The following is a 55558-nucleotide window of genomic DNA, read 5'->3' as shown; positions in this document are numbered from 1 at the left end:
CCGCCTCGCGGGCGCGGCCGTGCTGTGCCTCGTCCCCATGCGGTTGACCTGGCGGGTGGACGTCCTGCCGGGCACCACTCTGTACGGCGACTGCAACTACAGCAGCGGGCCGTACTGCGTCGGGGACCAGTACCTGCCCGGCTCCACGACGACCACCCTGGTCGCGCGGTCGCCCGCCGCGGTGTTCCTCCTGGTCGCGATCGTGGCGCTGGGCTACTGCGCCGCGACCTCGCGCACGGCCCGGACGCTGACCGTCGCGCGCGCGGGTTGCGCGGCCGCGGCCGTCGCGCTCGTGCTCGCGGCTCGGCAGGGCGCCGCCACGACCGCCGCCTGCGTCGCCGTCGCGCTGCTCGCCGCCGGACCGCCGGTGCTCGCGGCCACGACGGCGCGACGGCTCAGACCCCCTCGAGCCGGTGCTGCGACACCCGCAGGTACACCACCCAGGTGACGACCGCGCACACGACGTAGTAGCCGATGAACGCGAGGTAGGCGCCGTCGCCGGTTCCCGAGCTCAGGAACGACTGCCGGAACGCGATGTTGACGAGCACTCCGCCGAACGCCCCGACGGCGCCGGCGATGCCGATCACGGCGTTGGCCAGGCGACGCGACTCGTGCTCCGCGGCCGCCGCGTCCCCTCCGTCCGCGACGTCTTTTTGCGCTTTCGTGCGAAAAATGGCGGGGATCATCTTGTACGTCGAACCGTTCCCGACCCCACTGAAGACGAACAGCGTGACGAAGCCGACGAAGAACAGTCCGAGCGAATCCTGCTGCGAAGCCACGAAGACCACCGCGGCGGCGATCGCCATCAGCACGAAGTTCCAGAACGTGGTCCGGGCACCGCCCACCCGGTCGGCGAGCCAGCCACCGACCGGCCGGATCAGCGATCCCACGAGCGGGCCGAGGAACGTCAGGTACGCGACCTTGACGGCGTCGATCTTGCCGTCGGTCAGGAAGTGCGAGCCGAACTGGTTCTGCAGCACCTGGCCGAAGGCGAACCCGAATCCGATGAACGAGCCGAACGTGCCGATGTAGAGCACGGACACGATCCAGGTGTGGGCTTGCTTCGTCGCGTCACGCATCGCGCGCTTCTCGTTGCGCACGTGGGCGATGTTGTCCATGAACAGCGCGGCTCCCAGCGCGGCCAGCACGATGAGCGGGATGTAGATGGCGAGCATCACGCGCGGGTGCTCCTTGCCGGCCGTCGCGAGCACGAGCAGGCCGACGATCTGGATCGCGGCGACGCCGATGTTGCCGCCGCCGGCGTTGAGGCCCAGCGCTGTTCCCTTCAGCCGCTGCGGGTAGAAGGAGTTGATGTTGGCCATGGACGACGCGAAGTTGCCGCCGCCGACGCCGGCCAGCGCGGCGACGAGCAGCAGCGTGCCGTAGGACACCCCCGGGGTCACGACGAACGCCGCGACCACGGTGGGGACGAGCAGCAGTGACGCGCTGACGACCGTCCAGTTGCGTCCCCCGAACTTCGCGACCGCGAAGGTGTAGGGCAACCGCACGACGGCGCCGAGTGCGGTCGGCAGCGTCGTCAGCAGGAACTTCTCGGCCGCCGCGTGCTTGGGGTCGGTGCTGAAGCCGTACTCGGGCGTCAGGAACAGCACCAGCACCGACCACAGGCTCCAGATCGAGAAGCCGACGTGCTCGCCGAGGATGGAGAAGATCAGGTTGCGCCTCGCGACCCGCTTGCCGGTCGTCTCCCAGAAGCGCGGGTCTTCGGGGTGCCAGTCGGTGATCCACCGCGGGTTCGCGGCTTTCTCGACCGGGGCGGTCGGGCGCGGCGCCGTCGTCGTCATCGTCGGTCCTCCTGGGTCGGCCGCGGCGAGGGCTGCACCGCTGGGCTGCTGGCGCACAGCCTCGTGGCCGCCGGTTGTCGGTGTGAGACGACGCCGTTACCGCCACGGAACGTCGGTCTCTCACCGGGTCGTCGTCCGCTGTGAGCCCGAGCGACATCAGTCCTGCTCGAGCATCGGCATGTCGGGGCCCGCGGAACGCCCCAGCAGGGCGGCGCGACGCACGGAGTCCCGGCCGAACCTCTCGTGCAGGGTGTCGAGGACCGGATCCAGCGCGCTGGTGTCCTTCGCCGCGAACGGCAGCTCGAGCTGCCGTTCGTCGGCATCGTCGAGGTTGGTCAGCGACACGCCGATCAGCGTGCAGCCGCGTTCGTGGACGAGTGGCTCCACCGCGGCCAGCAGCGTGCGCGCCGTGGCCAGCAGCGGCGCGGTCTCCCAGGTCGCGCGCAGCGTGGTGTGCGAGCGCGTGATGCGGGTGAAGTCCTCGAAGCGCAGCCGTAACACCATCGTGCGGCACACCCGCCGGGCCTTGCGCAGCCGGCGGCAGGTCTTGTCGACGAGCCCCACCAGGGTCTTGTCGATCTCGTCGAGGGACAGCCGGCGGCGCGAGCCGAGCGCGTGCTGCGCACCGATGCTGCGACGGCGGCGGCCGACGACGACCGGGCGCGGGTCACGGTTGTGGGCGAGCGCGTGCAGGTGCCGCCCGGAACCCGCACCCAGCATGGCCACGAGCACGTCGAGCGGCAGCGCGGCGACCTCGCCGACGGTGAACAGCCCGCGGTCGTGCAGCTTGGCGGTGGTCACGGCGCCGACCCCCCACAGCTTCTGCACCGGCAGCGGATGCAGGAACGCCAGCTCGCCGTCGGCGGGGACGAGGCGCAGCCCGTCGGGCTTGGCGACGCCGCTCGCCACCTTCGCCAGGAACTTGGTGCGGGCGATGCCGACGGTGATGGCCAGGCCGACCTCGTCGCGCACCCGCTCCCGCAGCCCCACCGCGATCTCCACCGGAGTGCCCGACACCTGCCCGAGGCCGCCCACGTCGAGGAACGCCTCGTCGACCGAGATGCCCTCCACGAGCGGCGTGACGTCGCGGAAGATGGCGAACACCTGCCGGCTCGCCTCGACGTAGCACTCGAAGCGCGGCCGCACGACGATCGCGTGCGGGCACAGCAGCCGGGCCTGCCGCCCGCCCATGGCCGACCGCACACCGAACGCCTTGGCCTCGTAGCTCGCGGCCAGCACCACCCCGCCCCCGACCACCACCGGCCGGCCCCGCAGCGACGGCTCGTCGCGCTGCTCGACCGACGCGTAGAAGGAGTCGAGATCGGCGTGCAGGATCACGACGCGCCCCCGGCGATGGCCGGGGGCGCGGGAGCGGTAACACGCGACATGTGTCGAGGCTAGCTCACGTGTTCGATTTGCGATTGACGCACACCCCGCTGGGTCGCGTGCTCGCAGGGCGCCGCTAGGTCGGGCGCAGAGCGCGAGCCATGACAGCACCGAGCCACAGCAGGCCATCGGCGACGCAGAGGCGCTGCCAGTAACCAGCGGACGCGGACCACCGCTGCGATCCACTGAATCCGGCTGTCGCTGCCGCGAGACTCGCGAGCATGGTCACGCTCACGACGCCGCTACCCACCGCCCAGGCTCCGTTGCCTTGTCGCGCGCTCGCCATCGAGTGCGATGCGGCTGCGACCGGGAGCCCGAGGAACGTGGGGATCGACACGGCGTCGTGGGCTATTCCGGACTTGGGGCGCTGATCGACCGGCATCCGAGTGCCGGGCGGATATCCGTTGACCGGGTCGGTCGCGAACAGGGACGCAAGGAAGATCCCCGCCGACGCCGCCGTGATCGCTACCAGACTGACTGCGTTCGGCCTTCGCGCGGAATGGCGAAGCCCTGCCGCACCGGCCAGACAGAGAGTGCCGGTCACGGCGAAATTCGCAGTCTGCACGCTCTTGCGGGTTCCGAGCACCAACGAGCTCACGGGGTGCCGTCGCGCGCTGTACCCGTCGCGGGTCGCCCCGTCGACCGTCGAGATGATCAAGAAGATCGGCCCGGCTCCGGCACCACCTCTGAGGGCCCACCGCCGCCAGCCCGTCACGAGTGGCCACCCGCCAGGCGCGAGCCGGCGTACTTACGATGGACAGCCTGCTTCGACACGCCCAGACATGCAGCGATCTCCGCCCACGCGAGCCCCGACACGCGCGCCCGGCGGACCACCACTGCTTCACGTCGTTCCATCACGCGACGCAGGTCGGCCGCGCAGCGCAGTGCGGCCTGCGGGTCATCGTCATCCATGAAAGTGGTCATGAGCGCCGCCAAGTCCTGACTCATCTGCCGTCCACCGTTCGTCAACATCTGTTGACAAACTAGAGCCCGCCAGCGGTCGACGTCAACCGATGTTGACGCATGGCGAGTGGACCGCAAACTGACGCTGCCAGTACTTCACGCAAAACATTTCCGATGCTCGCACCCGATGTCCGATGACCCCGCACGCCGTCAAGCCCGGCCGGGTCGCTCGGCAGGCGCTGGTCAGCGGATCTTGATGTAGTCCGGAAGATCTGGCGGGAGGTCTTGGCGTATCTCGGCGAAGAGCGCTGCGGGCACGACGAGGTCACAGCCGCGCGAGAGGGCGGCCATGATCGCGTCCGCGACGTCCTGGACGTGGGAGAAGCCCGGTTCACCGGCACGGCGTGCGGCGATGACGCCTTCGTAGGGCTGGTCGAGCGCGACCAGCTCGATGGGGACGGGTCCGTCGTCGTTCATGTGACTCCACATCGGCCGCGGGTGGAACGCCACTATGCCGTGGGGCACGCGGGGGCCGCCCACTTCGTCCCGAGACTCGTCGGGCTCCGCGACACCTGACGACCCGTGACGGCCCAGGGCCGACGCGCTGTGACCGGTCCGTCGGGTCCGCAGGCGGCGGCCGTCTCCCGCGGGGTCAGCGGCTGGTGACCACCCGGGTCACCAGCTCGGCGAACTCGGCGGTGGCGGGGTGGGTGGGCCGTACGGGCCAGGCAAGGTGCACGGCGAGCCGCTCGGCATCGTCGATCGGCACGAAGGTCACACCGGGGTGCGCGTGCTGGGACGCCGTCGACTCCCCCGTCACGCCGATGCCGAGTCCGCCGGCGATCTCGGTGAGCCAGTCGTCGGTGTTGTCGACGGTCAGCGCGACACGCGGCCGCTCGCTAGGCGGCCAGAGGTCGAGCCGGGTGATGCCGTAGTGGGTGATCACGACGGTCTCGTCGCGCAGCTCGCCGAGCAGGATCGATTCCTGCGCGGCCAACCGGTGGCCGACGGGCAGGACCGCCATCCGGGGCTCCCGAAAGAGCAACTGGGTGACGCGGTCGGATCGTTCGAACTCGCCACGGACCACCGCGACGTCGGCGATGCCGCGGTCCAGCCCGCCGTCCGCGTGATCGACGCGATGGACCTCGAGCGGAACCTGCGGGTAGTCGCTGCGCCACCGACGCATCACCTCGCCGGTGTGTCGGCCGAGCGCCGACCACGCATAACCGAGCCGCAGCGGGCGCGGTTGGCGGCCGGCGGCCGCCGCCACGTCGTCGACGGCGGCGAGCGCGGCCACCGCAGCCCGGTAGGTGCGCACGCCGACATCGGTCAGCGCCACGGAACGAGTCGTGCGCGTCACCAACTGCCCTTCCAGCAAGGCCTCGAGCGCGACGACGGTCCGTGAGAGCGCCGGCTGCGAGATGCCGAGACGGGCGGCGGCAGCGGTGAACGTCCCCTCCTCGGTCACTGCCACCAATGCCCGCAGGTGACGGAGCTCGAGGGGGTTCGGATCCATGACCGAGGAGCATAGATGCCCTGCGACGGGTATTTCCCCACGACGGCATGGCGCTCCTACCGTGACGGCATGGCCGGCCCAGGATCGCGAGACACGGCGACGGGGTCCGCCCTCGCCGTCGTCAGCGTGTTGTCGGTGCAGTTCGGCGCCGCCGTCGCCGCCTCGCTGTTCGACCGCATCGGCGCGCTCGGCGCCGTCGCCCTGCGGCTCACGGCCGCGTCCCTGGTGCTGGTCACGCTCACCCGGCCGTGGCGACGCGTACGCACCCGCGCCGACCTCGAGGCGGCGTTCGTCTTCGGTGCCGTCTTCGCCGGCATGCACACCACGCTCTACCTCGCGATCGAACGGCTGCCGCTGGCAACCGTCGTCACGCTCGAGTTCCTCGGTCCGCTCGGCGTCGCCATCGTGACCGCCCGGTCGTGGACGACGCGGGTCTGGGCGCTCCCGGCGGCGGTCGGGGTCGCCCTGCTCGCCGGCGTCCTGCCCGGCGGCGATCCGCGCGGCGGCGATCTGCTCGGCGTCGGGTTCGCGTTGTCGACCGCATGCTGCTGGGCCGGCTACATCGTGCTGAGTGGGCGACTCGGCCGCAGCGGCACCGGCCCGGCGGGCCTGGCGGTGGGGTGCGCAGCCGGTGCGGTGGTGATGCTTCCCGTCGGCGCCGCCACCGCGGGCGCCGACCTGCTGCAACCCCAGGCCCTCGCCGTCGGTCTCGCCGTGGGCGTCCTGTCCAGCGCCATTCCCTACAGCCTGGACCTCCTCGCGCTACGGCGGCTGCCCACGGCGGTCTTCGGCGTGCTCACCAGCCTCAACCCCGCCGTCGCCGCGCTGGCCGGCTTCGTCCTGCTCGTCCAGACGCCGTCACGGACTCAGCTCGGCGGCATCGCCTTGGTCACGCTGGCCAGCGGCGGGGTCACGATCGGTCGAACCGTCCGCACCGCCACGGCGCGCCGCGCAGTCCGACGAAGGCCGCTGCCGCACGCCGGCCCCGAGTCGCGACGATCGCCGAACGCGACCCGGCTGGGCCGAGCGTCTCTATAGTCCCGGGATGCAGCTCGAGCAGGTCGCCCTGATCGTCGAGGACTACGACCGGGCCATCGACTTCTTCGTCGACGTCCTCGGCTTCGACCTCGTCGAGGACTCGCCGGCGCTGACGAACGACGGACGGGCGAAGCGCTGGGTCGTCGTCCGGCCTCCCGGCTCGCGGACTGCGCTGCTGCTCGCCCGGGCCGACGGCGACCGGCAGGCCCGCGCCGTCGGCGAGCAGTTCGCCGGCCGTGTCGGGTTCTTCCTGCGCGTCGAGGACTTCGCGGACAGCTACGCACGCCTGCGTCGAGCGGGCGTCGAGTTCGTCAGCGAGCCGCGGCACGAACCGTACGGCGACGTCGTGGTGTTCCGCGACATCGCCGGGAACCGGTGGGACCTGCTGGGCCCGGAGCCCGAGCGATGAGCGACGGCGGCCGGCGCGGACCTCGGCGGCGCGAGTAGGGCGCGGCCGCAACGTCCTGCTCGATGTCGACGGGTCACCGCAGTGACGCACGGGCCCGCTTGTGGGACGTCATCGCGTACGGGCAAGGTTGCGGAATGGGAAGCGAGCTACCGCCCCTGACCGTCGCCGACGCCGCGGCGTGGCGAGCGTGGCTGCACGAGCACCACGGTGAGCACGGCGGCGTGTGGCTGACGCTCGGCAAGAAGGGCGCGACCGGGCCCACCAGCCTCACCTACGGTCAGGCGCTGGAAGAGGCGCTGTGCCACGGCTGGATAGACGGGCAGGTCCGCGGCGGCGACGAGCGCAGCTACCGGCAGCGGTTCACGCCGCGCACCGCGCGCAGTGGGTGGTCGAAGCGCAACACCACCATCGCCGAGGAGCTGATCGCGCAGGGGCGCATGCACCCGGCCGGCCTGGCCGCGATCGAGCGGGCCAAGGACGACGGCCGCTGGGCGGCCGCCTACGCCGGCGCGGCCACCATCACCGTGCCGCCCGACCTCGAGGCGGCGCTCGCCGCGAATCCTGCCGCACGGCAGCTGTTCGAGACCCTCACCGGTCAGAACCGTTACGCCGTCCTGTACCGCATCGAGACCGCCAAGCGGGCCGACACGCGTCGCCGGCGCATCGAGCAGTTCGTCGCCATGCTCGAACGCGGCGACACCGTCTACCCGCAGCGCAGCCGACCACCCGGCTGATCGTCACGCGGCCGGCCGGTACCGGGCCTACTCGCCGGCGAGGTCGATGACGACCTTGCCGTGCACGTGCCGGGCGGCCTGCAGCTCGACCGCCTCCCGGATCCGCTCGACCGGGAAGGTGGCGGCGATGGGCACGCGGAGCCGGCCCGCGGCGACCAGCCGAGCGATCCGGTCGAGCGCACCGGGGGCGGCGTCGGCGCCGTTGGCCGGCGTGATCCCGTCGATCCTCCCGGCGATGGTCGTGATGCGCTCGTCCCGGACGCCCAACTGCCGAGCCGCCAGCGCGGTGTCGGCGCCGAAGAGGTCGATCGCCGCGGTGACGCCCTGGGGCGCCACGGCGCGAACGCGATCCGGCATGCCCTCGCCGTAGGCGACCGGTTCGGCTCCCAACGCCCGCAACACGTCCGCCGAGGACGCCGATCCGGTGCCGATCACCCGCGCCCCGGCGAGGCGCGCGAGCTGGACGACGAAGACGCCGACACCGCCGCCGGCACCACCGACGAGCACCGTGTCATCCGGCCCCGCCCCGACGACGGCCAGGGCGGCGGACGCCGTGCACCCCGCGATGGTCAGCACGGCGGCGGTCCGGTCGTCCAGGCCGTCGGGGGTGCGGTGCACGTCCCCGGCCGTCGCGATGGCTCCTGCCTGCTCCACCAGGACGTAGTCGGCGACGGCGCGGGACATGGCGCCGCCGAACACGCGATCGCCGACCGCGAAGTCGGTCACGCCCGGACCGACCTGATCCACGACGCCGGCGTAGTCGGTGCCGAAGCCGCAGGGCAGGCTCAACCCGAAGCGCGTCGCGGTCTCCGCGTCCGAGGTCATGAACCAGTCCATCGGATTCAGCCCGGCCGCGGTGACCCTCACGCGCAGCTGCTCGGCGACGGCCTGCGGGGCGGGGACGTCGTTCAGGCGCAGGGCGTCCGGACCCCCGAACGACTCGAACTGCACCGTCCTTCCGGTGGCCGGTGTCGGGGTTCCTGACGAGTCGGGCATGGGGGATCGTCCCTTCGACGGCTGCGGACCGGAGCACTAAGCGGACTATGCTCCGGTTGTTCTTCGACCGTACCACCTAAGTGGAGCGTGATCCGTTTGCCCGAGTCGTCGGCGCCCGCGTTGCGCGCGGACGCAGCCCGCAACCGTGACCAGGTGCTCGCCGTGGCGACACGGGTGTTCGGCACCGCCGACCGGGAGCCCTCGATGCGCGCGATCGCACGCGAGGCCGGCGTCGGTATCGGCACGCTCTACCGGCACTTCCCCACGCGCGAGTCGCTCGTCGACGCGGTGTACCGCGACCAGGTCGTCCGCCTGACCAGCGGCGCCGACGAGCTGCTGGCCGAGCTGTCCCCCAGCGCGGCGCTGCGTCGCTGGATGGACCTGTTCGGGGACTGGATCGCGACCAAGAACGGGATGCTCGACACCCTGTTGACCATGATCGAGTCCGGCGAGATCGCCCACGACCGGACGCGGACCGAACTCCACTCGGCGGTCGAGCGGATCCTGCGGGCGGGCCGCACGACGGGCGAGTTCGGTGTGGACGTCACCGCCGAGGACGTCGCGGCGAGCCTCATCGGCGTCTTCACCGTTGCGCCACTGCCCGATCACCGTGCCCGCGCGCACCGCCTGCTGGACATCGTGAGCAACGGCCTGCGACCGCCACCACCAGGATAGGGCGCGGGACGGGGCTTGCGGCAAGACCCGGGGGCTGCGCCAGAGTGGCGCGTCCGATCAGCCGTACGGAGGGATACAGGGTGACCGCACCGCTCGACGAGGGGCCGTTCTTCCACGGCACGATCGCGCAGCTGGGCACGGGTGACCTGCTCACCGCGGGCCGCGCGTCGAACTACCGTCCCGAGATCGTGATGAACCACGTCTACTTCACCGCCCTGCTCAGCGGTGCCGGCCTCGCCGCCGAGATCGCGGCCGAGCTCGCGCCGCGCGACGCGGTCCCGCGGGTCTATGTCGTCACGCCGACGGGTCCGTACGAGAACGACCCGAACGTGACCGACAAGAAGTTCCCCGGCAACCCCACCCGGTCCTACCGCAGCAGCGCGCCATTGCGGATCGTCGACGAGACCGCCGACTGGCCGCGGTTGACGCCCGAACAGCTGCAGACGTGGCGGGAACGACTCACGGCTCTGCTGTCGAGCGAGCACGCCGAGATCATCAACTGAAGCGTGCCACGGTCGGCGGCGCGCACGTCGGCGACAGCGCGGCCGGACGGTGCCCCGAGCTCACTCGTTCGGGTCGTGGTGCTGGGCGATGTTCAGCACCACGCCACCGGGCGCCCGGACGAAGAAGCGACGGATCCCCCACGCCTCGGTCGTCAGCGGGTGGACGATCTCGTAGCCGTGGCGTCGGGCGGCGGCATAGGCCTCGTCCACGTCGTCGACCTTCACGGTGAGCAGCGGGTTCTGCGGGCCGGTCGCGTCTCGCGTCAGCAGCTGGACGTGCTCGCCCGACGAGGGCACGACGAATCTCGTGACCCAGTCCAGTCCGAGGTCCTCGCGGTCGAGGCCGAGGAAGTCGGCGTAGAAGGCGGTGGCCTCGTCCAGGTCGGGCACCGCGAGATCGGCCGTCACCCGAATGACCCGCATCAGCGACTCCGTCCGTCGTCGTAGGGTTCGCGCCCTTCGTAGTCCGCGGGCAGCCCGGCGTCAACGGGACCTACTCTTCGCGGATGCGACGACGAGGGCTGCGACCCGTGACCCGGGACGAGACCGGCGCGTTGCAAGCGCTGCTCGACGCCGCCGCGGACTACACCCGGGACGCACTGGGTCGACCGCCCCGCCCGGGTGACGCCGTCGCCGTGCTCGACGGTCGACCCGACGGGGTGTCGCCGATCGACAAGTTCGCGTTCGGGTCGTGGCACGACAGCGAGCTCGTGGCGTTCGCCGACGTCGTTCGCGGCTACCCGGCCGCCGACGTGGCGTACCTCGGCCTGCTGGTCGTTCACCCGAACCACCGCCGACGCGGCGTCGCCCGCACGTTCCACGACGACCTGGTGATGTGTCTGCGCAGCTGGGACGAGATCGCACGGGTACGCCTCAGCATCGTCGCCACCAATGCCGTCACCGCCGAGCCGTTCTGGTCCGCGCTCGGCTACGCGCCGACCGGTGAGTCGCGTCCGATCCGCCGAGACGACGGCGTGGCCACCACCGTCGCGTTCTGGGAACGCGCCGTCGACCGGCGCGCTCGCTGACGGCTCGGTCGAGAGCCGCGCGTCACGACGTCGCGCGGGCCAGCGGCGTGCCCTCGATGGCGGCGCGGAACTCGACGAGCGACTGGAACACCTGGACCGCGCCCGCCTCGTGGAGCTCGCCGACGGAGTAGCCGCCGCTGCGTACGGCGATGGTAGGGATCTTGAGCTTGCTCGCGGCGACGACGTCCCAGGTCGAGTCGCCGATCATGATGCCGGCCGCACCCTCGACCTTGGCGAGCGCCGTGGAGACGAGATCAGGCTCGGGCTTGCTCGTCTCGGCGTCCTCGGACGTGGTCCACGCGTCGGCGAGCGACTTGCCGTCGACGAGGTCGAGGAACACGTCGACGTGCTTGGCCTTGCCCGAACTCGCGAGCACCAGCTTGAAACCGCGGTCCTTGACCTCCTGCAGCAGCTCGTGCGCGCCCTCGAACGGCTCGATGTCGCCGAGCAATCGGTCGAACTCCTCGACCCAGGCGTCGCGCAGGTCGTCCCCGTGCTCCTGCTCCACGTCCTGGCCGGCGACGTCGGGGACGAGGTTGTCGCCGCCCATGCCGATCGCGCGGTGGATGCGCCAGAGGGGTCGGGAGACGTCGTAGCGACGGAACGCCCGCTGCCACGCCAGGGCGTGCTGGTAGTTGGTGTCGACCAGCGTGCCGTCGACGTCGAAGATCGCGGTGTCAGCCATTCCCCGATCCTGCCCCGCCCACGACGTGCGCCATCACCGCAGTCGCCGTGGCGGCCTACCCGGCGACGACCGCGGTGCCGCAGCTGAAGGGAGTGCCGGAGGCCCCGTTCTGCCGGCATGCCCAGATCCTGACCGGGGAGCTCTCGCGGGTGATGTCATGGTAGGCGGAGCGGCTGGTGCCCTCGCCCGTTCCGACGTACACATGCTCGTAGGTCGCCCAGCCCCCGTTGGCCTGCTGGACCTGGATCCATCCGACGACGCCGACGGAATCCTTGTCGTCGTCGTAGACGGTGTAGACATCGATCCGGTCGTCGAAGGTCGTGTGCCCGGCGATGTGACCGGTGTCCGAGGTGTAGGCCTTGCCGCTCGCCGCCAAGGCGGACGGGGCCGTGATCACCAGCACCGTCCCGACGGCTGCCACGGCCGCCACGCCGCCGGTCGCGCGGCGACGCGCAACGCCGCGGTACACGTCGCCCGCGGCCCGGGCATGATCGCGACGCGCCATCACGTCTTCGAACTGTCGGTCGCCGCGCCGTCGGTGTACTGGCTCAGCTTGTTGCAGGCGCTGTGGCTGCCGTCGCACCGCCCGGCGAACCTGATGTAGATGGTCTTGCCCTCCGGGAAGGACTTGTTGCACTCGCGCAGGGACTGCTCGCCGCCGGTGTTTACGCACAGCCCGGTGCGGCCGATCGAGGGAATCGACCAGAACGCCGCGACGCGCATGTTGTCCTTCTCCGTGTCCTTGACGTAGATCTCGTCGCCGCCACGCTCGTAGACGGCTTCGCCGTAGAAGTTCCCGGAGTACGCGTCCTCGTGCGCCCAGTAGTCACCCTGTACCGCGATCTGGTACTCGTACGTGTCGGCCAGCGCCGGGTTCGCCGCCACGATCATCGCGGTGAAGCCCGCTGCCGCGATTCCTATCAATCGAGATATTTTCACGATGACCTGCTTCCGCTGTCGAGGAATGGATGGCGTCGCACAGAGTCGGGCAGCGATTCGCGATGGAACCGGCGCTAGTCGAAGTCGCTCGCGTACCCGTCGACGATCTTGTGGCCGTTCCCGTCGTACATGATCGCGTGATAGGTGTGGTTGCCCGCCGGCTGTGAGCGGTACACGTAGGAGTAGTAGTCGCCGTCGACCGAGACGGTCGACGAGCCGGTCTGGATGGACAGCTTCATGTACTTCGAGACGTCGGCGTACTTGCCCCTGGCGTAGAGGTAGGCGTTGCCGGCCCCGCCCGGGGCGCAGATGGTGGCGGCGACCGACCCGCCGTAGCTGAAGTTGTGCTGGTAGTACGTGGAGCCGCTGATACGGCTGGCGCAGAAGTCGGCCGCCGAGGCGGCCGGCGCCTGCACGCCGATACCGACCGCCAGGCTGCCGGCGAGCAGGACTCCCATGGCACGTGTCCTCATTCGACTGATCCCTTCTCCGATTCCAACAGTGCGTAGGCGTAACCGGCCGAGAAACGCGAGCGGACGTCGAGAGCGACCATGGCGGCGGCAATGGTGGCGCGGACGGTGCGCACACTGAGGTCGAGCCTGGCGGCGATGCGCTCGTCGGCCAGGTCGTGGCGCAGCAGATCGAGCACGAGCCGTTGCCGCTCGGTCAGCTCCGGCTCGGCCGGCTTTCCACGACACGGCCGGGCACGGCTGCGCACGGCGTCCCAGTAGACGCGGGCGGCGTCCACCGCCGGCCGGCCGCGCAGCCGGAGGATGGACTCCTCACCGTTGCGCGTCGGCCCGTGCAGGTAGACCTCGCGTTGATCGACCAGGCGCATCTGGATCGGCGCCTGCGAGTAGAGGTACGGCGCCCCCTCGGCCGCCAGCATCGTGCGCGCTGCCGCGTCGGTGCCGCGATGGTCGAAGACGCTGACCATCTCCAGACCACGCCCGACGCACAGCCGGTTGTTGGGAAGGCTGAGCGCCAGATGATCCGCCGAGGTGAACGGCCGAGTCGACAACAGGTGCCGCCACCCCCGGGCGGTGCCCATCATCCAGGCGTTGAGCCGAGCCGACCCGGTCACCAGGTGCACGTCGTCGGACTCGGTACCGCGCTCGAGCTCGGCCAGGGCACCGCGCCGCACCGCCAGCAGCTCGACGGTCGCGTCGAGCACATGCTGCTGCGCGACGCTGCTGACGCACGATGGATCGGCCACGAAGCCCCCTCGACCCGACCGGACGCCACTCGCGACGCCGCTGCCCCGAGACTGCCCGCCGCTCCCGTCGCAGGCAACGGGTCAGAATGGTTCCTGCAACATGCTGCACCTGCCGCCGAGAGGGGAAGAGGGCCATCAGTGAGATCGCTCGTCGTCACGGTGCGGCTCGACGACGAGACGCAGCAGCGCTTCGAGCGCGAACGCGCCCGCTGGTTCCCGGCGGGACGAACACAGGTGGGCGCACACGTCACGCTGTTCCACGCCGTACCCGGCGAGCTCCGCGACGACGTCGAGACGGACCTGCACGACGTCACCGGTCCCCCGTTCGACGTCGCGGTGACCGGCGTGCGTTCGCTGGGGCGGGGCGCGGCGTACGTTCTGCACTCCGACGAGCTGACCCGGCGGCACGCGACCCTGCAGCGCGCGTGGTGGCCCCACCTGACCCGCCAGGACCGGCAGCCGTTCCGCGCCCACGTCACCGTGCAGAACAAGGTCGACCCGGCGACCGCCCGTCGCACCGTCGCCGAGCTGCAGGCCGCGTTCGCGCCCTTCCCCGTCGCGGCGCTCGGCTGGTCGCTGTGGCGCTACGACGGCGGTCCGTGGACGCACCTGATCGACGTCCCCTTCCGCTGATCCCCGCTCCGCCCCCGGCGACCGGGACGAACGGGTCAGAGCGGCAGGTCCTCCAGCATCTCGGTGACGAGCGCGGCGATGGGCGACCGCTCCGAACGGGTCAGGGTGACGTGCGCGAAGAGCGGGTGACCGCGCAGCGCCTCGATCACCGCGGCGACACCGTCGTGACGCCCGACGCGCAGGTTGTCGCGCTGGGCGACGTCGTGGGTGAGGACGACTCGCGACCCCGCCCCGATGCGCGAGAGCACCGTCAGCAGCACGTTGCGCTCCAGCGACTGCGCCTCGTCGACGATGACGAACGAGTCGTGCAGCGACCGCCCCCGGATGTGCGTGAGCGGCAGCACCTCGAGCATGCCGCGGTCCATGACCTCGTCCATCACGTCCCCGGAGACGAGCGCGCCGAGCGTGTCGAACACCGCCTGCGCCCAGGGCGCCATCTTCTCGTTCTCCGAGCCCGGCAGGTAACCGAGGTCCTGCCCCCCGACGGCGTAGAGCGGCCGGAACACCACGACCCGCTTGTGCGCGCGCCGCTCCAGCACCGACTCGAGGCCGGCGCACAGTGCGAGCGCGGACTTGCCGGTGCCCGCGCGGCCGCCGAGGGACACGATGCCGACCTCCGGGTCGAGCAGCAGGTCCAGCGCGATGCGCTGCTCGGCCGAGCGGCCACGCAGCCCGAACGCCTCGCGGTCGCCGCGGACGAGCCGGACGTGCTTGTCCGGCGTGATCCGCGCGAGCGCGGAGCCCTTTGCCGAGTGCAGCACCAGGCCGGAGTGGCACGGCTCGTCGGCGACCTCGGCGAAGTCGACGGAGCCGGCGAGCTCGATCGGCTCGCCGTCGTAGAGCTCGTCGACGGCCGCCGCGGAGACGTCGAGCTCCCGGATGCCGGTGTAGCCGGTCGCGTCGGCGACCGGGTGCAGCCGGTACTCGTCGCTGTCCAGGCCCACCGACGCCGCCTTGACGCGCAGCGGCATGTCCTTGGTGACGAGGGTGACGTTGCGGCCCTCGGCGGCGAGGTTCAACGAGACGGCCAGGATGCGCGAGTCGTTGCTGTCGACGCGGAAGCCCGCGGGCAACGTCGAGAGGTCGGAGTGGTTCAGCTCGACGTGCAGCGTCCCGCCGGCATCGCCGATCGGCACCGGCGCGTCGAGCCGGCCGTGCGTGATGCGCAGCTCGTCGAGCACCCGCAGCGTCTGCCGGGCGAACCAGCCGAGTTCCGGGTGGTGCCGCTTGCCCTCGAGCTCGCTGATGACGACCAGCGGCAGGACCACGTCGTGCTCGGCGAAACGCCCCAATGCGCCGGGGTCGGAGAGCAGGACCGAGGTGTCGAGGACGAAGGTGCGCAGGCCGGAGTCGGGCTGGACAGCAGTCACGAGACGCTCCTGACGAGAGGTCGGCACCCGGGCGCACACGCGCCCGCAGCGCTGCTGGGGTGACGGTTCGTCCCTGCCCGCCGACCGAGGGACCGCGAGCGGGGCGAACCGGCCCCCTCGTGGATCCGTTCGGATCTCGGCACTGGTGGGACCTCCGCCGGCGACCGGGGTGGTCCCGGTCACTGCAGCGCAACGTACGTCGACCACCGGCGGCGGACGCGAAGGCGCGCCCAGGCCCCGGTTACGGCTCGGTTAACACCGGATCGTGGACCCACCTGCTCGCTCCACCGGCATGTCGGTCCACGATCGGGTCAGTCGGTCTCGGCGGGGCGGGTCGGGTCGGCGCCCCACTGCGACCACGAGCCCGGGTAGAGCGCGATGTCGGCGCGCCCGGCGAGGGTGAGCGCCAGCAGGTCGTGGCAGGCCGTGACACCCGAGCCGCAATAGGCGACAGCGGGACCGGCCGGGTAACGCTCGGCGAGGTCGGCGGCGGGGCGGAACCGGCCGTCGGGGCCGAGGTTGTCCTGCCACGGCGCGCTGCGGGCGCCGGGGACGTGCCCGGCGCGCGGGTCGACCACCGGATCGCCGTGCGCGTAGCGCTGCGCGGTGCGGGCGTCGTAGACCGTCGCGCCGGAGTCGGGCAGCTCGTCGGCGACGACGAACCGCTCCGCGGGCCACGGCCGCGGAGCGCGCTCGACCACGGGGTGATGGGCCACGTCGGTGACGAGCTCCCCGGCCGTCGCGAGCCAGGCGTCCAGACCACCGTCGAGCACCGCGACCGGCTCACCCAGCACGTGCAGCAGCCACCACAGCCGCGCCGCCGTCGACCCGCCCACGTCGTCGTACGCGACGACCGGTGTGCCCGCGGCGATGCCGACGCGCGCCAGGGCGGCGGCGAAGTGCTCGGGCGTCGGCAGCGGGTGACGGCCCGCCTCCCGCGTGGCGGGGGCCGAGAGATCGGTGTCGACGTCGAGGTGGACGGCGCCGGGCAGGTGCCCGGCGTCGTAGGCGTCGCGACCGGTGCGCCCGTCCGACGGCCGCAGGTACCAGCGCACGTCCACCGTCCGCACGTCCTCGAGGTGCGTGGCCAGCCATGCCGCGTCGACCAGCGGCCCGAACGCCGTCACTTGCCGAACCGACGCTGCCGGGTGCCGTAGTCGCGCAGCGCGCGGTAGAAGTCGATGCGCCGGAAGTCGGGCCACAGCGCGTCGCAGAAGTAGAACTCGGAATGGACCGACTGCCAGAGCAGGAACCCGCCGAGACGCTGCTCGCCGGACGTCCGGATCACCAGGTCGGGGTCGGGCTGGCCCTTCGTGTACAGGTGCTCGGCGATGTGGTCAACGTCGATGATCTCGGCCAGCTCCTCGAGGGTGCCGCCCTTGGCCGCGTGCTCCTGCAGCAGCGAGCGGACGGCGTCGGCGATCTCGCGCCGCCCGCCGTAGCCGACGGCGATGTTGACGGTCAGGCCGTCACGGGTGGCCGTGGCCTCCTCGGCGCGCTTGAGCCGCTCGGCCATCGCGCCGGGCAGCAGGTCGAGCGCCCCGACCGCCTTGACCCGCCACGGCGTGCTCGGTGCGGCCAGCTCGTCGGCCACCCCGCCGATGATCTGCAGCAGCGGTTCGAGCTCCTCGGCGGGTCGGCGCAGGTTGTCGGTGGACAGCAGCCAGATCGTCACGTGGGCGACGCCGGCCTCACTGCACCACTGCAGCAGGTTGGTGATGTGCTGCGCGCCGGCGACGTGACCGTGGCTGACGTCGTCGAAGCCGGCGGCACGCGCCCAGCGCCGGTTGCCGTCGACCATGATCGCGACGTGCCGCGGGACGGGCAGCCCGTCCAGATGCGAGCGGAGGCGTCGTTCGTACACGGCGTAGACCGCGTCGCGCACTCCCACGGCGTCCAACCTATCGCCCCGACGCGCCCGGCCGAACCGTCTCGCTCGCACAGCGAAGTCCAACCTACGGCCAGGTAACCTCCGGACGATGACGACCGTCGAGCCTGGCGCCTCCGGACCCGTTGCGGCGATCGCCCATGCGGTCGCCGAGCTGAAACCGCGCCTGCGCGGCTGGCTGCACGCCTACGCCGCGCTCGTCTCGCTCGCGAGCGGCGCGGCGCTCGTCGCCACGGCGGCGTCGCTGCGCGGCGGCGTCGCTGCCCTCGTCACGGCCGTCTACTGCGCGACGGTCACCATGCTGTTCGGGACGTCCGCCCTCTATCACCGGCTGTCGTGGAGCCCGACCGCCCAGCGGGTGATGAAGCGCCTCGACCACTCGATGATCTTCGTGTTCATCGCCGGCACCTACACGCCGATCGCTGCGCTCACCCTGCCCGAGGGGGCGATGGTCGCGGTGCTGATCGCGGTCTGGGCCGGGGCCGCGCTCGGCGTCTCGCTGCAGCTCGTCTGGCCGTCGTCGCCGCGCTGGCTGTCCGCGCCGTGCTACATCGCGCTCGGCTGGGTCGCGGCCTTCGTCTTCCCCGATCTGTTGCACAACTCCGGCGTCGCCGCCTTCGTCCTCATCGCCGCCGGTGGCGTCGTCTACACCGTGGGCGGCGTCGTGTACGCGCTGAAGCGACCGAACCCCTGGCCCGGCGTCTTCGGCTTCCACGAGGTCTTCCACCTCTGCACGCTCGTCGCGGCCCTGTGCCACTACGTCGCGATCTGGTTCGCCGTCTTCGCCTGACGCACGCCCGCCCGCACTCACCCGCCACCCGTCCGTGTCGGGCGACGGCGCACGTCCCCACTTCTGTGTAATGTTGTAATCACCATTACGCAGGAGGTTGGACATGTACGGAGCGGATCACCCCTTCGCCGAGCGACGGTTCCGCCACGGCGGCATGCGCGGCGGCCCCGAGCACGGCGGGCGCGGCGAGCACGGCGGACGCGGGCGCGGCGAGCGCGGGCCCCGCGGCGGCGGCTGGCAGCAGGCGGACCTGCCGTCGGCCGAGGACGCGCCCGAGTGGCTCGCCGGCCGGTTGCCCGACGACTGGTTCACCGGTACCCCCCGGGTCACGGTCGACCGCGAGGAGATCGTCGTGGTCGGCGAGCTGCCGGTGCCCGAGGACGACGCCGGCGGCGCCAGCACGGCCGCGGCGCAGGGCCGCATCGGCCGCTTCCGCGAGGACACCCGCGACGCACGCGTCCGGATCGCCCAGGAGGCCGAACAGCGCTACGGCCGCAAGGTCGCGTGGGGGGCCGGCATCGGCGACACCCAGGTGATGTTCTCCCACCTCGCCGTGCCGGTCATGACCCGGCTGCGCCACGACGAGCGCCGCGTCCTCGACACGCTCGTCGACGCCGGTGTCGCCCGCTCCCGCTCCGACGCACTCGCCTGGTGCGTGAAACTGGTCGGCGAGCACGCCGACGACTGGCTCGCCGAGCTGCGCGAGGCCATGGCCGAGGTCGACAAGCTGCGTCGCCGCGGCCCCGCCGACTGACGCGACCCGGCCCGGGGGCGACCCGCACTGTCCAGTCGGCGAGGCCGTTGTCCGGCGATTGACGTACCACGACGCGTCCCGGCGCAAGCGTGGTGTGCGCCACAGGCGTTTGGGTCACGATCCCGCCATGGCCGAACCACGGCGAGAGCAGCCAGGACGATGAGCGAGCCCATAAACGGCTCGGTCCTGATCTCGACCCGCTTCCCACCCGGCGGCGAGCTCGCGGCCGCCGCCCGCCGGGTGGCCGCGAGCGAATCCGTCGTGGTCGTCGTCGAGACGGCGACGCGCCACATCCTCGTCGCCAGCAGACGCGCCGTGGCGTTCCTGTGCGGGAACGGGGGTGCGGTGGTCGACCATGACGTGTTCGAGTTCATGATCGACCGCGTGCCGCACGAGGCACGTGCCTTGTTCCTCGCCGGACGCATCACCGGCTACGACACGCGCTCCACCCGGATGCGCACCGGACGAGGGCCGGTCGACGTCGCGCTGTCGGTCCGGTGCTTCGCGGGCCAGCCGCCGCGCAGCTGGGTACAGCTCTCGATCCGCCAGCTGCGCCCGGCCGCCGGCCCGGGCTCGTCCCCCGCTCTCGCCGGCCGGCAGGGCCCGACGCAGCCGGTGTACGGGACCGCCGACGGCGCGTACGACGTCGCCCAGCTCAGCGCGTCCGCGGTGTCGCTGTTCGGCGTGCCGGTCGCCGACATCGTCGGCACGACGCTGCTGACCCTCGTCGCCGAACCCGACCGGCCGGTGCTGATGCGCGCGATATCCGACGCCGCGCTGACCGGCACCGTGGCGACCGCGACCGTCGGGGCCATCCACCACGGTGCCGGTGCGGCCGGCTCCGCCGAGGCCGTGCCCTGCCGCTTCACCGCCCTGCCGTTGCAGCCGGCGCCGGGCTGCGCGTTCGTCTTCGTCCCGGTCGACAGCGCGGTGTCCGACGCGCAGGCCGCGCTCGACCTGGGCGGCCTCGTGGGCGGATCCGGTGTCGACCGGCTCGCGGGCGCACCGCGCGGCACGAACACCCGGCCCCCGGTCGCGGGATACGCCGATCTCACCCCGCGCGAGCTGGACGTGGTCGACCGCCTGGTCGCCGGCGACCGGGTGCCCGCGATCGCCCGCGCGCTGTTCGTGAGCCAGAGCACGGTGCGCACCCACGTCGCCGCGGCCGCCCGCAAGCTCGGCGCGCGCGACCAGCAGGAGCTGATCGACCTGTTCCGCGGACGTTCCTGACCGGTGCGGCCCGGCGCGCCCTCACCGGCGCCCCCGTCCCTAGACGTTCCGTCGAACTCGCGCGGAACGACGTCGTTTCCCCTCCACCCCCCGGTTCGTCGGCCGATCGGCAGCACAACGAACCCAGGAGGGGCACGCAATGCACGTCGACATCACCGCCACGGCCGCACCCGCGCCGGACCGGGACCGGCCGGCCGGGAGCGCTCGGCCGTCCCGGTACCTGGACGTCGCGGCGCGATCGCTGTCCCGGCTGACCGACGTGGGCCCCATGGGGCTCTGGGCCGCGACGCGAGCGGCCGACGGGCAGTACACGGCGCTGCGGGTCACGACTCGCGACGGTGAGAGCCTCGACCGCCCGCCGGCCGCCCGGTGGGCGGACTCGGTCTGCTTCCGGATGGTGAAGGGCATCGGGCCCCGGGTCACCCCCGACATCCGCACCGAACCCGGTTACGCCGACTCCGTGCTCGGTCACGAGACCGGCACCCGCGGCTACGCCGGCGCGCCCGTCGTCACGCCGAACGGGATGCTCGTCGGCTCACTGTGCGGTGTCAGCTTCGCGCCGCTGTCGACCGTCCAACTGCGCGAGGTCGCGCGGTGGCGCTCGGTCGTGGAGGCGCACGCCGACCTGCTGGGCGTGGAGTTCCAGGCCGAACTCGACCGCATGGACGAGGCGCGCGACCACGACCGCGACGACGCCCTGCGCAGCCGCGACAAGCTGACCGGCCTGCCCGACCGCCGCGGTTGGGCGTTGCTGCTCACGCGCGAGGACGAGCGCTGCGCCGCCGTCGCCGAGCCGCTCGGCGTGGTCGTCGTCAGCCTGGACGGTGCGCGGACGGCTCGCGCGTTGCGGCGCGGCGTGGCGGCGCTGCGCGAGGTCGTCACCGACGACCGGCCGGTCGTCCGGCTCGGCGGGCGGCAGTTCGGCGTCCTGGCGCCGGGCTCGACCACGCGAACGGTGCGGACGCTGTCGGCGCAGGTCGAGGACGCGTTGGGCGGAACCGGCCTGCGCCCGACGAGCGGGTGGGCGATGCGCGCCGACGGCACCGGGGCGTGCGGCGCGTGGCGCGCGGCCGAGCAGAGCCAGCTCGTCGCTCGGCGCGTGGCGAGAATGCCGTGACGGCGCCCGCGCCGGGCGCACCCAGCCACCCGGACGCGGGACTCGTCCGCCCGTTGCTCGTCGCCCTCACGGTGCTCGCGACGCTGACGCTCTTCCTCGACCCGGGCGCCGTGCAGCGGGCCGAGGCCGCGACGTCCGCCGTCCTCGCGCGCCTCGCCGGCGTCGGCTCGGCGCACCGGATCGGCGACCAGGTCGTGTTCGCGACGGCCGACGGCCTCGGCGGGTACGACGTCTCGCTCGGCTGCACCGTCGCGTTCCTGCTGCTGCCCTACGTCGTGGTGACGCTCGGGCTGCTCTCGATCGGACGGGTGTCGCCGCTGCGAGCCGCCACCGCCCTGACCGCCGCCCTCGTCACCGTCGTGACGTTCAACCAGCTGCGCCTGCTCGCCATCGCGGCGGCGATGCACGCGTGGGGCCCCCGTACCGGGTACTCCCGCACCCACGTGCTCGTCGGCACCGTCATCAGCACGATCGGCATGGTCGCCGCCGGCGCCGCCTATTTGGCGATCCTGCTGCGCGGCGAGGGCCCCCGCAGCCGGCGCGCGTCGCACGTCGGGACGGTTGCTCGTGGATAGCCCCGTCCTGGGCCTCGCCCTGCTGAACACCGCGGCGTTCCTGCTCTGCGTGACCTTCCTCGTCTACGTCGGGCTCATCATGGCGCCCTACCTGCGCCGGCAGGACAACCCGCCGGGGTGCCGCGACGAGTACGCCTGGCACTACATCGTTCCGTGCCTGGACGAGGAACCCGTCGTCGCGGGCACCGTCGCGCATCTCGTGGCGGACTTTCCCGAGGCCACGTTCTGGTGTGTCGACGACGGGTCGGGCGACGGCACCGGCGCCGTCCTCGCCCGCCTCGCCGAGCAGCACCCGCAGGTCCGGCTGGTGAGCCGGCGGGCGCCCGAGGCCCGGCAGGGCAAGGGTGCCGCGCTCAACGCCGCGTGGCGCGCGATCGCCGCGTCCGTCCCGCCCGGGGTGGACCGCGACAAGGTCGTCGTCGGCGTGCTGGACGCCGACGCCCGGCTCGACCGCTGGTGCCCCGACGTCATCTGCGGCCCGGCAGCGTTCGGCGACCCCGAGGTCAGTGCGGTCCAGATCCAGGTGCGGGTCACGTGCGACCCCGACGCGGTGCTCGGCACCGACCTCGACCGGCTCGCCGACGGGGCGCGCCGACCCACCGACGACCCGCTCCTCGTCCGGCTGCAGGATCTCGAGTTCAGCGGCCCGATCGCGGCCATGCAGCTGCTGCGCCAGCGCGCGGGCAGCGTCGGCATGGGCGGCAACGGCCAGTTCACCCGGCTGTCGGCCCTCGACCGCATCGCGCTCGAGTTCGGCACGCCCTGGCACGGCGCCCTGCTCGAGGACTTCGAGCTCGGCCTGCACCTGCTGCTCACCGGCACCCGGACGGCGTACTGCCACGACACCGCGGTGGCGCAGGCCGGCCTCACCGAGCTGCGGCCGTTGCTGCGGCAGCGTTGCCGGTGGGCACAAGGCGGCATGCAGTGCGCGCGGTACCTGCGCGCAGTGTTCTGCTCACCGCAGGTCCCGCTCCCGGCCGCGCTCGAGATCGCCTACTACCTCTACGTCCCGTGGTCCCAACTGCTGGGCAGCGTGGTGTTCCCGGCCGCGATCGGCCTCGACGTGTGGTACGCCGTGCACACCGCGGGCGGCGCCCCGGCGTGGTGGGCGGCCGGCGCATGGGGCGTGCTGCCGCTCGCCCTCCTGTTCGGCGTGCTGCCCCACATCGTGTGGGGCCCGATCTACCGCTCCCGCTCGGCCAACCCGATCGGGCGCGGCCGCGCGGTGCTGCTCGGCGTCGCGAACGTCGCCTACGGCTACGTGCTGCAGGCGGCGGTCTGGTGGGCGCTGGCGCGGCTGCTGCGCCGCCGCCGGGACTGGCAGAAGACGAGCCACGCCGCGGCCGACTCCGGGAGCGCCCTCGCGACCGTCGCCGCCCTCCCGCCGGCGGCCGTCGTCCCGGTCGCCCGCCGACCCCTCCCCTACCCGACCGGGGGTGCCCGATGACGCGTTCGACCCGGCCGGCGACCGGCCGTACCGCCCGCCGGCTGCGGCGGCTCGGCGCGACCGGCGCCGTGATCGCCGCACTGTGGCTGCTGTTCCCCGCGCTGGCTGCGGCCGACACGTCGAGTGCCACCGCCCGGGCCGCGACGGTGGGCGTCGCCGGCGCAGCGGCGGTGGACTCCGGTCAGGCCGCCGCCGCCAACGACGGCAGTGGCGGCGAGGGCGACCAGGGCGGCGAGTACCGGCTGTCGGTGCTCGGTTCGCAGTCGCTCGTCACCTCCGGCGTGCTCGCGCAGCACGCGATCGCCTACCGCAACGGCTCCTCGGCCGCCTGTGCCGGTCTCGTCGGGTCCGGCGGCTCGCTCACGGTCGAGTCCGACCGCTCCTGCACCGTCCGTGCCGGCACGAGCGGTGGCATCGTCATCGCCCTGACGCCGCTGGTCAAGATCAGGGCCGACGCGATCGTCGCGTCGTGCACGGCGACGTCGGACGGTCGGACGAGCGCCCGCGCGCAACTGCTGAACGCCGCGGTCTACACGACGGTGGGGCTCGTCACGACGCACGTCGACCTCGCCGCCGCGCCCGGTGTGGGCACGTCGGTGTCCGTCCCCGCCGTCGCGACGCTCGGCCTGAACGCGCAGACACAGCCCAAGGGGCCGGGGAGCATCGCGGCCGACGCGCTCACCGTGTCCCTGCTGTCGGGAACCGCCCAGGCCACCGTCGCATCGGTGACCTGCGGGCCCAACGCGCTCGTGCTGCCCACCCCCGCGCTGCCCGTGCCGGGGTTGCTCTTCGCCGCCCCGCTGCTCGCCGTCGCCGGCTGGCTGGGCGCGCGCCGGTGGCGCCGCACCGTCGCGGGCACGGCGACGTGACCGGGCGGATCGCGCTGGTCCTCGGGACCCGGCCCGAGATCATCAAGCTCGCCCCGGTGGCCCGTCACCTCGGCGCGCGCGCGACGTCGGTGTGGACCGGGCAGCACTACGACCGCGCACTCGTCGACGACATCGTCGCCGGCTGCGAGCTGCCGTTCCCGCACGTCCGGCTGACCGGTGTCGGGGGTCGGGACCGCGGCCGCCAGATGGCGCGGATGCTCACCCAGCTCGATCGCGAGCTGCGCGCCCTGGCACCCGCCGCCGTGCTCGTGCAGGGCGACACGAACTCGGCCAGCGCCGGCGCGCAGGCGGCGCACTACCTGGGCATCCCGGTCGTGCACGTGGAGGCCGGCCTGCGCTCGTACGACCGCGCCATGCCCGAGGAGATCAACCGGTCGGTCATCAGCGCGCTGGCCGACGTCCACTGCTGCCCGACGGCGGACAACGCCGCGAACCTGGTGCGCGCCGGGGTACCGATGGACGCCGTCCACGTCACCGGCAACACGATCGTCGAGGCCACGCTCACGGCGTTGCCGGACGTGCGCCGCCGGCGCGAGATCGTGCGCGACCTCGGCCTGGACGACGGGGGCTACGTGCTCACTACGCTGCACCGCCCGGAGAACACCGACGACCCGGACCGGCTGCGGACGATCATGACGCAGCTGGGGGCGCTGGCCGTCCCGGTGGCGCTGCCGTTGCACCCGCGGACCGCGGCTCGGCTGCGCGAGCACGGCGTGCCGATGCCGGACTCCGTGCGACCGCTCCCGCCGTTGGACCACGCCACGTTCCTGTCCCTCGCCGCGCAGGCCGCGCTGCTCGTCGCCGACTCGGGGGGCCTGCAGGAGGAGGCCACCGTGCTCGGTCGACCCATGGTCGTCGTCCGCCGTAGCACCGAGCGACCCGAGGCCGTGGCGGCCGGTTTCGCCGAGCTCACCTCGCCCGCGGGGATCGGCACGGCCGCCCGCCGGATGCTGGGCCCAGAGGTCGGCGCGCGGCTCGCGCAGCAGCCCAGCCCCTTCGGCGACGGCCACGCCGGCCGTCGGATCGCCGACCTGGCCCTGGTCGCGGCCGGCGTCGCACCGTCACCGTCATCGGGTGGCGCGCAACGTCCGCTCCAGGTCCGCCACGGTGGTGACGGGGAGGTCGCACACCATCCCCCGGCACACGTAGGCGGCGGCACCGCCTGACACCAGCGGCCGGTCGGCGAGCAACGGCTGCCCCGGAGCGTCCGGCTCGCCCGACACGACGACGGCGCCGGGCGGGCGGAGCCGCCACGCAGTCTCCTGCAGCGGGCCACCACCGGGCTCGCCGACGATCGCGACCTGCACCGGGCCGGCGGCCACTCCCTCGGCGGCGGCCAGTGACCAGCCGAAGAACCGCGGCTGTCGAACGGCGACCTCGCCGACGACGGCGAGCGCCCGCTCCCCCGCCGACCGGTGTCGCGTCGAGCCGGTCAGCGCGGCATGGGTCAGCAACGCCGCGGCCACGGCCGACGAGCCGGCCGGCGTCGCGTTGTCGGTGGGGTCGCGGGGACGTCGCATCAGCTGCTCGGCGTCGTCGGCGGTGTCGTGGAAGCCGCCGTCGTCGGCGGCGAACCGGTCGAGCGCGATGTCGAGGAGCTCGCCCGCCGCCGCGAGCCACTGCGCGTCCGCCGTCGCCTGGTGCAGCGCGAGCAGACCCTCGGCGAGATCGCCGTAGTCCTCGGCAACCCCCATCGCGTCGCCGACGAGGCCGTCGCGCGACGCCCGACGCAGCCGCCCGTCGACGCGGTGCACGTCGAGCAGCAGGTGCCCGCACGCGAGCGCCGCGTCGAGGTAGCGGCGTTCGTCGAACAGCACCCCGGCCTCGGCCAGCGCCGCGACGGCGAGGCCGTTCCACGCCGTCACCACCTTGTCGTCGCGGGCCGGTTGCGGACGCGTCGAGCGGGCCGCGAACAGCCGGGTGCGCAGGTCGTCACGCACCGCGGGGTCGACGTCCACGGGCAGCTGGAGCGTCGACGACCCGTGCTCGAAGGTGCCGTCCGCCGTCACGCCGAACACCTCCGCGGCCCGGTCGGCGTCGGCCGGGCCGAGCACCTCGGCGAGCTGGGCGGGCGTCCAGGCGTAGGTGAGGCCCTCGACCCCGTCGGTGTCGGCGTCCAGGGCGGCGGCGAAGCCGCCCTGCGGGGTACGCAGGTCGCGCAGCAGGAAGTCCGCGGTCTCGCGGGCGACGCGCTCGGCGAGGCCGGACCCGCTCACTCGCCACCAGTGCAGGTAGCTGCGCAGCAGCAACGCGTTGTCGTAGAGCATCTTCTCGAAGTGCGGCACCACCCAGGCGGCATCGACGGAGTAGCGGGCGAAACCACCGGCCAGCTGGTCGTACATGCCGCCCCGCGCCATGGCGTCGAACGTCCGGTCGGCGACCGTCGTCAGCTCGTCGTCGCGGTTCCGCGCGGAAGCGCGCAAAAGAAACTCCAACACCATCGACGGCGGGAACTTGGGCGCTCCGCCGAAACCGCCGTGCTCGCGGTCGAACTGCCCGACCAGGGTCGCGGCTGCCTGGTCGAGCTCGTCGGTCGACGGCAGCGCCGTCCCGCCCGTGAGCGCGGCCGACTGCTGGGTGAGGGCGTCGACCACCCGCTGGCCGGCCGCCACGACCTCGCCACGGTCGGCCGCCCAGGCCTGCGCGATGGCCTGCAGCAGCCGGCCGAAGTGGTCGCGCGGGAAGTACGTCCCGCAGTAGAAGGGCGCGCCGTCCGGGGTGAGCAGGCAGGTCATCGGCCAGCCGCCGTGCCCGGTCATCGCCGTCGTCGCGTCCATGTAGACCGCGTCGATGTCGGGCCGTTCCTCGCGATCGACCTTCACGCTCACGAAGTGCTCGTTCATGAGCGCCGCCACGGCGTCGTCCTCGAACGACTCGTGCGCCATCACGTGACACCAATGGCAGGCGGAGTACCCGACCGACAGCAGGATCGGCACGTCCCGACGCCTCGCCTCGGCGAATGCCTCCTCACCCCACTCGAACCAGTCGACCGGGTTCTCGGCGTGCTGGCGCAGGTAGGGCGAGGTCGAGCCCGCCAGGCGATTGGTCATGCCTTGCAGCTTGACCGCGGTGCCGCCGGGGCAAACGCGGCGCAGCACCCGTCACCCGGTGGTGAACGGGCGGGCCTCCCCGGCGCGGCCGCGGCGGGCGCTGCGCGCGACGACCGCCACGGCGAAGAAGCCGCCGAAGGTGCCGCACGCGACGAGGAACGCCCCGATCGGCCAGAGACCGTCGGCGTCGCCGCCGCTCGCGGCGTCGACGGACCAGCAGACGGTGAGGACCACCGTCGCGGTCACGGTGCCGGTCCACACCGCGCGGCGCAGCCCGCACCAGACGGCGACGGCGGCGATGACGGCGCCGACGGCCACGACCTGCCAGGGCTCGTAGGGCCCGTGCTCGAAGCCGTCCGGACCGACGGTCTTGTGCTGGTCCCACCCCAGGACGCCGAGATAGGCGACCACGGTCGCGACGAGCACGACGGCGACGGTGAGCAGGAGGTGGGCAGGACGGCGGGCGGCTCCGGGTGCGGTCACCCCGCCAGGCAACCCGACCGTCGCCCAGCCGGCCTGAGTGCCGGTACTCAGCACGTGGCCCCGCCGTCACCGAACCGTTGCCGCATGATCATTGACTTCCACCGCGCGCGGCAGCACCGTTTCGGGCAGGATTGCTCCGCGGCGCGGGGCAGTCGCACGAACGGGGCACCGTCGGCCTCGTCATCGGGGGATGCAGGGAGTGCAGATGGCGCGCGTGCGCATGCTCGTGGCCGCGGCGGTGACGGTGCTCCTGGCGGGGACGACCGCCGAGGCGCTGGCCGACCCGACCCCGACCGCCCCTCCCACCCGCCCGGCCTCCTCCTCCGCGGACCCCGGCACGCCGACGACGGGCGCGACCACCGCACCCGCGTCGTCCGCACCCGCGTCGTCCGCCCCGGCCGACCCGGACGTGCTGATCCTGCACACCGACACGAGCGCCGGCACCCGCTCGGCCGCGCTGCGCGGCGAGCTGCGCCGCCTCGGCGCCACCGTCCGCCACACCTTCGGCTCGCAGCAGGCCGTGTCGGTGCAGCTGCCCGCCGGCACGCGGGTCCGGCGGGACGCGGCCGCCCGACTCGGTGCGCTGCCCGGCGTCCGCGGCGTCGAACGCCCCGTCACCCGCACCTTCGACCGGGCGCCGGACGTCCCCGACGACCCGAAGCTGGCCGCGCAGCGTGCCTACCTCGACGCCGTGAACGCGCCGGCCGCCTGGGCCCGGCAGCACGGCACCGCGGCCGTCCGCATCGCCGTGATCGACAGCGGCGTCGACGTCGGGCACCCCGACCTCGCCGGCAAGGTCGTCGGTCGCTTCAACGCCGTCACCGGCAGCAGCAGCGTCGGCGACGCCGTGGGGCACGGCACCTTCGTCGCCGGCGTGGCCGCCGCCGACACCGGCAACGGCATCGGCGTCGCGGGGGCCGGCTACGACACCAGCCTGCTCGCGGTGAAGATCGCCGACCGGTACGGCGACATCGCGCTCGACGACGAGGTCGCCGGCATCCGGTGGGCGGTCGCCCACGGCGCGGACGTCATCAACCTCAGCATCAGCGGGCCGGCCGCCAGCACGGCCGAGCGCAAGGCCATCGAGTACGCGCAACGCAAGGGCGTACTCGTCGTCGCGGCCGCCGGCAACGAGCACAGCACCACCAAGCAGTACCCCGCCGCCTACCGCGACGTGATCGCGGTCGGCGCGACCGACGTCGCGTCCCGCCGCCGGGCGTCGTTCTCGAGCCACGGCGCGTGGGTGACACTCGCGGCGCCCGGCACCGGCATCTACTCGACCGTGCCGCGAGCCGGCTCCGAGGACTTCCCCACCCACGCGGGCTACGCCCGGGGCGACGGCACCTCGTTCGCGACCCCGCTCGTCGCGGGCGCCGCGGCGCTGGTGAAGGCGCAGAACCCCGCGATGTCGGCTGCGGCGATCCGTGCCGCGCTCGTCCGGGCCACCCGCGGCTACGCCCACAGCGACCTCGGTCGCGGTCAGCTCGACTTCGACCTCGCGCTCCGGCACGCCACCCCGACCACCCGCACCTCCGGCGCGGCGGCGCTCGGCTCCACCGGCGCGATCCCCCTGGTGGCGACCAGCGGGGCGCCCCGCGTGGCGTTCCGCGTCGACGCCGGTCCGCGGCTCGCCAGCGTCCCCGTCGTCTCGGGCACCGCCCGCTCGACCTGGTCGTCGTTCGGTTACGCCAACGGGACGCACCGGCTGACCGCGGTCGACTGCTCGGAGTTCGGCGAATGCGCGGCGCAGGGAGCGACCACGACGTTCACCGTGGCCAACGCCGCACCGACCCTCGACTCGCCGCCGCGCGGGGCCACGGTCAGCGGCCGGTTCACCGCGAGCGGGACCGGCCCGGGCGGCGTGCTGCGACTGCTGGTCGACGGCCGCGAGGCCGCCGTCGACCGCACCGCGCCCTACTCCTTCACGCTCAACGCCGGCGCCTGGCGCGACGCCGACCACCGGCTCGCGGTGCAGACCTGCGCCGCCGGCCAGGCGCGCTGCGACGGCCCGCGCTCGGCGGTCACCACCGTCACCTTCGACTCGCTGCACCCCGCCGTCACCGGCCTGAGCCGCACCCGGATCAGCCCGAACGGCGACGGGTCCGGCGACACCGCCCGCGTCACCTTCACCCTGCCCGAACGCCAGGACGTCACCGTCGAGACCCGCGACGCCGCGGGCACACTGCGCAGCCGGGCACACCTCGGCGTCCTCGCCGCGGGCCGGCACCACTGGACGTGGCGGGGTCACGGCTCGACCGGCCGACGACTGCCCGACGGCCGGTACCGGCTGGCGCTGGTCACCGCGCGCACCGCACAGGGCGTCACCCGGCACGGCCTGTCCGTCCGCAGCGCCGCGATCGACACGGTGGCGCCTCGGCTGCGGTCGGTGCGCGGCAACCGCGCGCGGCTCTACCCGGCGCGTGACGGGTACCGCGACGCGTTCCGCCCCGCCGCCACGCTGCCCGACGCCGGCAGCCTCACGCTGACCGTCCGCGACAGCGCGGGGCACCGGGTCCGCACGCTGCGTGCCGGACCGCGGCACGGCTCCCGCGCCGCCGCGACGTGGACCGGGCGCACCGCGTCGGGCCGGGTCGTGCGCGCCGGCCGTTACCGCTGGACGTTCACGGTCGCCGACAGCGCGGGCAACCGGACGACGAGCCGCCCCTACCGTCTCACCGTGTCGGCCCAGCGGCTGCGCACCGTCGTGCGTACGCTCGAACGACCCGCCCACACCGCCGACGTCGGCGGCACCGCGCGCTGCGCGACGCGACGCGGCTCGGCGTGGAGCGGCGGCCTGCATCTGGTCAACCGCTGCCGGCAGGGGGCGGGCGACGTCAGCTACGCCGCCTACGTCTTCACCGTTCCGAAGGCCCACCGCTTCCTGCGGCTGCGGCTCTCCGCCTACGGCTACGCGGGGCGGACGTCCGAGCTGAGCGCGTACTACGAGCGCACCGACGGCGGCCTGGAGATCCCGGGCGCGGTGCGCGTCCCCCGCACCCGCGCCCGGTGGTACCCGGTCTCGACGGTGCCGGCGGCGTCCCACGTGATGCACCGCCGGGTCCGCGTCACGCTGATCCTCTCCGACCGCTACCGGGGCGCGAACGACGTCGACATCCGCTCGGTGCGGCTGCGCGTCACGCTGCGCACGCTGGTGTGACGGTCACCGACCGGAGTCGCGAACGCGAGCCGTCGGCCGGGATCCCCGACTAGGGTCGCCGACATGGCGAGCACGCGCGAGTACGACGTCGTCCTGCTCGGCGCCACCGGTTTCGCGGGCCGGTTGACCGCCGAGTACCTGGCACGCCACGCGCCGCCCCAGCTGCGATGGGCCCTGGCGGGGCGGAACCGGGAGCGGCTCGAACGCACCCGCGCCGAGCTCGCCACCATCGACGGCGGGCTGGGTTCGCTGCCCCTCGTCGAGGCCGACGTCACCGACGCCGGGTCGCTGCGCCGTCTCGCCGCCTCGACCCGCGTGCTCGTCACGACCGTCGGGCCCTACGTGCTGTACGGCGAACCCCTGGTGGCCGCGTGCGCCGCCGCGGGGACCGACTACCTCGACCTCACCGGAGAGCCAGAGTTCGTCGACGCCATGTACGTCCGCCACCACGAGGAGGCGGTCCGGACCGGAGCCCGGCTCGTGCACGCCGCAGGGTTCGACTCGATACCGCACGACCTGGGCGTGCGGTTCACCGTGGCGCAGCTCCCGGCCGACGTCGCGCTGCGGGTGTCGGGCTACGTCCGCGTCTCGGCCGCGTTCTCCGGCGGCACGTTCCACTCCGCGCTGACCGCGATGTCGCGGCCCCGACAGAACCTCGCCGCCGCCCGCGACCGGCGCCGCCGCGAGCCGGGCGCCGGGGCGCGCCGCGTCCGCGCCGTGACCGGGCGGCCGCATCGCGACCCGGTCGCCGGCGGGTGGGCAGTCCCGCTGCCCACCCTCGACCCGCAGGTGGTCGTCCGCTCCGCCCGCGCGTCGCAGCGGTACGGCCCGGACTTCCGTTACTCGCACTTCGCGTCGTTCCCGCAGCTGTGGACGGCGGCCGGCAGTGTCGCGGGGGTCGGGGCGCTGTTCGGACTGGTGCAGCTGCCGCCGGCGCGGCGGGCGCTGCTGCACCGGGTCAAGGCCGGCGAAGGACCGTCGGCGGCGCGCCGGGCGGCCAGCTGGTTCACCGTCACCTTCGTGGGCGAGGGCGGCGGTCGCCGGGTCGTCACGCGGGTGACCGGCGGCGACCCCGGGTACGACGAGACCGCCCGGATGCTCGCCGAGTCCGCGCTGTGCCTCGCGCTCGACGACCTGCCGCGCAGCGCCGGGCAGGTGACGACCGCGACGGCGATGGGCGACGCGCTCCTCGCCCGGCTGCGGGCTGCCGGGATGAGCTTCGAGGTCCTCGCCGAGGACGCCGCCGCACCCGGCGCCGAGGATCGCGCCGGGTAGCCGGTCAGTCCTCGGGGTGGTGGCCGAGCTCCTCGTCGTCCGGCGGGCGGGGAAAGGCCTGCGTGGGCTGGTCGTGGCTTCGCTCCGGCGGCGTCCCGGTCTGCCGGGTCGACGTCTCGCCGGGCCCGTCGGACTCGCCGGGCCCGTCGGACTCGCCGGGCCCGTCGGACTCGCCGGGCCCGTCGGACTCGGTGGGTCCTCCGGTGGACTCGGCGGGTCCGGTGGTCTCGCCGGGCTCGTCCGAGTGCTCGGCCGGGGTCGCCTCGATCGAGGCCTGGGTGGCATCGTCGCGCCGCTCGTCGCCGTGTCCCAGCGCGGTGGCGCCACCGGCGGCGGCGGCGCCGAACCCCGCGGCGCGGAACTGCGTCGTGGCCTGGGCGTCCGGCTCGTGCTCGCGACGGGGCGGCTCGTAGGCGGGCAGCTGCGCCGTGGCGTGGGCGGAGGGCTCCTCCCGGCGCGGCGGCTCGCCGACCGAGTCCTGCACCTTCTGCAGCGACGGGGAGCCCGCCGCGCCCACGCGATCGTCACGGGCGTCACGGTCCTGCTCGCCGTACCACGGCGGGGGCGCCTCGGGCTCGGGACCCGGCGCGACGAGGGGCTCGGCCACCGGCACCACCGTCTCGCCCGGCCGTCGGCTGACGACGGCCACGATCGCGGCGAGCAGACCGGCGACGGCACCGAGCAGGATGCCCGCGACGACCTCGTACCCGCTGCCCTGGAACAGGGTGTTGACCGCCTTGCCCTCCCCCGATCCCGAGCCGAAGCCCCGGTAGACGGCCCGGCGCACCATCCCGGCGACCAGGGTGGCGGCGAGCACCGCCAGCCACACCCCCACGAACGCACGCCAGAAAGTGATCGGCCCCCTGACGAGCGCAAGGCTCAGCAGCGCGGCGACCACGAACAGCGCGAGCAGGCTGAACAGCTGCGCGGCGTAGAGATGGAACGAGTCCTGGGCCGGCGCCGTGAGCCGCCACGAGAGCGCCGACGGCGTGAGCGCGAGGTTGCCGAGGACGCCATGGTGGTCCGCGGCGTAGTCGCGGAGGTGGTCGATCGCCCACGTGTTGGCGACCGCGCCGACCACCGCGAGCTGGACGAGGAACGACACGAGCAGGATCAGCCAGGGGCGCCCCCGCCCGCGGCCGCGGCGCACGGGTGCCTCCGGCGGCAGCAGCGAGGACGGCACGCCGTCCGTGGCCCCGGCGATGGGCGGTGTGCCCGGTGGCGGCGTGCCCCAGCCGTCGTCGCGCCGGTCGCGCTCGCCGTAGCGGTCGCGCTCGCCGTAGCGGTCGCGCTCGCCGTAGCGGTCGCGCTCGCCGTAGCGGTCGCGCTCGCCGTAGGGCGAGCCGTAGGTCGGCTGCCCCCAGGGAGCGGAGTCGGCGGCTGCGTCCGGCGGTGCTGCGTTCGACGGCTGTGCGGAGCCGCCGCGGTTGCCTCGGGCCATGGTCCGCACGGTAGTGACCGAATCGGGCGAACGGGCGGTGCCGCGCCTGACCCGGGTCATAGACTGCCGGTCATGGCCGACACGCAGGCACGACCCGGCGACGACGCCGCCCCGACCAGTGAGGAGCCCACCCGCGAGCACACCGACGCGGACTCCGACTCGGCGACGCTGCCGATGCCCGAGCACCTGCGCGCCGCCGTCGCGCGGGACTGGGACCCGGCGCCGCCGATGCCGCACCCGGCCCTGCCGTCGGTCGCGCCCTTCGCGGCCGCGCGCCGCGCCGCCCTGTCGCGCCACTTCCCCGGCTCCCTCGTCGTGGTGCCCGCCGGCGAGCTGAAGGTCCGCGCGAACGACACCGACTACGCCTTCCGGGCCGCCAGTGCGTTCACCTGGTTGACGGGCGAGACCGCGGCCGACGCCGTGCTCGTGCTCACACCGGGCCCGGCCGGACACGCCGCCGTCCTCTACGTCCGCGAATACGCGCAGCCCGGCGAGGTGGAGTACTTCACCAGCCGCGTGCACGGCGCGGTGTGGGTGGGCAACGTGCCGAGCGTGGCCGACACCGCCGCCGCGCTCGACCTCACCGTCCGACCGCTGGCCGCGTTGGCCGACGACCTCGCGACGCACCGCAGCCGCCCCACCGTCGCCCTGCGCGGGGTCGACGCGACGGTCGACGCGCTGCTGCCCGGCGCGGCGGACGACACGCTCACCCAGGTCGTCGACGAGTTGCGTCTCGCCAAGGACGAGTGGGAGCTCGACCGGTTGCGCCACGCCTGCGAGGTCACCGCCCGCGGCTTCGGCGACGTCGCCCGCGAGCTGCCGAACGTCGTCGGCCGGACCGACCTGCGGGGCGAGCGCTGGCTGGAGGGCACGTTCTGGCGCCGCGCCCGGCTCGAGGGCAACGACGTGGGCTACACCTCGATCCTCGGCTCGGGACACCACGCGACGACGCTGCACTGGTGGCGCAACCACGGTGTCGTGGAACCCGGTGGGCTGCTGCTCGCCGACATGGGCGTGGAGACCGACGAGCTGTACACCGCCGACGTCACGCGCACGATGCCCGTGGACGGGCAGTGGTCGCCGGCGCAGCTGCAGGTCTACCGCGCGGTGCTCGAGGCGCAGCACGCCGGCATCGCCGAGGTGAAGGCCGGCGCCGACTTCCTCGCCGCCCACCGGGCGGCGACGTTCGTGCTCGCCGACCACCTGCACGCCTGGGGTGTCCTGCCGGTGACGGCCGAGGTGTCGTGCGCCGACGACCCCGAGCGGCCCGGCGCCGGGCTGCACCGCCGGTGGACCCTGCACGGCGTGTCGCACATGCTCGGCATCGACGTCCACGACTGCGCGGCCGCCCGGGAGGAGGCCTACCGCGGCGGCAGCCTCGACGCGGGCTACGTCCTCACCGTCGAGCCGGGGCTGTACTTCCAGGCCAACGATCGCTCGGTCCCGGCGGAGCTGCGCGGGATCGGCGTGCGCATCGAGGACGACATCGCGGTGACCGACGGCGAACCGGTCAATCTCTCGGGCATGCTGCCGCGCGAGCCCGACGACGTCACCGCCTGGCTGCGCGAGATGCAGCACAGCACGCCGCTCTGAGCGGGCCGGTCGAGCCGTGCCCGATCTCGTCCTGCGGCCGCAACGCGGCCTGCCGACCGGGTTGACCGTTCCCGAGGCCGAGCTGGTCGAGCGGTTCAGCCGCTCGTCGGGCCCCGGCGGGCAGTCGGTGAACACCACCGACAGCCGCGTCGAGCTGCGGTGGGACGTCGCTGCGTCCACCGCGCTGACCGATGAGCAGCGGGCCCGGCTGCTCGCCCGGCTCGCCGGCCGGCTCGTCGACGGTGCGCTCGTGGTGGTGGCGTCCGAGCAGCGCTCCCAGCTGCAGAACCGGACGGCCGCGCGGGGGCGACTCGGCAACCTCGTCGCCGAGGGACTCGCGCCGCCCCCGGCCGAACGCCGGGCGTCGCGGCCGTCCCGCCGGGCGAAGGCGCGCCGCGTCGAGGGCAAGCGACGGCGCGGTGAACTGAAGGCGACCCGCCGCCGTCCCGGTGAGGACTGACCCGTAGGTCAGTTCGCGCCATCGCCCGTCCCGTGCGACGCTCACCCCACGCAGCGACGCGAGGGGACGCGCTCATGGCACACGACGAGACCGATCGCACCGAGCCCGGCGACACCGCAGCCGACGGCGACGCGGAAGTCGCGGGCGTCACCAGGCGCACGCTGCTCGGCGGCGCGGCCGCGGCGGCCGGCGCGGCCGCCGTCGGCGGCATCGTCGGTGTCCCGGGCGCCGCCGCCGCGAGCACGGCCTACCCGCGCGCGCCGAAAGGGACCACGCTCGCCCGCACCCTGCAGCACGGTCGGCCGAACGCCCGCGGTTACCGCCGCATCGTCGCAGGGCCGGGCGAACCCACGATCGCGCGCACGGAGCTGCTGGGCGACGTCGCCCGTCGCGGCCGCGCCCGCCGGACCCCACTGGTCAGCTTCGGCCAGTTCACCGACATGCACATCATCGACGCGCAGTCGCCGGCCCGCGTCGAGTTCCTCGATCGCTTCAACGACCCGGGCAACCCGTTCGCGTCGGTCGCGCCGTTCTCGTCGGCGTACCGGCCGTGGGAGATGCTGACCGCGCACGTCGCCGAGGCCATGGTGCGCGCGATGAACGCGCTGTCCGGCGGCCCGGTCACCGGCCGACCGCTCGACTTCACGATCTGCACCGGCGACAACGCCGACAACACCCAGCTCAACGAGCTGCGCTGGCAGATCGGCCTGCTCGACGGCGGCGCGCGGGTGCGCCCCGACTCCGGCAGCACCGTCCGGTGGGAGGGCGTCGGCGGCAGGGACGACGCGGACGTCTCCTACTGGCACCCGGCCGGGACTCCGCGCGGCGGCAAGGCGGACAACTACACCGCCACGTACGGCTACCCGACGGTCCCGACCCTGCACGACGCCTGCCGCGCACCGTTCCGGTCCACCGGGCTGCGCACCGACTGGCTGTCGGTCTTCGGCAACCACGACGGTCTCGTCCAGGGCACGGTTCCCTCGTTCGGAGTCATCGGCACGATCGCGACCGGTCCGGTGAAGCCGACCGGGCTGCCCGACGGCGTCGACGTCGGCGCGTTGCTGGGCCGGCTGCGCGACGGCGACCTGGACGCGTTGGCCTCGCTGCTGTCGCTCGCCCCGACCAAGGTCGTCACGGCCGACGTCAAGCGGCGCCTGCTGACGCCGGAGCAGACGGTCGCCGAGCACTTCAACACCACCGGCACGCCGGTCGGTCACGGCTACACGAAGCGCAACCTCGCCGAGGGCACGGCGTACTACACCTTCGACCGCGGCCCGGTGCGCGGCATCGTGCTCGACACGGTCACGCCGCAGGGCTACGACTCCGGCTCGGTCGACGCCGCGCAGTTCGCGTGGCTCGAGAGGCAGCTGCAGGCGGCGAGCTCTCGTCACCTCGACGACGGTGGCGCGTGGGTGCGCGGCAGTGGGCACGACCGCTACGTCGTGATCTTCAGCCATCACACGGTGGCGACGATGGACAACCCCCTCGGCGCGGCCGCCGGACGCAGGCTGGGCCCGGCCGTCCGCGACCTGCTGCTGCGCTACCCGAACGTCGTCGCCTGGGTGAACGGCCACACCCACGTCAACGGCGTGACGCCGCACCCGCGGCCGGCGGGTGCCGCGACGGGTGGCGGCTTCTGGGAGGTCAACACCGCCGCCCACGTCGACTGGCCGCAGCAGTCCCGGGTGATCGAGCTCGTCGACAACGGCGACGCCACGCTGTCGGTGTTCGCCACCGTCCTCGACCACGCGGCCCCGACCGCCTGGCCCGCCGAGCCGACCACCCCGTTGGAGCTCGCCGCGCTCTCGCGCGAGCTCGCCGTGAACGACCCGCAGCGCGAGGCCGAGACCGCCGACCGCGACGGCCGGCGCGGCACCGCCGCCGACCGCAACGTGGAACTGCTCCTCCCCCGCCCCTGTCGACCGTCCTGACCCGCGGACCGGAACCAGCGCGTCAGCCGGCGAGCGGGTTGGCGATCGGGCCGGCCAGGGCGAGCGCGGACGCCGGGTCGGCGAGGTCGACCATCTGGCGGTTGTTGCGCAGCTGCAACCGGTTCAGGCAGGACAGCTCGAAGGCGGGCGCGAACAGATCGTGCGCGGCGAACCGTGCGGCGAGCTCGGGGTGCGCGGCCTGGTACTCGCGCGCACAGTCCCGGGCGACCGTCCAGAAGTCGGCCGCGGGCAGCACTCCGGCGTCGTCGAGCAGACCCGCGAGGAAGCGCAGGAAGCAGTCGAGCACGTCGACGAAGACCGACAGCAGCTGCAGCTCGTCCGGCACGTTTGCGCGAATGCGCTCGATCTCGGGCGGCAACGGGGCGGTCTCGGACAGGACGGCGACCTCCTCGCCGATGTCCTTCATCAGCAGCCGCACCGGGACGTGGTCGCGCAGCACGAGAATGACGTTCTCGCCGTGCGGCATGAAGACCAGCTCGTGCGCATAAAAGCAGTGGAGCACCGGAACGAGGTAGGCGTCGAGGTAGCGACGCACCCACGTCCGTGGCGCGAGGCCGGACGCCGCGACCAGCTCGGCGACGTACGGCGTGCCCTTCGCGTCCACGTGCAGCAACGAGGTCATCGTCGCCAGCCGTTCCCCGTCCTCGACCCGTGACGCCGGACTCTCGCGCCAGAGGCCGGACAGCAGCTTGCCGTGACCGCTCGTGCCGTCGTACGCCCGCGGATGGAAGCCGACGGCGGCGATCTCGCGCAGCACGTCGAAACCCGCGTCCCGCAGCGTGCCGTCACCGCGGACGACGTCGGCGACCCAGTCGTTGACCGCCGGCGTCGCGGTCATGTACTTCGGCGACAGCCCCCGCATGAAGCCCATGTTCAGCACGGACAGCGCCGTCTTGACGTACGCGCGCTCGGGGTGCGAGGTGTTGTAGAACGTCCGCACCGACTGCTGCGCCTGGTACTCGTCGGCGCTCTCGCCGAGGTAGACGATGTCGTGGCGCGCCACCTCGGGCGCCAGCGAGACCGCGACCTTGTTGTCCCACTGCCAGGGGTGACACGGCAGTACGCGGTAGTCGGCGGGGTCGAGGGCGAGGTCGGTGAGCACCGCGGCGAAGGCGGCACGCTGCGCCGGGTGGAACTCGCGCGCGAGCAGCTCGTCGTAGGTCAGGTCCCGCACGGTGGCGAAGACCGAGCGGTCCCGGCGCACCGCGAGCCACACCAGGCGCACCCGCGCACCGGTCTCGGGCGCGTACGCGGCGTGATCGGCGACGCCGTACCCGAGCCGGCCGTTGTTGGCCACGAAGGCCGGGTGGCCCTCTGTCATGGCGGCCTCGAGCTGCTGGAACGACGCGTCGAGCAGGTTCGCGGACGTCGGCGCGTCGGGTCGCAGCTTCCACATGCGTCCCGCCAGGGTCGAGGCGAGCTCCTCGAGGTAGACCGGCAGGTCGTCGTCGGACAGCCCCAGCTGGGGTTGCAGGTCGTGGACGAGCTGTTGCGCGTCCAACGGCGTCGTCTCGCCGCCGGCGACCCGGCGCACCGAGCCGGGGTCCACCACCCAGTGGTCCAGGGGCAGTCGCCGCGCCCGGAAGACGTAGCGGACGCCGTCCGCGGCGGGCACGACGTACCCGTCGCCGTCCTCGACCGGGCATATCACGCGTTCGTGCGCGAATTCGCTCAGCGCCTTGGTCACGAGCGCGCGCTGCGCCACCGCGAGCCGGTCGGGCGCGAGATGCCCGGTCATGCCGGCACTCCCTCGACGGCGGCCTCGAAGTCGGCCCGGGTGCACACGCTGAGCAGCGCCCGCTTGTCGTGCAGCTGCACCTCGCCGAGCGCTCGGAACCCGACCGCCTCGTTGAGGGCGTGCACGGCCGCGTTCCGGACGTCCGGTTCGACGACGACCCGCAGGACCTCCGGAGCGGCGAAGCAGTGCGCCATGACGGCCCGGATGACCGCCCGGGTGAAGCCGTGCTCGGGCGGCCCGACGGGCGGAGCGGTGAGGAAGTGCATGCCGAGATCGCCGTCCTGCGTGTCGTAGTGCCCGGCCAGCTCGCCGTGCGCGGGATCGTAGGTCTCGGCGAGCAGGACCGCCCGGCCGTCGCGTTCGCCGATCCAAGCGTCCTGGTGCGGGTCGGCGGCCATCGCGACGTACCCGTCGCGCACCTGCTGCGGGGTCGCGTCGAGCATGTCCCAGAAGTGCGCGTAGGGCCGTGTCAGCCAGTCGTGGACGAGCCCGGTGTCGCGGTCCGGATCAAACGGTCGCAGGACGATCACGGGCGCACCGCCGTGAGCGCGTCGGCCGGGACCCCGAACTCCTGGAAGGCGACCCGTTCCTCGACCGGGTACGGCGCGTGACCGAGCACGTGCCGCAGGATGACCGAGTTCCGGTAGGCGCCCATGCCCAGGTCGGGAGCGACGAGCCCGTGGCTGTGCTCCTCGGCGTTCTGCACGAAGATCTCGCCCCCGCCGGTGTCGACGGCGTAGTCGGCGTCGGCGGCGAACCGGCCGCGGTCGTCGGTGCGGATGCGGTCGCGGATCGGTTCGAGGAAGTCCGGGACGGTCGCGCGGTAACCGGTCGCGAGGACGAGCCCCTCGGTGTCGAGCGCGAACGCCTCGTCGATCTCGTGCTGCCGCAGCCCGAGGGTGTAGCGCGTGCCGTCCCACGACGCCGACTCCAGGGCCGTGTTGGTCAGCAGCTGCACCCTCGTGCGCGGATCGCGCGACTTCACGTAGAGCTGGTCGTGGATCGCGTCGATGAGCTCGCTGCTGATCCCCTTGTACAGCCCGCGCTGCGAAGCGAGCAGGGCATCGCGCTGCCGGGCGGGCAGCGCCTGGAAGTACCCCGTGTACTCCGGCGAGGTCATCTCGAGCGTCAGCTTGGTGTACTCCATCGGGAAGAAGCGCGGCGAGCGCGTGATCCAGCGCAGCAGGTACCCCTGCTCGTCGGCATCGGCCAGCAGGTCGTGGACGATCTCCGCCGCGCTCTGCCCGCTGCCGACCACGGTGACGCTGTCGCCACGGCGAAGTTCGTCGCGGTGGGCCAGGTACTCGGCGCTGTGCAGCGCCGGGCCGCCGGCCACGACCGGCGGGGTCCACGGCTGCGTCCCGACCCCGAGGACGATGCGACGGCCCCGGTGCACGTGCCGGCCGCCGGAGCCGTCCACGCTCGTCACGACGTAGGCGGACCCGTCGTGCTCGACCCGTTCGACCCGGCGGTCGAACTCCAGCGAACGCAGCCGGCCGGTGGCCCAGCGGCAGTAGTCGGTGTACTCGGCGCGCAACGGGTAGAAGCTCTCGCGCACGTAGAACGGATAGAGCCGGCCGACGTCCTTGAGGTAGGCGAGGAACGAGAACGGCGAGGTCGGGTCGGCCATCGTGACGAGGTCGGCGAGGAACGGGACCTGCAGGGTCGCGTCGGGCAGCATCATGCCCGGGTGCCAGTCGAACTCGGCCTGCTGGTCGAGGAAGACGCAGTCCAGACCGGCCAGCGGCGCCGCCAGGCAGGCGAGGCCGAGGTTGAACGGGCCGATCCCGATCCCGATCAGGTCGTGGACGCGTTCGGTGCCCTGGGCGCGGGACGGCGCGGTCATGCCGCCACCGCCAACTCGTCGGCGGCGTACTCCCGCAACCGGTCGACCACGAAGCGGACGTCGTCGAGCGACGTCGCCGGGTTCAGCAGGGTGACCTTGAGGTGGACCCGGCCGGCCACCGTGGTCGAGGCGACGACCCCCTCGCCGGAGGCGAGCAGCGCCGCCCGCGCCGCGGTGTTCACGTCGTCCAGCACCGCGTCGGGCACCCCGTCGCGCGTGTAGCGGAAGACGACGGTCGACAGCGACGGCACGGCCGCGAGCGCGAAGTCGGGATCGTCGGCCAGCAGCTCGCCGGTGGCGGTCGCGAGATCCACCACCGTGTCGAGCATCGCGCCGATGCGGTCGGGGCCGAGCTCGCGCAGCGTGCACCACAGCTTGAGCGCGTCGAAGCGGCGCGTCGTCTGCAGGCTCTTGTCCACCTGGTTGGGACGGTCGTCGGGGTCGGCATCGGCCGGGTTGAGGTAGTCGGCGTGCCACGCGACGTGGCGCAGCGTCACCGCGTCACGCACGAGCACCACGCTCGAGGCGACGGGCTGGAAGAACGTCTTGTGGTAGTCGACGGTGACCGAGTCGGCGGCCTCGATGCCCGCGAGCAGGTCGCGGTGCCGCGTCGAGGTCAGCAGCCCCCCGCCGTACGCGGCGTCGACGTGCAGCCAGGTCGCGTGCCGGTGCGCGACCGCCGCGACGTCGGCGAGCGGGTCGATGGCGCCGAAGTCGGTCGTGCCGGCGGTCGCCACGACCGCCATCGGCACGAGCCCGTACGCGCGGAGGTCCAGGAGCCGGCGTTCGAGGTCGTCGGGACGCATGCGGTGGCCTTCGTCGACCGCAACCTCGACGACGGCGTCCGGGCCGAGGCCGAGCAGCCGCGCCGACTTGGCGACGCTGAAGTGGCCGTCGGCCGAGACCAGGACCCGGAGCCGCGAGAGGTCGGTCCCGCCTGCGTTCTCCCGCGCGATCAGCAGCGCCTGCAGGTTGGACTGCGAGCCGCCGCTGGTGAACACCCCGTCGGCACGGTCCCCGAGGCCGAGCCGGGCCGCCGTCCACCCGACGAGGCGCCGCTCGATGTAGGTGGCACCGGCGCTCTGGTCCCAGGTGTCGAGCGAGGAGTTCACCGCCGAGGCGAGCACGTCGGCGGCCACGGCGGGCACCGCGACCGGGCAGTTGAGGTGGGCCAGGTAGCGCGGATGGTGGAACCACACCGCATCGTGCAGGTAGAGCTCACCGACCTCGGCCAGCACGGCCGCGCTGCTCGACAGCGGCGCGTCGAGGTCGACGTCGGCGATGCGCTTGCGCAGCTCGGCGGCCGCGACGCCGGTGAAGGGCCGCTCGACGGTCTGCAGCCGGGTCACGACCTCGTCGCGGGCGGCGGTGATCGCGGCGGCGTAGGCCGTCGCGGCCGTGCCGTCGAGCAGGGGGGCGGGCTGCGAACTCATGACTCTGACTCTTCCCTTCGTTAGGCAAGGCTTACCTAACCGCAGGCGGAGTCCGATTTGCGAGTTGTGCGAGGGCGGTCACACCGGCCCGCCCGCAGGCGCGCCGGGCAACGACGGCGCTACGGCTGCGCCCGCTCCGGGGCGGGGTCGTCACCGCCCGCGGCGGTGCCGTCGCCCGTGCCCGCCGGGGCGTCGTCGCGCGGGAAGTTCTCGCGCACGTTGCGCATGTGCTTGCTCATCGACTTGAACAGGAAGTAGCAGACGATGCAGAGCAGCAGGATGACGGCGAGCCCGATCGGGCCCGCCTTCGCGCCCTCGCCGGTCCTGGCGAGCACGGTGGCGAGCTCGACGGTCACGATGCCGCCCCGTCGCGGATGCCGGCGAACAGATCGTCCTCGGGGATCGCCGAGTCGACGAGCGACCGGGCGAGCTCGAAGTCCTCGGTGGGCCAGATCTCGGCCTGGAACTCGCGCGAGATCTTGAAGAACCAGCCCTGCGGGTCGACCTGCGTCTCGTGCGCCAGCAGGGCGGCGTCACGGCGGTCGAACCACGGCGCCACCGGCACCTGCGTGGTGATCTTGGGGACGCGGATCTTGTCGCCCCACTGCTCGCGGCGCTTGAACCACTCCTCGAACGGCGACTCGAGACCCTTGGCGATCAGCGCGTCGTGCAACGCGCTCGTGCGCTCCTTGGAGAAGCCGACGTCGTAGTAGAGCTTGAGCGGCTGCCACGGCTCCCCCGCGTCGGGAAAGCGATCGGGGTCGCCCGCGGCGTCGAAGGCCGCCACCGAGATCTCGTGGCAGCGGATGTGGTCGGGGTGCGGGTAGCCGCCACGCTCGTCGTACGTGGTCATGACGTGCGGACGGAACTCGCGCACCTCGCGCACCAGGCGCTCGGTGGCGACGTCGAGGGGCTCGAGGGCGAAGCAGCCCTCGGGCAGCGGCGGCAGCGGGTCCCCCTCGGGCAGGCCGGAGTCGACGAAGCCGAGCCAGTGCTGGCGCACCCCGAGGATCTCGCGCGCCTTGGCCATCTCCGCCCGGCGGATGTCGGCCATGCCGGCCTCGATGTCGGCGCGACCCTTGAGCGCGGGGTTGAGGATGCTGCCGCGCTCACCGCCGGTGCAGGTGACGACGAGGACGTCGACCCCCTCGTCGACGTAGCGCGCCATGGTCGCCGCGCCCTTGCTCGACTCGTCGTCCGGGTGGGCGTGGACGGCCATCAGCCGCAGGCGGCCGTCGGAGGTTGCGTGGGACACCCCGCCATTCTCCCCGAGCCCGGAAAACATGCCAGCCACCGGCCGGCGATGTTACGTTCGTGGCTTCGCACAAATGGGCAACGACCCCGTCGTCAACCCGACGACCTGCCGACCGACCCCTGGAGTACCGCTGTGTCCACCACCGACGACGCGAACGTGACCTTCCTGACGCAGGAGGCCTACGACCGCCTGTCGAAGGAGCTGGCGGAGCTGATCGCGAACCGCCCGGCGATGGCGCAGGAGATCAACGACCGGCGCGAGGAGGGCGACCTCAAGGAGAACGGCGGCTACCACGCGGCCCGCGAGGAGCAGGGCAAGCAGGAGGGCCGCATCGTGCAGCTGCAGTCGCTGCTGCGCACCGCCAAGGTCGGCGAGGCGCCGGTCAGCGACGGCGTCGCCGGGCCGGGCATGTTCGTCACCGTCCGCTTCGACGGCGACGACGAGGAGGAGAGCTTCCTCATCGGCTCCCGCGAGGAGGCCGACACCGCGGGCGTCGAGGTGTACTCCTCGGCATCGCCGCTCGGGCAGGCCCTCACCGGCAAGCGCGAGGGCGAGACCGCCGAGTACGAGACCCCGAACGGCAAGACCATGAAGGTCACGCTCGTCGACGCGAAGCCGTTCGCCGGCTGACCGTCGCCGCGCTCAGATCAGCGGCAGCACCCGGTACGGGACCGGGTTGGACAGCGCGATGACCGAGGACGTCCGGACGATGTCGGGGAACTCGGTCACCCGGTCCAGCACGGCCTGCAGGTCGTCGTTGGAGCGCGCCACGACGCGGCACAGCATGTCGCCGCGACCGGTGATCGTGTGCACCTCGAGCACCTGCGGGATCGCGCGGAGGTGCTCGAGCACGTCCCGGCCCCGGCCCTGGCTGATCTCGAGCGTCGCGTACGCCGTCACGGTGTAGCCGAGCGCCACCGGGTCGACGACCGGGGCGAACGTCGCGATCACCCCGCGCTCGACGAGACGGTCGAGCCGCGCCTGCACCGTCGCGCGGGCGACCCCGAGCCGTCGCGACATCTCCAGCACGCCCACCCGCGGGGCCTCGGCGAGCAGGCGCAACAGCCGCGAGTCGAGCTCGTCGATGCCCTCGGTCGCGCGCGCCATGCTGCCAGCGTGGCACGGCGGCGCCCGGCGACGTACTTTCGATCGGGTGACTGCACCGTCCATCGCGACCGTCGCCGACCTGCGTGCCGCCGGCCACGTCCAGCGTTCCGTCAAGACCGAGATCCGCCAGAACCTCATCGCCCGCCTCGCCGCCGGCGAACCCTCGTTGCCGGGCATCGTCGGCTTCGAGGACACCGTCGTGCCCGAGGTCGAGCGCGCGCTGCTCGCCGGGCACGACCTCGTGCTGCTCGGCGAGCGCGGCCAGGGCAAGACCCGCCTCATCCGCACACTGCAGGGCCTGCTCGACGAGTGGACGCCGGTGGTGGCCGGCTGCGAGATCAACGACCACCCGTACTCGCCCATCTGCGCACGCTGCCAGAACCTGCTGGCCAGCGAGGGCGATCTCGCCGCGATCGAGTGGCGCCACCGCAGCGAACGCTTCGGCGAGAAGCTCGCGACGCCCGACACCAGCGTCGGCGACCTCATCGGCGACATCGACCCCATCAAGGTGGCCGAGGGGCGCACGCTCGGCGACCCGGAGACCGTGCACTACGGCCTCGTCCCCCGTACCAATCGCGGCATCTTCGCGATCAACGAGCTGCCCGACCTCGCCGAACGCATCCAGGTCGCGCTGCTCAACGTGCTCGAGGAGCGCGACATCCAGGTGCGGGGGTACCAGCTGCGGCTGCCGCTCGACCTGCTCGTGGTCGCGAGCGCGAACCCCGAGGACTACACCAACCGCGGCCGCATCATCACGCCGCTCAAGGACCGTTTCGGTGCCGAGGTGCGTACGCACTACCCGCTCGAGCTCAGCGACGAGCTGACCCTCATCGCGCAGGAGGCCGCGGTGCTGTGGGACGGCACCGAGGCCGGTGACTACGCGGCGCCGCTCGTGCCGTCGCACCTGCTCGAGGTCGTCGGCCGCTTCGCGCGCAACGTCCGCGACGCGCCGCAGGTCGACCAGCGCTCCGGCGTCTCGGCCCGCTTCGCCATCGCGGCCGTCGAGACGGTCGCGGCGGCGGCCGTGCGCCGGGCCGCGGTGACGCACGAGGGCGCCGCGGTGGCCCGCGTGTGCGACCTTCCCGCCGTCGTGCCCGCGTCCCGCGGCAAGGTCGAGTTCGACGACGCCGACGAGGGCCGCGAGTTCGAGGTGCTCGACCACCTGCTGCGACGCGCGATCATCGAGACGTTCCGTTCCCGGCTGGCCGGGCTCGACCTGCGGGTGCTGCAGGACGGCTTCGGCGACGGCAGGACGGTGACCACGGGCGACACGACGTCGGCCCAGGAGCTGCTCGACCAGGTCGGCGCCGTGCCGATCCTCTCGCAGCTGCTGGACCGCCTGGAGCCCGACAGCATCGGTGAGGGTCCGGCCGCGGTCGGCGTCGCGGCGTCGGCGATCGAGTTCGCGCTCGAGGGCCTGTACCTGAACCGTCGGCTGGCGAAAGACTCCGACGGCGCTCGGACGGTGTACGGCGCCTGACACCGGATGTCCGTTTCGGTCCGAGCGGACATCCGGCGAAACCTGACGGTGACGCGGACGTAAGCGCCCGCTTCGATAGTTGACCGGTCCCGCCGGCCAACAGTCGAGGAAGCGCCCGTGTCGACCACCGCAGCACCGCACGACGAACTGGACGACGACGAGGCCGCCCTGGCCGCGCTCGGCTACAAGCAGGAGCTGAGCCGGTCGTGGTCGGGGTTCTCGAACTTCGCCATCTCGTTCTCGATCATCTCGATCCTGGCCGGCTGCTTCACCAGCTTCGGCCTCGGTTGGAACGGCGGCGGCCCGGCCGCGATCGCCTGGGGCTGGCCGGTGGTCGCCCTGCTCATCCTGGTGATCGGGTTCTGCATGTCCGAGCTCGTGTCGGCGATGCCGACGTCGGGCGGCATCTACTGGTGGGCCTCGAAGCTCGGCGGCCCCAAGGCGGGCTACTACACCGGCTGGCTCAACCTCATCGGCCTGCTCGCGATCGACGCGTCCGTCGCCTACGGCTGCGCGACGTTCGTCGACACCGTGATCGGCAACTACAGCGACTCGTGGGCGGCCGACTACTCGCTGACGCGGGTGTTCATCGAGTTCGTGATCGTCCTGGCCATCGCCGCGGCGGTGAACATCTTCTCCTCGCACCTGCTCGCGATCCTGAACAACATCTCGGTGTGGTGGCACGTCGCGGGTGCCGCCGCGGTGATCCTGATCCTGGTCTTCGTGCCGTCGCACCACGCCAGCGTTGCCTCGGTCTTCACCCACACCGTCAACAACACCGGCTTCTTCGGCGGGAGCACCAGCGGGCTCGGGTTCATCTTCCTGGTGCTGCCGCTGTCGGCCATCCTCACGCAGTACACGATCACCGGCTACGACGCGTCCGCGCATCTCTCCGAGGAGACGAAGTCGGCCGCGAACGCGGCGGCCAAGGGCATCTGGCAGTCGATCTTCTACTCGGCGATCGGTGGCTGGATCCTGCTGCTCGCCTTCCTCTTCGCGGTGCAGGACGAGGCCAAGGTGACCGCAGCCGGCGGCGGTTCGATCGCCATCTTCAGCCAGGCGCTGTCGAGCAACTGGGGCGGCATCGTGCTGATCATCTCCGCGGCCGGCCAGTTCTTCTGCACGGTCGCCTGTATGACCTCGACGTCGCGGATGATGTTCGCCTTCAGCCGCGACCGGGCGGTGCCGGGTGCGCGGCACCTGTCGAAGCTGAACGCCAGCCGGGTGCCCGTCACCGGCGTGATCGTCTCGGCCGTCATCGCGGTGATCCTCACCCTGCCGGCGCTGGTCAAGGTCGACATCGGCGGCGCGCCGGTACCGGTCGCGTTCTTCGCCGTCGTCTCGATCGGCGTGGTCGGGCTGTACCTCGCCTTCGCCATCCCCATCTACTACCGCTGGCGGGCGGGCGACGCGTTCAAGGTCGGCCGGTGGTCGCTCGGGCGCAAGTACCGCTGGATGGCGCCATTGGCCGTGATCGAGATCGTGGTGACGTCGATCGTCGCCATGTTCCCGACCTCGACGGGCGGGGCGCCCTGGTACGACAACTTCGGGTGGAAGTTCGTGAACTACACCCCGCTCGTGGTGTTCGGCCTGCTCGTCGTCCTCGAGATCGCCTGGCACGTGTCGGTGAAGCGCTGGTTCACCGGGCCGAAGTCCACCCTCGAGACGCCCCCTGCGGTCGAGCCCGCGGCGGTGGACACTACGGCGGTATGACGACCTGGACCCAGCAGCTCAACGGTCACTCGTACCGCTTCGAGGGCATCGTCGAGCTGCTGGCCAAGGCGAGCCCGGCCCGCTCCGGCGACGAGCTCGCCGGCTGCGCGGCCGGGTCGGCGGCCGAGCGGTCGGCGGCGCGCTGGGCCCTGGCCGACGTCCCGCTCGCGACGTTCCTCGAGGACCTCGTCGTGCCCTACGAGGACGACGAGATCACGCGACTGATCGTGGACACCCACGACCGGGACGCCTTCGCCCCCGTCGCGGGCATGACCGTCGGCGAGTTCCGCGACCACCTGCTCGCGGTGGCCGCCCGGCCGGACGCCGCCGGGACGCTCGCCGCGCTCGCGCCGGGCGTCACGCCGGAGATGGCGGCCGCGGTCAGCAAGCTCATGCGCAACCAGGATCTCGTCGCGGTGGCGCGGCGCGTCGAGGTGACCACCGCGTTCCGCGACACGCTCGGCCTGCCGGGCCGGCTGTCGACCCGGCTGCAGCCCAACCACCCGACCGACGACGTGCGCGGCATCGCGGCGGCCACCCTCGACGGGCTGCTGCTCGGCTGCGGCGACGCGGTCATCGGCGTCAACCCGGCGTCGGACTCCCCCGAGGCCGGGGCCGAGCTGCTGCACCTGCTCGACGACGTCCGCGCCCGGTACGCGATCCCGACGCAGACCTGCGTGCTCGCGCACGTCACCACGACCCTGGAGCTCATCGAGTCCGGGGCGCCCGTCGATCTCGTCTTCCAGTCGATCGGGGGGACGCAGGGCACGAACACGGCGTTCGGCGTCGACCTCGCGCTTCTCGAGCAGGCGCGCGAGGCCGCGCTGTCGCTCGACCGCGGCACGGTCGGCGCGGACGTCATGTACTTCGAAACCGGGCAGGGATCGTCGCTGTCCGCCGGGGGGCACCTGGGCACCGGCGGCGCGGCGGTCGACCAGCAGACGCTCGAGGTCCGCGCGTACGGGCTGGCACGCCACCTGCACCCGCTGCTCGTCAACACGGTGGTCGGCTTCATCGGCCCGGAGTACCTCTACGACGGCAAGCAGATCGTCCGGGCCGGGTTGGAGGACCACTTCACCGGCAAGCTGCTCGGCCTGCCCATGGGCGTGGACGTCTGCTACACCAACCACGCCGAGGCCGACTCCGACGACATGGACTCGCTGCTGACGCTGCTCGCCGTCGCCGGCTGCACGTACGTCATCACCGTGCCCGGCGCGGACGACGTCATGCTCGGCTACCAGAGCCTGAGCTACCACGACGCCCTCTACGCCCGCAGCGCGCTGGGCCTGCGGCCGGCGCCGGAGTTCGAGAGCTGGCTCCACGGGCTCGGCATGCTCGCCGACGACGGCAGCGTGCTGCCGGTCGCCGCGTCCCCGCTGTTGGCGATCGGGGCGCCGTGAGCGACCCCCTGTGGGACGAGCTGCGCCGGACCACCCGGGCGCGCATCGGCCTGGGCCGCGCCGGCAACGCCCTGCCGACCACCGCGGTGCTCGAGCTCGCCGCGGCGCACGCCGCGGCGCGTGACGCCGTCCACGAGGCCCTCGACGTCGACGCGCTCGCCGCCGACCTCGTCGCTGCCGGCTTCCCCGAGCCGGTACGGACGACGAGCCGCGCCGGGTCGCGGGCGGAATACCTGCGCCGTCCCGACCTCGGACGGGTGCCGGCCGGGGCCGACGGGCCCTTCCCCGTCGCCGGTGACCTGGCTGTCGTCCTCGCCGACGGCCTGTCGGCGCGCGCACTGCAGGCGCACGCCGTGCCGCTGCTGCGTGAGCTACGCCCGCTGCTCGACGTCGGGACCCCGGTGATCGCGACACAGGCACGGGTCGCCCTCGGCGACCACCTCGGGGCGCGGGCCGGAGCAGCCGCGGTGCTGGTGCTGATCGGCGAGCGGCCGGGGCTGTCGGCGAGCGACAGCCTCGGCGCCTACCTCACCTGGGCGCCCACCCCGGGGCGCTCGGACGCCCAGCGCAACTGCGTCTCGAACATCCGCCCTCCGGACGGGCTCGACTATCCCGTCGCCGCACGCAACGTCGCCGGGCTGCTGCGGGCGGCGCGGGAGCTGGGCGAGTCCGGCGTCCGTCTCAAGGACCGCTCGCGCGCCGCACTCGCCGCCGCGGACCCCGGCCCGGTGGCCGACGCGGGTGTGCTCCCACCGGCGTGAGCCGGGCCGGGTCGTTGGGCACGACAGTGACGTGAGCGTGGACTACAAGAACCTCCGTCGTGTCGTCGTCACCTCCGCCGCGGTCGCGTCGGCCGTCCAGGCGGCGACCGCCGCCGTGGCCGTCCCCCGCAAGCGCCGCGACTACGCCGACGGGGTCTGGGGCGCCGGCCTCGCCGGCATCGCGGTCGCGAGCGCGGCCGTCGGTTCCGGCGACCGGACGCGCCGCTGGGCGCTCGCCGCGGCGACCACCGCGTGGGCCGCGCGTCTCGAGGCGCTGATGCTGCCGCGGCTGCGCGGGAAGGACGAGGAGGACCCGCGCTACTCCGAGTGGCTCGGCGACGACGGCGCCGCGGCCGTCGTCGGCAAGGTCTTCGTCACGCAGGGTGTCGCCCAGCTGCTGGTCTCGGCGCCGATCCAGCTCGCGGCGGCCAGCACGCTGCCGCGTTCCGCACGTCGTTACCTCGTCCCGGTCGGCATCGCGACGATGGTCGCCGGCGCCGTCGTCGAGGCGCTCGCCGACCGGCAGAAGGACGCCTACCGCGACCGCGACGACGACGCGAAGCCCGACGTCCTCGACACCGGCCTCTGGGGCTGGTCCCGGCACCCGAACTACTTCGGCGACTCGGTCGTGTGGGACGGCGCGTACCTGGCCGCCGCCGCGTCCGCGCCCGCCGCCTGGACGATCCCCGCCCCGGCGCTGATGAGTTACCTGCTCGTCTACGCCACCGGCGCGAAGCGCACCGAGCGCCGGATGCAGGAACGCCCCGGCTACCGCGACTACCAGCAGCGGGTCTCGTTCTTCTTCCCGTGGAAGAAGCGCTGAGGCCGGAGGAGCCCTCAGCGCCAGCCGAGCTCGGGCGCCACGTGCGTCAGCAGTGCCTCGAGCACGTGGGCGCAGTAGTCCACGCCGAGCTGGTTGGGGATCGTGAGCAGCAGCGTGTCGGCCGCCGCGATGGCCTCGTCCTCGGCCAGCTGCGCGACCAGCTTGTCCGGTTCGGCGGCGTAGGTCTTGCCGAATCGGGCGACGCCACCGTCGAGGTGGCCCACCTGGTCCTGCGAGTCGCCGTCGCGCCAGAAGTACGCGCGGTCCTGCTCGGTCACGATGGGGAAGATGCTGCGGCTGACCGAGACGCGAGGGGCGAAGCCGTGCCCGGCGTCCGCCCACGCCTTGCGGAAGCGTTCGATCTGCTCGGCCTGCAGCTGGTGGAACGGGACGCCGGTGTCCTCGCTCAGCAGTGTCGAGCTCATCAGGTTCATCCCCTGCGCGGCCGTCCACTCGGCGGTGCGGCGCGTACCGGCCCCCCACCAGATCCGCTCGCGCAGGCCCGCCGAGTGCGGCTCGATGCGCAGCAGGCCGGGCGGGTTGGCGAACATCGGGCGCGGGCTGGGCTCGGCGAACCCCTCCCCGCGCAGGACGTCGAGGAACACCCGGGTGTGCTCGCGGGCCATGTCCGCGTCGTCCTGACCGTCCTGCGGGGCGTAGCCGAAGTAGCGGTAGCCGTCGACGACCTGCTCGGGCGATCCGCGGCTGATGCCCAACTGCAGCCGGCCGCCGGCGATGAGGTCGGCTGCACCCGCGTCCTCGGCCATGTAGAGCGGGTTCTCGTAGCGCATGTCGATGACGCCGGTGCCGATCTCGATCCGGCTCGTCCGGGCGCCGACCGCCGCGAGCAGCGGGAAGGGCGAGCCGAGCTGGCGGGCGAAGTGGTGGACGCGGAAGTACGCGCCGTCGGCACCGAGCTCCTCGGCGGCGACCGCGAGGTCGATCGACTGGAGCAGGACGTCGGACGCGGACCTCGCCTGCGAGTACGGCGAGTCCGACCAGTGGCCGAACGACAGGAACCCGATGCGCTTCACCACGCCACCACCTTCACCACGGCACCAACATCGCACGGGGTGCGCTTCTTCCCGGCATCCGGGGCGCCTCGGTGCCGCGCCGGATACTGTCTGGCCCATGACGGAGAACGAGCCCGAGGAGCGCCCCGCGACCTGGGAGAACGTGGTCGTGGGCAAGGCCAAGGAGGTCGTCGGTCATGCCACCGGCGACGCCGAGCTCGCTCGCGAGGGCGAGGACCAGGAGCAGACCGCGCACGAGGTCCGCGACGAATACCACGGTCACGGCACCGGCGACCGGGCCGAGACCGGTGACGATCAGTCGCGGACGACCTCGTAGTGCAGGTGCGTGACGCCCGGCGCGGCGACGACCTCGGCCAGTCGTAGCCGGACGTGCTCGGGCAGGCCCGCGAACAGCGGCCGGCCGCCGCCGAGCAGCACCGGCACCTGCTGCACCACGATCTCGTCCACCAGCCCGGCGCGCAGTGCGGCGGTCACCGCGCCACCGCCCATCACGCTGACGTCCGCACCCTCTGCCGCGACCCGGGCGGCGGCGATCGCGTCCTCGATGCCGGTGGTGACGAGCGTCTGCCGTTCGGTCAGCTCCGGTGCGTCCCGATGGCTCAGGACGAACAGCGGCGCCGTCGGGTGCGGGCTGCCACCGCCCCAGTGCCCCGCGTCCTCGTAGGTGTTGCGGCCGGCGACGACGGCACCGACGCGGTCGGCGAGCGCGTCGAACACCCGCGCGCTCGCCGCGCTCATGCCGAACCCGGCGAAGATCCGGCTCGGTGTGTCCCCCTCGCGGTACCAGTCGAAGAGCGCGTCCCCGTCGCCGAGGCCGCGGCCGGGTCCGGCGTCGCGACCGGCGATGTAGCCGTCGACGGACACGGAGTGAGCGGTGAAGACCGTCGTCACGAGAACCTCCCGGGGCCGCACGACAGGGCGGTGACGCTACCCACACGCGCCCGACGCTGTCGATGCCCGGCGGGATCGAGGGGCTGCACGACGGTGCCACCGGGCGCCGAAGCGGGCTAGCGTCGGTGGGGTGACCACCACACCCAGCCGTCCGATCCGCATCGGCGTGCAGCTGCAGCCGCAGCACGCCGACTACGCCGCCATCCGCCGCGCGGTCGCCGAGGCCGAGGACCTCGGCGCCGACATCGTCTTCAACTGGGACCACTTCTTCCCGCTCTACGGCGAGCCCGACGGCAAGCACTACGAGTGCTGGACGATGCTCGGCGCCTGGGCCGAGCAGACCTCCCGTGTCGAGATCGGCGCCCTCGTCACCTGCAACAGCTATCGCAATCCCGAGCTCGTCGCGGACATGGCCCGCACCGTCGACCACATCAGCGACGGCCGGCTGATCCTGGGAATCGGGTCGGGCTGGTTCCAGCGCGACTACGACGAGTACGGCTACGAGTTCGGGACCGCCGGCGGCCGGTTGAACCAGCTGCGCGACGATCTTCCCCGCGTCGAGGACCGCTGGGCGAAGCTGAACCCGGCGCCCACGCGCAAGATCCCCGTCCTCGTCGGGGGCGGCGGCGAGAAGAAGACGCTGCGGCTCGTCGCCCGGCACGCCGACATCTGGCACTCCTTCAGCGACCTGGAGACGTTCCGCCACAAGCAGGAGGTCCTGGCCGGCCACTGCGCCGACCTCGGTCGCGACCCGGCCGAGATCGAGCGTTCGGTCGGCGCGCCCGACGGCGACCCCGCCGACGTCGGCCCAGCTCTGGTCGAGGCCGGCGCGACGCTGTTCACCGTCGGCGTCGACGGCGACCGCGACTACGACCTCACGCAGCTGCGGTCCTGGCTGCGCTGGCGCGACTCGCTGTAGAGACGTAGCTGCGGCGGTTGGCCCCACCCGGGCGCGGTGAGTTGCTCTCTGGAGGCGCGCTGGGATGGGGCCAAGCCCCCCGCGCTCGGACCGTCAGCCGGGGCGGGTGCGGGGGTTGCTGCGGGGGCGTCGGTGGGGGTCGAGCCAGGGTGGGGGGAGCCAGGCGGGTCGACCGTCGCTGATGACGGATCGCCAGCCTTGTCTCTGGTGTTGTCGGTGGTGGTGGCCGCAGACGAGGGCGCCGTTGGCGATGGTCGTCGGGCCGCCGTTCGCGTGGTCGACGACGTGATGGGCTTGGGTCCAGGCCGGGGGGACGTCGCAGCCGGGGAAGGTGCAGCCGCCGTCGCGGGCGATCAGGGCGAGGCGCTGGGTCTCGGTGAACAGTCTGCGCGCGTCGGTGTGAGTCACGACGGCGCCCTGGTCGTCGAGCTGCATGGTCATGGTGCGGGTGTCGCCGCCGGCGATGCGGATGGCTTCGCGGGTGGGGAGGATCGCGCCGTGCCCGGTGGTCGCGACCCCGTCACCGCTGGACCAGTCGGCTGCGGTGGTGGTGAGCAGGACGGTGGTGCTGATCCCGGCCACCGTGGGGAGTAGTTCGGCGCGTTGGACGAGGTCGAGTGCGTCGAGGAGTCCGTCGTGGCGGCGCTGCCCGGCGGTACGAGGATCCCGCACCCCGTCCGCGGCCGGCTTGGGTGCGGCGAGTGCGTCCAGGACGGTGAGCAGCCGTTCGGCCAGCTCGGCGGTCGCCTCCCCGCTGATCGACGCGGACCCGTCGGGGCGTTGCCGGATGGTCAGGTCCCGGTGCCGCTCGCGGTAGGCGACGTCGGCCAGGGCGCCGTCCTGATCCAGCAGCGTCGTCACCCGCAGCGCCAGCGTGCCGAGTTGGTGCGGATCGAACTGTGTCGCGTACCCGACGAGCTCGGCCTCGACCCGGGCGCCGTGCTCGACCTGCACCACGTCGGGCAACCGTTCCACCGTGGCGACGACCACCGCCGCGTGCCGGGGTGAGATCGTGCCCGCCGCCTGTGCGGCCGCGACCCGCGGGAACGGCGCCGGCACCGTCTCACCGGTCAACGTGGTGATCGGCGCGGCCGCAGCCGCGGCAGCCACCCGCGCCACCGCCTCGCGCGGATGCACCCGCAACAACGCCCGCACGAACGCCGCCGTGTTCCGCGCCCCGTACGTGAACGGCAACCCCCGCCGCTCGACCTCCGCCACGAACC

58 protein-coding genes (2 of these 58 only partly in view) are annotated in these 55558 nt (G+C 73.2%); 29 read left to right on the top strand and 29 right to left on the bottom strand.

The annotated features are described in order from the left end of the window. Nucleotides 1-448, top strand: the 3' portion of a protein-coding gene (locus BUE29_RS19210; protein ID WP_073392073.1) for a hypothetical protein. It extends 35 nt beyond the left edge of the window; only the last 448 of its 483 coding nucleotides appear in the window; the start codon falls outside the window, past its left edge; it ends in the stop codon at nt 446-448. On the opposite strand, the gene BUE29_RS19205 is transcribed toward BUE29_RS19210, so the two are convergent. From BUE29_RS19205 to BUE29_RS19180, 6 genes are all read right to left on the bottom strand, one after another. Beyond that, complete coding sequence (locus tag BUE29_RS19205) at nt 396-1802, bottom strand: nitrate/nitrite transporter (protein ID WP_073392072.1); 1407 nt, start codon at nt 1800-1802, stop codon at nt 396-398. The two genes, BUE29_RS19210 and BUE29_RS19205, sit on opposite strands and share 53 nt — an antisense overlap. A 156-nt stretch (nt 1803-1958) precedes the next feature. Continuing rightward, nucleotides 1959-3140, bottom strand: coding sequence for a DNA polymerase IV (gene dinB / locus BUE29_RS19200; protein WP_073392071.1), 1182 nt, complete (start codon nt 3138-3140; stop codon nt 1959-1961). 124 nt (nt 3141-3264) lie between these two features. Then, nucleotides 3265-3903, bottom strand: a complete 639-nt coding sequence (locus BUE29_RS23685; protein WP_073392070.1) for a DUF998 domain-containing protein — start codon at nt 3901-3903, stop codon at nt 3265-3267. Then, nucleotides 3900-4160 (bottom strand): ECF-type sigma factor, encoded by a 261-nt coding sequence (locus tag BUE29_RS19190; RefSeq protein WP_143168268.1) that lies wholly within the window; start codon nt 4158-4160, stop codon nt 3900-3902. Before BUE29_RS19190 ends, BUE29_RS23685 begins: the two co-directional genes overlap by 4 nt. Before the next feature lie 174 nt (nt 4161-4334). Then, nucleotides 4335-4568 (bottom strand): hypothetical protein, encoded by a 234-nt coding sequence (locus BUE29_RS19185; protein WP_143168267.1) that lies wholly within the window; start codon nt 4566-4568, stop codon nt 4335-4337. A 175-nt stretch (nt 4569-4743) separates the two neighbouring features. Next, nucleotides 4744-5607, bottom strand: a complete 864-nt coding sequence (locus tag BUE29_RS19180; RefSeq protein WP_073392068.1) for a LysR family transcriptional regulator — start codon at nt 5605-5607, stop codon at nt 4744-4746. 69 nt (nt 5608-5676) lie between these two features. Here BUE29_RS19180 and BUE29_RS19175 point away from each other — a divergent pair, with 69 nt between their 5' ends. From BUE29_RS19175 to BUE29_RS19165, 3 genes are all read left to right on the top strand, one after another. Beyond that, complete coding sequence (locus BUE29_RS19175) at nt 5677-6645, top strand: EamA family transporter (RefSeq protein ID WP_073392067.1); 969 nt, start codon at nt 5677-5679, stop codon at nt 6643-6645. Nucleotides 6646-6652: 7 nt separating this feature from the next. Then, nucleotides 6653-7054 carry a VOC family protein gene (locus BUE29_RS19170; RefSeq protein WP_073392066.1) on the top strand — a complete coding sequence of 134 codons (402 nt, stop codon included), beginning with the start codon at nt 6653-6655 and terminating at the stop codon, nt 7052-7054. Between the two features lie 134 nt (nt 7055-7188). After that, nucleotides 7189-7788, top strand: coding sequence for a YdeI/OmpD-associated family protein (locus BUE29_RS19165; RefSeq protein WP_073392065.1), 600 nt, complete (start codon nt 7189-7191; stop codon nt 7786-7788). A 27-nt stretch (nt 7789-7815) separates the two neighbouring features. Here the strand turns inward: BUE29_RS19165 and BUE29_RS19160 are convergent, their stop codons facing one another. Further along, entirely contained in the window at nt 7816-8784 is a 969-nt protein-coding gene (locus tag BUE29_RS19160) for an NADP-dependent oxidoreductase (protein WP_073392064.1), read from the bottom strand. A gap of 96 nt (nt 8785-8880) precedes the next feature. On the opposite strand from BUE29_RS19160, the gene BUE29_RS19155 reads away from it, so the two are divergent. Both BUE29_RS19155 and arr read left to right on the top strand, forming a co-directional pair. After that, entirely contained in the window at nt 8881-9459 is a 579-nt protein-coding gene (locus BUE29_RS19155; RefSeq protein WP_073392199.1) for a TetR/AcrR family transcriptional regulator, read from the top strand. Between the two features lie 80 nt (nt 9460-9539). Further along, a complete protein-coding gene (gene arr / locus BUE29_RS19150) occupies nt 9540-9962 on the top strand; it encodes an NAD(+)--rifampin ADP-ribosyltransferase (protein WP_073392063.1) in 423 nt (140 codons plus the stop codon). 60 nt (nt 9963-10022) lie between these two features. Here arr and BUE29_RS19145 read toward each other — a convergent pair whose 3' ends face one another. Next, nucleotides 10023-10385 carry a VOC family protein gene (locus BUE29_RS19145; RefSeq protein WP_073392062.1) on the bottom strand — a complete coding sequence of 121 codons (363 nt, stop codon included), beginning with the start codon at nt 10383-10385 and terminating at the stop codon, nt 10023-10025. Nucleotides 10386-10492: 107 nt separating this feature from the next. Here BUE29_RS19145 and BUE29_RS19140 point away from each other — a divergent pair, with 107 nt between their 5' ends. Beyond that, on the top strand, nt 10493-10990 hold the full coding sequence (locus BUE29_RS19140; protein ID WP_073392061.1) for a GNAT family N-acetyltransferase: 498 nt from the start codon (nt 10493-10495) through the stop codon (nt 10988-10990). A 22-nt stretch (nt 10991-11012) separates the two neighbouring features. On the opposite strand, the gene BUE29_RS19135 is transcribed toward BUE29_RS19140, so the two are convergent. The 5 genes from BUE29_RS19135 to BUE29_RS19115 all read right to left on the bottom strand — a co-directional run bounded on the left by BUE29_RS19135 (nt 11013) and on the right by BUE29_RS19115 (nt 13830). Next, nucleotides 11013-11675, bottom strand: a complete 663-nt coding sequence (locus BUE29_RS19135; protein ID WP_073392060.1) for an HAD family hydrolase — start codon at nt 11673-11675, stop codon at nt 11013-11015. 55 nt (nt 11676-11730) lie between these two features. Continuing rightward, on the bottom strand, nt 11731-12096 hold the full coding sequence (locus tag BUE29_RS19130; RefSeq protein WP_143168266.1) for a hypothetical protein: 366 nt from the start codon (nt 12094-12096) through the stop codon (nt 11731-11733). An 83-nt stretch (nt 12097-12179) separates the two neighbouring features. Then, the gene (locus BUE29_RS19125; protein WP_143168265.1) at nt 12180-12599 is read right to left on the bottom strand and encodes a hypothetical protein; all 420 of its coding nucleotides are present in this window, start codon (nt 12597-12599) and stop codon (nt 12180-12182) included. An 89-nt stretch (nt 12600-12688) separates the two neighbouring features. Beyond that, nucleotides 12689-13072: a hypothetical protein gene (locus BUE29_RS19120; protein WP_073392057.1), complete on the bottom strand. Its 384-nt coding sequence runs from the start codon at nt 13070-13072 to the stop codon at nt 12689-12691. A gap of 11 nt (nt 13073-13083) precedes the next feature. Beyond that, nucleotides 13084-13830, bottom strand: a complete 747-nt coding sequence (locus BUE29_RS19115; protein WP_200800319.1) for a helix-turn-helix transcriptional regulator — start codon at nt 13828-13830, stop codon at nt 13084-13086. A 138-nt stretch (nt 13831-13968) separates the two neighbouring features. Here BUE29_RS19115 and BUE29_RS19110 point away from each other — a divergent pair, with 138 nt between their 5' ends. Beyond that, complete coding sequence (locus BUE29_RS19110) at nt 13969-14463, top strand: 2'-5' RNA ligase family protein (protein ID WP_073392055.1); 495 nt, start codon at nt 13969-13971, stop codon at nt 14461-14463. Nucleotides 14464-14498: 35 nt separating this feature from the next. On the opposite strand, the gene BUE29_RS19105 is transcribed toward BUE29_RS19110, so the two are convergent. The 3 genes from BUE29_RS19105 to BUE29_RS19095 form a co-directional block, all read right to left on the bottom strand. Next, nucleotides 14499-15833, bottom strand: a complete 1335-nt coding sequence (locus BUE29_RS19105) for an RNA 5'-3' helicase PhoH2 (RefSeq protein ID WP_234971524.1) — start codon at nt 15831-15833, stop codon at nt 14499-14501. Nucleotides 15834-16144: 311 nt separating this feature from the next. After that, nucleotides 16145-16960: a sulfurtransferase gene (locus BUE29_RS19100; protein ID WP_073392053.1), complete on the bottom strand. Its 816-nt coding sequence runs from the start codon at nt 16958-16960 to the stop codon at nt 16145-16147. Next, entirely contained in the window at nt 16957-17724 is a 768-nt protein-coding gene (locus tag BUE29_RS19095; RefSeq protein ID WP_073392052.1) for an isoprenyl transferase, read from the bottom strand. Before BUE29_RS19095 ends, BUE29_RS19100 begins: the two co-directional genes overlap by 4 nt. An 88-nt stretch (nt 17725-17812) precedes the next feature. Between BUE29_RS19095 and trhA the strand changes: the two genes are divergently transcribed. From trhA to wecB, 8 genes are all read left to right on the top strand, one after another. Then, the gene (gene trhA / locus BUE29_RS19090) at nt 17813-18511 is read left to right on the top strand and encodes a PAQR family membrane homeostasis protein TrhA (protein ID WP_073392051.1); all 699 of its coding nucleotides are present in this window, start codon (nt 17813-17815) and stop codon (nt 18509-18511) included. Nucleotides 18512-18665: 154 nt separating this feature from the next. After that, nucleotides 18666-19265 (top strand): hypothetical protein, encoded by a 600-nt coding sequence (locus BUE29_RS19085; protein WP_073392198.1) that lies wholly within the window; start codon nt 18666-18668, stop codon nt 19263-19265. A gap of 159 nt (nt 19266-19424) precedes the next feature. Then, nucleotides 19425-20495, top strand: coding sequence for a helix-turn-helix transcriptional regulator (locus tag BUE29_RS19080; RefSeq protein ID WP_073392050.1), 1071 nt, complete (start codon nt 19425-19427; stop codon nt 20493-20495). A gap of 139 nt (nt 20496-20634) precedes the next feature. Beyond that, entirely contained in the window at nt 20635-21612 is a 978-nt protein-coding gene (locus BUE29_RS19075; protein WP_073392049.1) for a GGDEF domain-containing protein, read from the top strand. After that, nucleotides 21609-22187, top strand: a complete 579-nt coding sequence (locus BUE29_RS19070; protein WP_073392048.1) for a hypothetical protein — start codon at nt 21609-21611, stop codon at nt 22185-22187. Before BUE29_RS19075 ends, BUE29_RS19070 begins: the two co-directional genes overlap by 4 nt. After that, on the top strand, nt 22180-23634 hold the full coding sequence (locus tag BUE29_RS19065; RefSeq protein ID WP_073392047.1) for a glycosyltransferase: 1455 nt from the start codon (nt 22180-22182) through the stop codon (nt 23632-23634). The genes BUE29_RS19070 and BUE29_RS19065 overlap by 8 nt, the downstream gene beginning before the upstream one ends. Further along, a complete protein-coding gene (locus BUE29_RS19060; protein WP_073392046.1) occupies nt 23631-24503 on the top strand; it encodes a hypothetical protein in 873 nt (290 codons plus the stop codon). The genes BUE29_RS19065 and BUE29_RS19060 overlap by 4 nt, the downstream gene beginning before the upstream one ends. Then, nucleotides 24500-25690 (top strand): non-hydrolyzing UDP-N-acetylglucosamine 2-epimerase, encoded by a 1191-nt coding sequence (wecB, locus tag BUE29_RS19055; RefSeq protein WP_200800318.1) that lies wholly within the window; start codon nt 24500-24502, stop codon nt 25688-25690. The genes BUE29_RS19060 and wecB overlap by 4 nt, the downstream gene beginning before the upstream one ends. Here wecB and BUE29_RS19050 read toward each other — a convergent pair. Together BUE29_RS19050 and BUE29_RS19045 are read right to left on the bottom strand one after the other, a co-directional pair. Further along, entirely contained in the window at nt 25592-27574 is a 1983-nt protein-coding gene (locus BUE29_RS19050; RefSeq protein ID WP_073392044.1) for a thioredoxin domain-containing protein, read from the bottom strand. The two genes, wecB and BUE29_RS19050, sit on opposite strands and share 99 nt — an antisense overlap. Before the next feature lie 51 nt (nt 27575-27625). Beyond that, entirely contained in the window at nt 27626-28057 is a 432-nt protein-coding gene (locus tag BUE29_RS19045) for a hypothetical protein (protein ID WP_073392043.1), read from the bottom strand. Nucleotides 28058-28262: 205 nt separating this feature from the next. Between BUE29_RS19045 and BUE29_RS19040 the strand changes: the two genes are divergently transcribed. After that, nucleotides 28263-31214 carry a S8 family serine peptidase gene (locus tag BUE29_RS19040; RefSeq protein WP_073392042.1) on the top strand — a complete coding sequence of 984 codons (2952 nt, stop codon included), beginning with the start codon at nt 28263-28265 and terminating at the stop codon, nt 31212-31214. Nucleotides 31215-31277: 63 nt separating this feature from the next. Then, nucleotides 31278-32489, top strand: a complete 1212-nt coding sequence (locus tag BUE29_RS19035; protein WP_073392041.1) for a saccharopine dehydrogenase family protein — start codon at nt 31278-31280, stop codon at nt 32487-32489. Nucleotides 32490-32493: 4 nt separating this feature from the next. Here BUE29_RS19035 and BUE29_RS19030 read toward each other — a convergent pair whose 3' ends face one another. Continuing rightward, entirely contained in the window at nt 32494-33930 is a 1437-nt protein-coding gene (locus tag BUE29_RS19030) for a hypothetical protein (protein ID WP_073392040.1), read from the bottom strand. A gap of 72 nt (nt 33931-34002) precedes the next feature. Between BUE29_RS19030 and BUE29_RS19025 the strand changes: the two genes are divergently transcribed. The 3 genes from BUE29_RS19025 to BUE29_RS19015 all read left to right on the top strand — a co-directional run bounded on the left by BUE29_RS19025 (nt 34003) and on the right by BUE29_RS19015 (nt 37914). Further along, complete coding sequence (locus BUE29_RS19025; RefSeq protein ID WP_234971523.1) at nt 34003-35523, top strand: aminopeptidase P family protein; 1521 nt, start codon at nt 34003-34005, stop codon at nt 35521-35523. Nucleotides 35524-35539: 16 nt separating this feature from the next. Beyond that, nucleotides 35540-35983 carry an alternative ribosome rescue aminoacyl-tRNA hydrolase ArfB gene (gene arfB, locus BUE29_RS19020; RefSeq protein WP_084181463.1) on the top strand — a complete coding sequence of 148 codons (444 nt, stop codon included), beginning with the start codon at nt 35540-35542 and terminating at the stop codon, nt 35981-35983. Between the two features lie 74 nt (nt 35984-36057). Continuing rightward, complete coding sequence (locus tag BUE29_RS19015) at nt 36058-37914, top strand: TIGR03767 family metallophosphoesterase (protein ID WP_084181461.1); 1857 nt, start codon at nt 36058-36060, stop codon at nt 37912-37914. 22 nt (nt 37915-37936) lie between these two features. Here BUE29_RS19015 and BUE29_RS19010 read toward each other — a convergent pair whose 3' ends face one another. The 6 genes from BUE29_RS19010 to mca form a co-directional block, all read right to left on the bottom strand. Next, nucleotides 37937-39673: an IucA/IucC family protein gene (locus tag BUE29_RS19010; protein WP_073392039.1), complete on the bottom strand. Its 1737-nt coding sequence runs from the start codon at nt 39671-39673 to the stop codon at nt 37937-37939. After that, nucleotides 39670-40203, bottom strand: coding sequence for a GNAT family N-acetyltransferase (locus BUE29_RS19005; RefSeq protein WP_073392038.1), 534 nt, complete (start codon nt 40201-40203; stop codon nt 39670-39672). The genes BUE29_RS19010 and BUE29_RS19005 overlap by 4 nt, the downstream gene beginning before the upstream one ends. Beyond that, nucleotides 40200-41519 carry a lysine N(6)-hydroxylase/L-ornithine N(5)-oxygenase family protein gene (locus BUE29_RS19000; protein ID WP_073392037.1) on the bottom strand — a complete coding sequence of 440 codons (1320 nt, stop codon included), beginning with the start codon at nt 41517-41519 and terminating at the stop codon, nt 40200-40202. The genes BUE29_RS19005 and BUE29_RS19000 overlap by 4 nt, the downstream gene beginning before the upstream one ends. Beyond that, nucleotides 41516-42952 (bottom strand): pyridoxal phosphate-dependent decarboxylase family protein, encoded by a 1437-nt coding sequence (locus BUE29_RS18995; protein ID WP_073392036.1) that lies wholly within the window; start codon nt 42950-42952, stop codon nt 41516-41518. The genes BUE29_RS19000 and BUE29_RS18995 overlap by 4 nt, the downstream gene beginning before the upstream one ends. A 119-nt stretch (nt 42953-43071) precedes the next feature. Then, complete coding sequence (locus tag BUE29_RS18990) at nt 43072-43308, bottom strand: hypothetical protein (protein ID WP_073392035.1); 237 nt, start codon at nt 43306-43308, stop codon at nt 43072-43074. Further along, on the bottom strand, nt 43305-44237 hold the full coding sequence (gene mca, locus BUE29_RS18985) for a mycothiol conjugate amidase Mca (protein WP_073392034.1): 933 nt from the start codon (nt 44235-44237) through the stop codon (nt 43305-43307). Before mca ends, BUE29_RS18990 begins: the two co-directional genes overlap by 4 nt. Before the next feature lie 102 nt (nt 44238-44339). Between mca and greA the strand changes: the two genes are divergently transcribed. Then, nucleotides 44340-44837, top strand: a complete 498-nt coding sequence (gene greA, locus BUE29_RS18980) for a transcription elongation factor GreA (protein ID WP_073392033.1) — start codon at nt 44340-44342, stop codon at nt 44835-44837. 12 nt (nt 44838-44849) lie between these two features. Here greA and BUE29_RS18975 read toward each other — a convergent pair whose 3' ends face one another. Continuing rightward, nucleotides 44850-45314 carry an Lrp/AsnC family transcriptional regulator gene (locus BUE29_RS18975; protein WP_073392032.1) on the bottom strand — a complete coding sequence of 155 codons (465 nt, stop codon included), beginning with the start codon at nt 45312-45314 and terminating at the stop codon, nt 44850-44852. Between BUE29_RS18975 and BUE29_RS18970 the strand changes: the two genes are divergently transcribed. The 5 genes from BUE29_RS18970 (at nt 45313) to BUE29_RS18950 (ending at nt 51491) form a co-directional block, all read left to right on the top strand. Beyond that, nucleotides 45313-46794 carry a sigma 54-interacting transcriptional regulator gene (locus BUE29_RS18970; RefSeq protein WP_073392031.1) on the top strand — a complete coding sequence of 494 codons (1482 nt, stop codon included), beginning with the start codon at nt 45313-45315 and terminating at the stop codon, nt 46792-46794. The genes BUE29_RS18975 and BUE29_RS18970 overlap by 2 nt on opposite strands. 117 nt (nt 46795-46911) lie before the next feature. Next, complete coding sequence (locus BUE29_RS18965; RefSeq protein WP_073392030.1) at nt 46912-48507, top strand: amino acid permease; 1596 nt, start codon at nt 46912-46914, stop codon at nt 48505-48507. After that, a complete protein-coding gene (locus BUE29_RS18960) occupies nt 48504-49907 on the top strand; it encodes an ethanolamine ammonia-lyase subunit EutB (RefSeq protein WP_073392029.1) in 1404 nt (467 codons plus the stop codon). Before BUE29_RS18965 ends, BUE29_RS18960 begins: the two co-directional genes overlap by 4 nt. After that, nucleotides 49904-50668, top strand: coding sequence for an ethanolamine ammonia-lyase subunit EutC (gene eutC / locus BUE29_RS18955; RefSeq protein ID WP_073392028.1), 765 nt, complete (start codon nt 49904-49906; stop codon nt 50666-50668). The genes BUE29_RS18960 and eutC overlap by 4 nt, the downstream gene beginning before the upstream one ends. Before the next feature lie 31 nt (nt 50669-50699). Then, the gene (locus BUE29_RS18950; protein ID WP_073392027.1) at nt 50700-51491 is read left to right on the top strand and encodes a DUF1295 domain-containing protein; all 792 of its coding nucleotides are present in this window, start codon (nt 50700-50702) and stop codon (nt 51489-51491) included. A gap of 14 nt (nt 51492-51505) precedes the next feature. On the opposite strand, the gene BUE29_RS18945 is transcribed toward BUE29_RS18950, so the two are convergent. Next, nucleotides 51506-52525, bottom strand: a complete 1020-nt coding sequence (locus tag BUE29_RS18945; protein ID WP_073392194.1) for an LLM class flavin-dependent oxidoreductase — start codon at nt 52523-52525, stop codon at nt 51506-51508. Between the two features lie 97 nt (nt 52526-52622). Here BUE29_RS18945 and BUE29_RS18940 point away from each other — a divergent pair, with 97 nt between their 5' ends. Beyond that, a complete protein-coding gene (locus BUE29_RS18940) occupies nt 52623-52841 on the top strand; it encodes a hypothetical protein (protein WP_073392026.1) in 219 nt (72 codons plus the stop codon). Here BUE29_RS18940 and BUE29_RS18935 read toward each other — a convergent pair. After that, nucleotides 52820-53416: a dihydrofolate reductase family protein gene (locus BUE29_RS18935; protein WP_073392025.1), complete on the bottom strand. Its 597-nt coding sequence runs from the start codon at nt 53414-53416 to the stop codon at nt 52820-52822. The two genes, BUE29_RS18940 and BUE29_RS18935, sit on opposite strands and share 22 nt — an antisense overlap. Nucleotides 53417-53546: 130 nt before the next feature. Between BUE29_RS18935 and BUE29_RS18930 the strand changes: the two genes are divergently transcribed. After that, nucleotides 53547-54335, top strand: a complete 789-nt coding sequence (locus BUE29_RS18930; RefSeq protein WP_073392024.1) for an LLM class F420-dependent oxidoreductase — start codon at nt 53547-53549, stop codon at nt 54333-54335. Between the two features lie 93 nt (nt 54336-54428). Here BUE29_RS18930 and BUE29_RS18925 read toward each other — a convergent pair whose 3' ends face one another. Continuing rightward, on the bottom strand, nt 54429-55558 hold the 3' portion of the coding sequence (locus BUE29_RS18925; RefSeq protein WP_073392023.1) for an HNH endonuclease signature motif containing protein. It continues 133 nt past the right edge of the window; only the last 1130 of its 1263 coding nucleotides appear in the window; its start codon lies off the right edge, out of view; its stop codon occupies nt 54429-54431.

The sequence above is a fragment of the Jatrophihabitans endophyticus genome (assembly GCF_900129455.1).
GTDB lineage: Bacteria > Actinomycetota > Actinomycetes > Mycobacteriales > Jatrophihabitantaceae > Jatrophihabitans > Jatrophihabitans endophyticus.
The sequence above is the reverse complement of the archived record's forward strand: the minus strand, read 5'-3'. Positions and strand labels throughout refer to the sequence as shown.

Coding starts and splice junctions, on each gene's coding strand:
- BUE29_RS19205 (WP_073392072.1), bottom strand. CDS start 1,802: ATGACGACGACGGCGCCGCGCCCGACCGCCCCGGTCGAGAAAGCCGCG.
- BUE29_RS19190 (WP_143168268.1), bottom strand. CDS start 4,160: ATGTTGACGAACGGTGGACGGCAGATGAGTCAGGACTTGGCGGCGCTC.
- BUE29_RS19185 (WP_143168267.1), bottom strand. CDS start 4,568: ATGAACGACGACGGACCCGTCCCCATCGAGCTGGTCGCGCTCGACCAG.
- BUE29_RS19180 (WP_073392068.1), bottom strand. CDS start 5,607: ATGGATCCGAACCCCCTCGAGCTCCGTCACCTGCGGGCATTGGTGGCA.
- BUE29_RS19175 (WP_073392067.1), top strand. CDS start 5,677: ATGGCCGGCCCAGGATCGCGAGACACGGCGACGGGGTCCGCCCTCGCC.
- BUE29_RS19170 (WP_073392066.1), top strand. CDS start 6,653: ATGCAGCTCGAGCAGGTCGCCCTGATCGTCGAGGACTACGACCGGGCC.
- BUE29_RS19165 (WP_073392065.1), top strand. CDS start 7,189: ATGGGAAGCGAGCTACCGCCCCTGACCGTCGCCGACGCCGCGGCGTGG.
- BUE29_RS19160 (WP_073392064.1), bottom strand. CDS start 8,784: ATGCCCGACTCGTCAGGAACCCCGACACCGGCCACCGGAAGGACGGTG.
- BUE29_RS19145 (WP_073392062.1), bottom strand. CDS start 10,385: ATGCGGGTCATTCGGGTGACGGCCGATCTCGCGGTGCCCGACCTGGAC.
- BUE29_RS19135 (WP_073392060.1), bottom strand. CDS start 11,675: ATGGCTGACACCGCGATCTTCGACGTCGACGGCACGCTGGTCGACACC.
- BUE29_RS19120 (WP_073392057.1), bottom strand. CDS start 13,072: ATGGGAGTCCTGCTCGCCGGCAGCCTGGCGGTCGGTATCGGCGTGCAG.
- trhA (WP_073392051.1), top strand. CDS start 17,813: ATGACGACCGTCGAGCCTGGCGCCTCCGGACCCGTTGCGGCGATCGCC.
- BUE29_RS19085 (WP_073392198.1), top strand. CDS start 18,666: ATGCGCGGCGGCCCCGAGCACGGCGGGCGCGGCGAGCACGGCGGACGC.
- BUE29_RS19080 (WP_073392050.1), top strand. CDS start 19,425: ATGAGCGAGCCCATAAACGGCTCGGTCCTGATCTCGACCCGCTTCCCA.
- BUE29_RS19075 (WP_073392049.1), top strand. CDS start 20,635: ATGCACGTCGACATCACCGCCACGGCCGCACCCGCGCCGGACCGGGAC.
- BUE29_RS19060 (WP_073392046.1), top strand. CDS start 23,631: ATGACGCGTTCGACCCGGCCGGCGACCGGCCGTACCGCCCGCCGGCTG.
- BUE29_RS19050 (WP_073392044.1), bottom strand. CDS start 27,574: ATGACCAATCGCCTGGCGGGCTCGACCTCGCCCTACCTGCGCCAGCAC.
- BUE29_RS19040 (WP_073392042.1), top strand. CDS start 28,263: ATGGCGCGCGTGCGCATGCTCGTGGCCGCGGCGGTGACGGTGCTCCTG.
- BUE29_RS19035 (WP_073392041.1), top strand. CDS start 31,278: ATGGCGAGCACGCGCGAGTACGACGTCGTCCTGCTCGGCGCCACCGGT.
- BUE29_RS19030 (WP_073392040.1), bottom strand. CDS start 33,930: ATGGCCCGAGGCAACCGCGGCGGCTCCGCACAGCCGTCGAACGCAGCA.
- BUE29_RS19025 (WP_234971523.1), top strand. CDS start 34,003: ATGGCCGACACGCAGGCACGACCCGGCGACGACGCCGCCCCGACCAGT.
- BUE29_RS19015 (WP_084181461.1), top strand. CDS start 36,058: ATGGCACACGACGAGACCGATCGCACCGAGCCCGGCGACACCGCAGCC.
- BUE29_RS19010 (WP_073392039.1), bottom strand. CDS start 39,673: ATGACCGGGCATCTCGCGCCCGACCGGCTCGCGGTGGCGCAGCGCGCG.
- BUE29_RS19000 (WP_073392037.1), bottom strand. CDS start 41,519: ATGACCGCGCCGTCCCGCGCCCAGGGCACCGAACGCGTCCACGACCTG.
- BUE29_RS18995 (WP_073392036.1), bottom strand. CDS start 42,952: ATGAGTTCGCAGCCCGCCCCCCTGCTCGACGGCACGGCCGCGACGGCC.
- mca (WP_073392034.1), bottom strand. CDS start 44,237: ATGTTTTCCGGGCTCGGGGAGAATGGCGGGGTGTCCCACGCAACCTCC.
- BUE29_RS18970 (WP_073392031.1), top strand. CDS start 45,313: ATGCTGCCAGCGTGGCACGGCGGCGCCCGGCGACGTACTTTCGATCGG.
- BUE29_RS18975 (WP_073392032.1), bottom strand. CDS start 45,314: ATGGCGCGCGCGACCGAGGGCATCGACGAGCTCGACTCGCGGCTGTTG.
- BUE29_RS18960 (WP_073392029.1), top strand. CDS start 48,504: ATGACGACCTGGACCCAGCAGCTCAACGGTCACTCGTACCGCTTCGAG.
- BUE29_RS18940 (WP_073392026.1), top strand. CDS start 52,623: ATGACGGAGAACGAGCCCGAGGAGCGCCCCGCGACCTGGGAGAACGTG.